Consider the following 55493-nt stretch of genomic DNA (forward strand, 5'->3'; position numbering starts at 1 on the left):
CCGCGCAGGCGGGCGTCGCCGGGGACGGTGAGCAGATAATCGAGGCGCGGCGGGTGACGCTGGCCGAAGCGATCGATCCGCCCGTTGCGCTGCTCGAGGGTGATCAGCGACCACGGCAGATCGAAGTGGATCAAATGGTGGCACACGTAATGGAGGTTGAGGCCCTCGCTGGCGGCGTCGGAGGCGAGCAAGAGCTGCAGGGGGCCGCGCTCGCCGGCGAATGCGTGCACCAGCGCCTCCTGGCTCGATTCGTCGAGCGCGCCGTGGAACACGCCGACGGCCGCGGGCTCGAGGCCCAGGGCGGCGGGCAGGAAGATCGCGAGCTGCTCGAGGGTGTCGATGCGCTCGGAGAAGACGACGACGCGGCGATCGCCGAGGTCGCGCAGCAGCTCGAGGAGGCGCTGCAGCTTGCCGAATCGGGCCGGGGTGACGGCGGCGGCGAGGCGGTCGAGGTCGTCGAGGATGTGGCGGTCGTGCGCGGCGGCGGGGTCGTCGGCGAGGACGCGGGGGTGGCCGCGTCGCTCGGCCAGGCTGGCGCGCAGGGCCGCGGGCGAGGAGAGGAAGGCCTTGAGCAGGAGGGTGCGCAGGAGGACGCCGCGGTCGTCGCCGTCGACGGTGCGGAACTCGGCGGCCGCGAGCGCGGCGAACACCGCGTCCTCGGCGGGGCCGGCGGCGATCGAGTGCAGGGCGAGCGAGCGCTCGGGGAAGGCGCCGCGGACCTCGTGGGCGACGTCCTTCTTGAATCGGCGGACGTACAGTCGGGCGATGTCGTCACGGGTGTAATGATAGGAGTCGGCGATCGCGGTCGGGTCGAGGAGGTCGACGAGGCTGGCGAAGCTCTCGGGGCGGCCGTCGTGCGGGGTGGCGGAGGTGAGGACGAGGGCGTCGCAGGTGCGCGCGAGGCGGGCGGCCAGGCGGGACCGGCGCGAGCGCTCGCCGCGGGCGGCGCTGCGGTCGGCGACGTGCTGACATTCGTCGATGACGACGACGTCCCAGCGGCACTGCTCGAGGTCGCGGCGGTACTTCTCGTCCTGCTTGAGGGTGTCGATCGAGACGATGACGCGGTCCAGGCGATCGAGCGGGTTCATGCCGGCGGGGAGCGAGCGGTGGATCCGCTGCAGACCGCCGGCATCGAGGCGCACGAGCGGGATGGCGAAGCGGGCCCACAGCTCGGCCTGGAACTGGGCGAGGACGCTGCGCAGGGTGACGACGAGGATCCGCCGACCGCGGCCGCGGCGGATCAGCTCGGCGAGCAGGACGCCGACCTCGACGGTCTTGCCGAGGCCGACGCCGTCGGCGACGAGCAAGCGCGGGCGCGGCTGGGCCAGGGCGAGGGCGGCCGGCTCGAGCTGGTATTCGGCGAGGTCCATGGCGCCGCGGTGGCCGAGGTACAGCCGCGCGTCGGTCGGCGGGCTCCGCCGCAGCAGGGCCTCGAGCTGCAGGCGGCCGCGGCGACAATGCGGGGTGTCGTCGAAGACGAGCTCGGTGTCCTCGGGCCGCAGGGTCTCGATCGCGTCGAGGTCGTCGAGGAACATCGCCTCGCGGTCGCGCACGAGCGGCGAGAGGCCGACGACGTGCAGCTCGGCGGCCCCGCCGGCGGTGATCCGGACGCCGCGCACCAGCCATTCCTCGTCGCGGATCAGGACGCGCGCGCCGACGACGTGGGTGCGAGGCTCGGTCATGCGATCGATCGCGCGAAGCGCAGGGTAGCGAGGATGAATCGACGGTCCAAGCCGCGCATGCTGCGCTCGGGCGAAAACGCGCTCATGGCCGCGACAACTCTACACATTCGCGGGCCGGCGTGCGGACGGCCGTGAATCGGCGGCGCGCGGAGTTGCGCGGCGTGGCGATCGGGATATGTTCGGCGGATGCGGAATCGTGGGCTCGGTCTTCTCCTCCTATTGGCGGTGGTCGGGGTCGAGCGATCGGCGGCCGCCGATTCAGCGGAGCCGCCGGCGCCGTCGTTCGAGCCGCCGCCGCCGGAGCCGCCCATTCCGCCGCCAGATCCGATGACCCCGCTGCCGAAGCCGCCCGAGCCGCCGCCGCCGCCGAAGCTGCAGCCGCTGAAGCCCGCGGTGACCGTGCCGCAGGCGCTGCCGACGATCCCGCCGCCGCCGACGATTCCGCCGAGTCCGCCGCCGGTGCCTGCGAATTGAGACGCCGGGCGATCGCATGGGCGATGGGCGCCGCGTTGTCGACGTCTTGCCATTACGGGTGGGCGGACTTCGGTGACACGTATTACGCCGAGCCGGGGCGGAAGGGCCGGCGTGACGCCACGTACGGGTTCGGCCTGCCGGGGCCGGGGTGGCGGCCGCTGACCCGCGAGGGCGCGCAGGTGGCGTGGTACCACCCACAGCTGGACGCAGTGATCGCGCTCGGCTCGCAATGCGAGGGGCACGGCGACGCCTCGCTCGAGGCGTTCACGCAGGAGCTGGCGATCGACTTCCAGCGCTGGGAGGTCGCGTCGAAGGAGGTGGTGCAGCTGATCGACCGGGAGGCGCTGCACACGGTCGTGCGGGCCTCGCTCAAGGGCGAGGTCGAGACCGAGCTCGAGCTGTACGTGGTGAAGAAGGACGGCTGCCTGTTCGACCTGCAGTACATGGCGCCGCCGCACGCGTTCGCGGCCGGGCGCGCGAGCTTCCACCGGGTGGTCGCGGGGCTGCGGTTCCCCGTCACAGGAGCTTCTTCTTGAAGCGGACGGCGGCGCTGACGATGAAGACGGCGACGATGGCGGCGAGCCAGACGACCTCCGCGTTCATGTCCTCGAGGTGGGCGCCCTTGAGGAGGATCCGGCGGGCCACGCGGAGGAAGTGGGTGAGGGGCAGGACCTGCGCGAGGTGCTGCACCGCGAGCGGCATCGACTCGAACGGGAACACGAAGCCGGTGATCAGGATGTTGGGCAGGAGGAAGAAGAACGACATCTGCATCGCCTGCTGCTGGGTGCGGGCGACGGTCGAGAACAGCAGGCCGAGGGCGAGGTGGGCGGCGATGAAGAGGGCGGCGAGCAGGTAGAGCAGCGGGACGGAGCCGGCGGTCGGGACGTCGAAGAACCACCAGCCGGCCAGCAGGACCAGCGACATCTGCACGTAGCCGATGGCGATGTACGGGGCGATCTTGCCGCCGACGATCTCGAGGCGGGTGGCCGGCGAGACGATCAATGCCTCGAGGGTGCCGCGCTCGCGCTCGCGGGTCAGCGCCATCGAGGTCAGCATGACCATGGTCATGGTCAAGAGGACGCCGATGAGGCCAGGGACGATGTAAACGGCGGTCCGCTGTTCGGGGTTGTACAAAATGATCGGCTCGAAGCTCAGCGGCGCGGGGGTCGGTCGCGCGTGCGTCTGCGGCAGGCCGGGCGTGGCGAGCTCGGCGGAGCGGGCGGCCGCGAGGCCGCTGGCGGTGTCGATGGCGGTGCCGAGCAGCTGCGGGTCGGAGCCGTCGACGATCAGCTGCACCCGGGTCGGCCGTCGCCGCGTGAGGTCGGACGAGAAGCGGGCCGGGACGACGACGCCGACGGTCGCGCGCCCGCTCCGCAAGGCGCGGGCGACGTCGGCGTAATTCTCGACGTCGCCGACGATGTCGTAATAGCCGGTCGATTGCATCTGCACGACGAGCCGGCGCGAGGCGGCCGAGCGGTCGCGGTCGAGGACGACGGTCTGGATGTGGCGGACGTCGGTGTTGATGGCGTACCCGAGCAGCAGGAGCTCGCTGACGGGCATGCTGATCATCATCGCCAGGGTGAGGCGGTCGCGCCGCAGCTGCCGCAGCTCCTTGAGGCTGACTGCGAGCAGGCGCCTCATGCTCGCCGCTCCCGCCGGACCATGGCGACGAAGGCGTCCTCGACGGTGGCCCGGGTCTCGCGCACGTCGTGGAGCGCGAGGCCGGCGCGTTCGAGGCGCGCGCGGGCGTCGGCGACGGCCTCGGCGCCGCCGTGGACGGCGAGGCGGAGGACGTGCCCGTAATGCGCGCACTCCTCGACGCCGGGCATGTCCTGCAACAAATAGGTGGCCTGGTCGACGTCGTCGACCACGAACTCGGCGATCGACAGACCGGCGCGGGCGACGATCTCGTCGGGCCGGCCGCTGTCGAACACCTCGCCGTGGAAGATGAAGGCGAGCCGGTGGCAGCGCTCGGCCTCGTCCATGTAATGGGTGGTGACGACGATGGTGGTGCCGGCGGTGGCGAGGCCGTGGATCTGCTCCCAGAACTCGCGCCGGCTGAGCGGGTCGACGCCGGCGGTCGGCTCGTCGAGGAAGAGCAGCGGCGGCTGATGAATGGTGGCACAGACGAGCGCGAGCCGCTGCTTCCACCCGCCCGAGAGCTCGCCGGCCAGCTGATGCGCGCGCGCGTCGAGCTCCGACTCGCGCAGGACGTGGTCGATTCGTCGTCGTCGCTCGGCGCCGCCGAGGCCGTAGAGGCTGGCGTAGAAGCCGATGTTCTCGGCGACCGTGAGGTCGGTGTAGAGGCTGAAGCTCTGGGTCATGTAGCCGATGCTGGCCTTGACCTGCTCGGGCTCGCGGGCGACGTCGTGGCCGACGACGATCGCCCGCCCGCCGGTCGGGTCGAGGACGCCGCACAGCATGCGCAGGGCCGTGGACTTGCCGGCGCCGTTGGGCCCGAGGACGCCGAAGATCTCCCCGCGCCGCACCTGCAGGCTGACGTCGCGCACCGCCACCGAATTGCCGAAGCGCCGCGAGAGGTGCTGGGCGTCGACCACGAGCTCGTTCGAGTCGGGCATCACGCGTCCTGCAAGGTGACGAAGGCGGGCGCGCCGGCGCGCAGAGTGGCGTCGGGGTCGTCGACGCGCACGCGCACCGGGATGACGAGGTTCGGCAGCTCGCGCTCGCTGAAGAGAAAGCGCGGGGTGAACTCCATGCGATTGCCGATGTACTCGACCCAACCGAAAAGCGGCGCGGCTGCGGCCTCGACCTCGACGCGCGCGCGGCCGCCGAGCACGGCCTCGTCGATGCGCGCCTGGGGGACGAAGATGTCGACGTAGGGCCGGCGGACGTCGCCGACGGTGACGACCGGAGTGCCGACATTGGCGAACTCGTAGGGCCGGAGGTGGACGTCGAGCACGAGGCCGGGCCGGTCGGCGCGCAGGACGTGACGGAGGATCCGCTCGTCGGCCGCGCGCACCTCGGTGGCGGCGGCGGCGGCCCGGGCCCGCGCCGCGGTGAGCTCCTGCTTGCGCGCGCCCTTCTTCAGCGCGGCGAGCCGCGACTCGACCTCCCGCCGGCGCGCGGCGGACTGATCGGCGGCGGCGACGGCCCGCTCGAGCTGGACGGGAGGAATGGTGCCGGTGGCGGCGAGTCGTCGCTGTCGGCTCAGCTCGCTGCTGGCGAGGGCCTCCTCGGCGCGCGCGGCCGTGACCGCGTCGCGCAGGCTGGCGATCTCCTCGGGCCGCGGACCGACGCGCACGAGGTCGAGCTCGGCCCGCGCGGCGCGGGCCTCGGCGGCGCGAGCGTCTCGCTGCAGCCGCTCGAGGGTGTCGTCGAGCCGGGCGATCTCGTCGCCCGCCGCGAGCCAGCGACCCTCGGTGACGGCGATCGCGAGGACCCGACCCGGGACCTCGAAGGCGAGGACCCGCTCGTCGAGCTCGACGACGCCCTGAAACTGGCCGGCGTGCGGGTCCTTGCGCTCGGCCGAACAGCCGTGCACGAGCACGGCCGCGAGCAGGACGAGCCGCGCCGTGACTGCGTGGTCGCGACTCACCATGGTCGAGCTCGCCATCGAGGCCCCGCTGCGGCCCTTTTCTTGAAGGGAGACGGGCCCGACCGCAAGCAGGCGGGCAGAGGAGACGAGGAGGAGGTCTTATGGACATGTCCGAACGGACATCTTGTTATTGCGAGCTCGAGCGAGCTCTGCGTCGGGCCCGGGCGGCGTTCGCTGTCGATGTCCGTGGGAACATGTCTCTCGGGGCATGTTGTCCCGGGTGCCGGTGGTTCGGTGCGGCTGTCATGTCCCGGGGACAGGTGGCGAGCCGGCGGGCGGCGATTCGAAGGCGTGGCCTGCGCCGTTTCTCGGCGGAGCGGACGAGGAGCGGCGGGCGGCGTGCTGGACGGGCAGGTTGGCCGGGGCGAGGCGAGGCGCCCATCCTTCGCGGCGATGCGGGAGATCCGGCTGACCTTGCCGCGGGGCTCCGCGGAGGCCGTCTTCGACCTGGCGCGCGCGGCCGGGATCGCCGAGGCGAGCGTGCACGAGGTGCGGGTGCTCGGCCGCGAGACGACCGCCGAGGAGATGACGCTGAAGTCGTCGGCGCCGAAGATCCGGACGTTCTTGCGCGAGCTGCTGCGCTCGCCGCTGTTCGATCGGCGCACGGTCAGGTTCTCGGCCCACGAGGTGCTCGCGCTGGTCAACGAGGAGTCGGCGAGGCGCGTGACGGTGCCGGCGGGCGTGCCGTTGACCGACGTGCACCACGACCTGTGGCGCTACTGCCACATCACCGCGAGCTTCGTGGCGCGCACGTGGGTGTCGGCGGCGCTGCTGGCCTACGCGATGTTGAAGAGCGACACGCTGCTGGCCGTGGGGGCGTTGATCTTCACGCCGTTCTCGCCGCTGGTGCTGAGCACGGCGCTCGGGGTGGCGGGGCGGCGCACCGAGTTGACGCGCCAGGCGCTGCGCGTGCTGGCGGTGGCGTTCGTGTTGACGGTGTCGTCGGCGGCGATCACCGGGGCGCTGGTCGGGGGGCCGATGCTCGCCGAGGACTTCGGCGGACCGACGCGCAACTTCGTGGCGTCGGCGCTGATCGGGGTGATGGCCGCGCTGGCCGACTCGGACGAGGTCGGTCGCAGGCAGCTGCTCGGGCTGGCGATGGCGTACCCGTTCGTGCGCCTGATCGTGTGGCTCGGCCTGACTCTGGCGCTCGGCGTACCCGACGACGGCGAGCGCCTGCACGACCTGCTGCTGCTGGCCGGCAACGCGGTGGTGATGACGGCGGCGGCGGCGACGACGTATCGCGTGATCGGGCACGACGGGGAGCTCGCGGGGCTGCCGCGATGAGGGCGAGCCGTCGCGCCGATGAATGCGACGCTCGATCGCGAAGGAAGAGCGGTCGGCGACAGAGGCTCACGCCATGGCCGCATGGACCGAGTTCTGTTTCCTCGCCCGTCGCTTGACCGCTCGCGGAGGGCGGTCCATCTTGATTCATGGCTTACTTACGAACGTTGATCACAGTCGCCGTCTTCTCCGCGCTCGCGTGCCGCCCGAACGATCCCGCGCAGGAGACCGACTCCGGCGATAGTTCCAGCGGCTCCGGGTCCGGCAGCTCCGACAGCTCGGACGCCACGAGCAGCTCCGGCGATCAGCCGACCAGCAGCAGCACCGGGGGCGACGACTGGGCGAAGATCTGCGACGGCTCGGACGCGATCCGGCTCGCCATGGTCGTCGGTGGCGGCGGATCGATCGAGAACGAGCTCGAGCGCGCGCTCGGCTTCCGCTACCTCTACGTGCTCGGGACCTGCGAGTACTACGCCCTGGCGCAACTCGAGGGGGTCCAGTGGTCGGACGCGCGCAAGGGGGTGATGGACGTCGCCACCGAGGAGGCGCTGTCACGCGAGATGGACTACGGCGGGCTCGCCGAGATCGCCGGTCACTGGACCACGAAGGGCGACTTCGACAGCACCACCCTGGTGGTCACCGACGGCGTGGCGACGATGTCGTGCTACGCCGCTTGCCAGGAGGGGCCGGCCGCGGCGCAGGCGCTGGGGCCGCTCAGCAAGGCCTGGACCGATACGTTGTGGGAGCAGGGCGAGCCGCTGCTCGGGGCGCTGCGCGTGTCGGTGGTGGTCGTCCCCGGCGGCGCGCCCGGCATGTCGGGAGCGCCCTGGCCGCTGACGATCGATCCGTCGGCGATCGCTGCCGTGGAGGGGCCGACCTCCGAGTACCCCACGGTGCGCATCGACGGCGGCGACGATCTTGCGACCCTGCGCGAGCTGAGGCGGCAGTACCGGGAAGACGACCTGCCGGCCGACCTGCCGAACAGCCTGTACCAACACGGCTATCTGCTGTTCCAGCGCGACGGCGGGCCGGATCTGTTCAAAATGTGGATCCGCGACTCGCTGCCGCTGGAGGACGAGGACGGTCACATCCCGCTGCCGCCGCCGCCGCTCTGAGCCGCGGTGAGAACGTGTCCCGAGGGACATGTCGACATTCGCCCGCCGCGGTCAGCTCCGGAGCAGCCGCAGCGGGGCGGTGACGGGGCCGCGGACCGTCATGGTGCGGTTGTAGGTGATCTCGCCCGGCAGGCGCCCTGGGCGGGCGAAGCGGCGGACCAGGGCGTCGAGGGCGATCTGGGCCTCCATGCGGGCGAGGGCGGCGCCGAGGCAGAAGTGGACGCCGTGGCCGAAGTTCAGCCCGGCCGAGCTGCCGCGGTCGATGTCGAAGCGGTCGGGGTCGACGAAGCGACGCTCGTCGCGGCAGGCGGAGCCGAGCAATGCCAGCACCAGGGAGCCGGCGGGAATGGTGACACCGGCGAGGTCGACGTCGCAGGTGGTGAAGCGCGGCAGCGATTGAGTGGGGCCGTCGAAGCGCAGCATCTCCTCGACGAACGCGGGGATCGCCGCAGGGTCGGCGCGTAGGCGGCTCCAGAGGTCGGGGCGCGCGGCGAGGAACAGGGCGGAGGTGGCGATCAGGTGGGTGGTGGTCTCGAGGCCGCCGAGGAGGATGGCGACCATGAACTCGAGGATCTCGCCGTCACCGAGGCGCTGGCCGTCGACCTCGGCGCGCACCAGGTCGCTGACGGTGTCGTCGACCGGGGCGCGGCGGCGGTCGGCGATCACCGCGGTCAAGTAGGCGGACAGCTCGGCGATGGTGGTCCTCACGCGCGCGGGGTGATCGGCGTCGAGCGGCTCGGGTGTGACGGACAGGAAGTCGTCGGCCCAGCGCTTGAACCGGGCGCCGAGCGACTCGTCGAGGCCGAGCAAGTCGGCGATCACGAAGGCCGGCAGCGGGGCGGCGTAGGCGGCGACGAGCTCGACGTCGCCGTCGATGCCGGCGAGCAATCGTTCGCAGCGTGCGCGGATCGCCGGCTCGAGGCGGGCGACTGCGCGCGGGCCGAGGGAGCGGCTGGCGAGCGCGCGCAGGCGGGTGTGGGCCGGGCCGTCCATCGCCAGGATCGAGCGCGCGAGCGGGTTGTAGCCGAGCCAGGGCGGCTCCCACACGGCGCGGAAGCCTTGAGAGGAGAACCGCGCGGGATCGCGGAGGATGGTCATGATGTCGTCGTGGCGACTGACGAGCCACATGCCGCCGGGCTCGGCCAGGCAGACGGGATGGTCGCGGCGGAGGACCGCATAGTGGGGGTACGGATCGGCGCGGACCTCGGGGGCGAGGATGTCGATGCTGGTTCGCATACGCCGCCACTCGCAGGTCGCGTGCCACGCGTGGGTCCGCGGACTTGCAAGGACGGGGCGGCGTGGTTCGGTCACGCCGACCGGTCGCGGTCGGTCACAATGACCGGACCATGCGGGCGGAAGATCTCGACATCGACACGTTGTTGGCCGCGGACGATCGGGTCGGCGCGCTGCACTTCGCCGGGCAGCGCGCGGTGATCGTCGACGCCGCGGCCCTGGGGGCACTGCGCCGGGAGCTGCTGGCTGCGCTGGGGACTGCAGGGGCGCGGGCGCTGCTCGGTCGCTTCGGACACGTGCAGGGGTGGCGCGCGGCGGAGGCGATGCGCAGCCGCTTCGAGTGGGACAGCGAGCACGCGATCCGCGACGCCGGCGGGCGCGTGGGCATCTTGCAGGGGATGCTGCGGCTGGCGCCGGGCACGGGGCCGATGACGCCGGAGGGCGCGACGGTCGATGATTCGTACGAGGCCGAGCAGCACCTGCTGCACTGCGGGAAGGCCGAGGAGCCGGTGTGCTGGACGCTGGCCGGGTTCGCCAGCGGGTACCTCAGCTGCGTCGAGCAGCGCGACATCGTCGTGCTCGAGGATCGCTGCGTCGGTCGCGGCGATCCGACGTGCCGCTTCCTCGCGCGCCCGCGCGAGGCGTGGGGCTCGCGCGGCTCGGTGCATTCGCCGCCGGGTGTCGATGCGGTGACGGACGAGTGGGAGACGCGCAGCCCGGCGATGCGGCGCGTGCTCGAGCTGGCGCGGCGCGTGGCGGCGGTCGACAGCAACGTGCTGCTGCTCGGGGCCAGCGGCACGGGCAAGGATCGGCTGGCGCGCTTCATCCACGCCCGCTCGGCTCGCGCGTCGGCGCCGTTCCTGGCCCTGCACTGCGGGGCGATCGCCGAGCCGCTGCTGGAGAGCGAGCTGTTCGGGCACGCGCGTGGGGCGTTCACGGGGGCGAGCCGCGACCGCGTGGGCATGCTCGAGGCGGCGGGGCGCGGCACCCTGTTCCTCGACGAGGTCGGCGAGATGTCGCCCGCGATGCAGGTCAAGCTGCTGCGCGCGCTGCAGCAGCGCGAGCTGCGGCGAGTCGGCGAGAACCATGCGCGGCCGATCCACGCCCGCGTCGTGGCGGCGACCCATCGCGACCTCGCTGCGGCGGTGGAAGACGGGAGCTTCCGCCGCGACCTCTATTATCGGCTGCGCGTGGTCGAGCTGCGGCTGCCGTCGCTGGCGGCGCGGCGGGAGGACATCCTGCCGCTGGCGCGCTCGCTTCTGGCGGCGGCGTGCGCGAGGATGGGACGGGAGGAGATGTCTCTCGGGACAGACGTGGAGGATCGCCTGCTGTGCCACGCGTGGCCCGGCAACGTGCGCGAGCTGGAGAACGCGATGGAGCGCGCGGCGGCGCTGGCCGTCGGGCCGATGGTCGAGGTGAGTGACTTGCCGGAGGACATCGGCGCGCCGCCTGCGGCCCGCGGTGGGTCGCTGCAGCAGCTCGAGAGCGCGGCGATCGCGGCGGCGCTCGAGCGGCACGGGGGTCATCAGCAGCGGGCGGCGGCGGAGCTCGGGATCAGCCCGTCGACGCTGTACCGGCGGCTGCGGCGGGGCGGGTGAGGGCGGGCGGCGAGTGTTCGTGCGCCGCGAGGCCGGACACGGCCGCAGTCGAGACAAAAAGGCGACGATATGTCTTCAAGGACATGCTTTTTAGGGCATGTTTTTCAGGATATGTACGATCATTGCAGCTTGACGATCCAGAAATCGTCAAGCGGGCCGTTGTTGTCGGCGCTCTTGTCGCCGGACGCGGGGGACTGCGAGCGGGTCCTCTCGGGTGGCGTCGCGCGCATCGATTTGCCCTCGAAGCGGCGGCGCGGCGCGCCGAACCAGGCGAGGCCCGATATCGCCGCGGAGGGGGCGCGGTTACGATTCATTAAATGGTCCCCAGAAGAGTTCGTGCCGGGGTCCTCGGGGCCGGACTCCTGGCCTGCGCGCCGGAGCCCTGCGCCGAGGTCGAGGGGCTCGAGCTGTGGGACACCGGCGTCTCCGGGCCCTTGTGCGTCCTCGGCGACGTCGTCGTGAACAATCGGACGGCCGCCGAGCTCGCCCGCCTCGAGCGCATCGAATCGATCGCCGGCTCGCTCCTCGTCTTCGCCAACCCCGAGTGGACCGAGCTGCCGCGCTTCGCGTCCCTGCGGGAGATCGGCGGCGCCCTGTCGATCTCCGACAACCCCGCGCTCACCACAATCGACGCCTTTCCCGCGCTCGAGCGGATCGGCGGGACGCTCTACGTCGGCGAGCACCCGCGCCTCGTGTCCGTCGAGCTCGGCGATCGCCTCGCCGAGATCGGCGGCCTCCAGCTCGCGCTCAACCCCGAGCTCGCCGCGATCGCGGGCCTGCAGCGCGTCGAGTCCCTGGCCGGCGACTTCATCGTCCAGGACAGCGAACGGCTCGCCACGCTCGAGTTCCCCGCGCTGGCGCGGGTCGATGGGGCGCTCGGCCTCGTGGCATTGCCGAACCTGCGCAGCGTCGATTTCTCCGGGCTCGTGCGGCTCGGGCGTCTGAATGTCGCGTCCACGGGGCTCGACGGGCTGGTCGGGTTCTCCCCGCTCGAGGGCGTCGGGTCGGTCTTCATCCATGACAACCCGCGGATGACCGAGCTCGATCTCACCGGCTGGACCCTTGGTTCCCTCAATGTCCGCGACAACGCGGGCCTGCAGCGCCTGGCTGCGGTCCTCACCCCGGTCCCGGAGACGACTGCCACGGTCTTCATCATCCACAACGCCGCGCTCACGCGGATCGACTGCGCCATCGACGGCGAGGAGCTCCGCTGGCTGGTCCTCACCGACAACGGCGCGCTCGCGCAGCTCGCCCCCTGGACGGGCCTCACGCAGGTGGAGGGCCTGCGCATCGAGCACAACGCGAGCCTCACCGAGCTCCGCTCGTGGCTGCCGGCGCTGTCCCGCGCCGGCGAGGTGTGGATCTTCGGCAACGCCGCGCTCCCGCCCGCGGCCGTCGACGCGTTGCTCGCCGAGGTCGAGCATGATGACGAGCCTCGCGTCGGCGACAACGAGGGCCAGGTCACCGTGCTCGATCCGTGTCCGTGGCCCGACGACTCCGTCTGCGACGGCGAGCAGAACGCGGACGGGGAGCCGGGCACCGGCCTGTGCCTCGTCGATCCGTACGGCTGCGGAGTCTGAATGCGCGCTCATCTTCTCGTCCTCGTCCTCCTCGTGGCCTGCGCGCCTCCGGCTCCCGACGCCGAGGAGCCCCGTCCGGCGTGGGTCGGTGAGCACTTCACCATCGACACCACGGTCGAGACGGAGCAGCTGTGCGCCGGTAGCGTGCAGAGCCTCGATCGCTTCATCGAGCGCGCGTTCGCCTTCCTCGGGGAGCCGGTTCCCGACGACTTCGTCGCGCTCGTGGAGGTGGGCGACATCTCCGTGTGCTCGCCGGCGGCGCATGCGTGTTACCTGGCGGACCCGAACACGTCGTACCTCGAATCGCTCGCCGATTTCGATCTGCCGCTGGCCACGCTGCGTCACGAGCTCGTCCACGCCATCACGTGGGAGGCGTGGGGGCCCAGCGTCTCGTTCTTCGCCGAGGGCATCGCCGCGGCGCTGGAGGGGCCCGTACTCGTGAGCGCGCCGATTCCCGTCGGCGATCAACTCACCCTGACGACGGGGACGCTCGACTACGGCGCCGCGGCGCTGTTCACCCGCTTCCTGATCGACACGCGCGGCCTGGACGCCTTCCGGCGCATGTATCAGGGCGCCCGGAGCTGGTCCGAGGACGACATCCGCGCGCTCTTCCTCGAGGTCTACGGTGAGTCGCTGGCCGAGCTCGAGGCCGAATACCTCGCCTCGCCGCTCGGCTGCACGTATGCGGTCGACCTCTGCGAAGCCGAGGGCGCCGAACGGGTCGCCGACGTGTGGTCGCACAGCTTCGTCGTCTCCTGCGACGACCCCGGCTACGTCGGCGTCAGGGACCCGTCGCCGCAAGTGCTCTTTACGGGGATGTGGACCTCCATGCCGCTCCGGGTCGAGCGCGCCGGCCGCTATCGCCTCCGCTCCTCCGGCAAGGTCGAGCTGTGGGGATGTGGCGCCTGTGTCAGCCCGCCGGACGGGTTACCGAGCCTCGACACCGACGTCGAGCTCGACCTCGACGCCGGGCTCTACACCTTGCTCGCGCCGGCAAGCTCCACCTCTCGCGCCGTTCAGGACGTCGAGCTGCGGCTCGTCGATCCCGCGCCCTGACGGCCGGCCGCCGACGGTCGCGTGCTCGCCCGAGCTGCGGCGTGGTACACGTTCGGCATGCGCTGGCAGCTCGCGGTCCTGGGAGCGCTCGCCCTGTTCCACGCGCCGTCTGTCGCGCGGGCGACGTGCCTGACGCGCTGCGACGTCCGGATGGTGTTCGACGATTGCACGAGCCCCGCGGACGATGTGTGGCCGGCGGAGCTGCCGGTGGGCCTGGTGGTGGCCTGCGGGGACGGGCATCACTCGCCGGAGGACTCGTCGGCGCCGAGGGAGCGGGACGCCGGCGGCTGCGTCGTGTCGGTGCCGGCGACGCAGATCGAGCTGAGCCGCACGAGCGAGGAGCGGTCGCTGGTGCCGATGCAGGCCGCCTTCCGCGAGAAGGGCGCGTGCCTCGGGTGGCCCCGGTTCGAGCTCGAGCAGCCGCTGTCGCCCGGGGCGTATCATGTGATTCAGCCGGCCGCGTTTGCATTTCGCGTGTCCGACGAGGCGCGCGCCGAGACGAGCAAGCGCGTGCCGCCGGCGGCGCTGTCGTGCTACCAGTGCTGGGGCGGCGGGCCGCCGCACGAGCCACCGGCCTTGCCGCCGCCGCCGCCGGCCGCTCACGGCCGGGCCGGCTGCGACGTGCATGATGCAGAGGGCCCGGGCGTTCTGGCGCTCTGCGGGCTGGCGCTCGTCCTGGGACGATGGCGGCGGCGGGCTCGCGGCTGAGCGTGCAGCTCCAACAGCGACGGACGTGCCGTCAGGTCGAAGCCTCCCGGTGCATGCGCAGCCGCAGGGTCCTGAGGCCGCGGAGGGTCGGGCTCGGGTGCCAGTCGAGCGGGCCCGGGACACGGGTGAGCGCGGGCAGCCGGCGGAACATCTCTTCGAAGGCGATCCTGCCCTCGAGGCGCGACAGCGGCGCGCCGACGCAGAAGTGGATCCCGTGCCCGAACGCGACGTGGCCGGCGTGCTGGCGCGAGATGTCGAAGCGATCGGGGTCGGGGAATTGGGCCGGGTCGCGGTTCGCGGAGGCGAGCAACGCGGCGACCGGCTGGTCCTTCGGGATCGTCACCCCGGCGAGCGTGACGTCCTCCCTCGCGGTGCGGACCATCATCGTCACCGGCGAGCGGAAGCGGAGCACCTCCTCGACGAACCCGGGGATCAGCGTCGGGTCCGCGCGCAGGCGGGCGAGGTCGTGGGGGCGGTCCAGGAGCTCGGCCGTCCCGTTGCCGAGCAAATTGGTGGTCGTCTCGTTGCCCGCGATCAGCAGGATGAGGGCCATCGACAGCACCTCGTCCGCGGTCAACATCTCGCGCTCGACCTCGGCGCGGACGAGGTCGCTGATCAGGTCCTCGCGCGGCGCCTTGCGGCGGCTGTCGATCATCTCGCGGAAGTAGTCGAAAAACTCGGCGTGGCTCTTTCGCAGCCGCTCGATCTCCGCCTCGGGGAGCCGCTCGACGAAGTTCGAGCCGGCGAGCAGGTCGTCGGACCAGCGCTTGAAGTCGGCGCGCCGGGCGGTGTCGACGCCGAGCAGCTCCGAGATCACGATCACCGGCAGGGGCACGGCGAGCGCTTCCATCAGGTCGAACTCGTCCTCGCCGCGCATGACCTCGTCGATGAGCTCGCGCGCGAGGTCGCGGATCCGGCTCTCGAGCGCGGCGATCGCCCGCGGCGTGAAGGCGGCGTTGATCAGCTTGCGCAGCCGCGCGTGGTCCGGCGGGTCGGCGCCGATGATCGAGCCGCTCAACATCGTCTTCACGCTGTCCTCGAGCCGCGGGTCCCGCAGCGTCTCGAGCACCGCGCGCCGGCTCGACGAGAACAGCTCCGGATGGCGCAGGACGAACAGCACATCCTCGTAACGGCTGACCACCCACAGCCCGGGCGGATCGAGCTTGAACACCGGCGCCTGGTCGCGCAGGCGGGCGTAGAGCGGGTAGGGGTCGTCCATCAGCGCGGGGGAGAAGAGCGCGGTCGTGTCTGCCATGGTCATGCCTTTTGCTCGCTGGCCGGTTCATCGCAACTAAAAAGTTGCGATGGTTGTTTACCAGACGGTAAGCGGCGCGCAATGGGAGAAATTGCCCGCCGGCTGCTACCCTCGGCGCGTGAAGGCGAGCGGACAGGGCAAGCGAGGGTCGAAGGCGCGAGCGCTCGTTCGGGGCGAGCCGGTGGTCCAGGGCGTGCTTGCGGCGACCCTCGAGGAGCTCGGGCAGGTCGGCTACCGCGCCCTGCGGATCGAGGACGTCGCGGCGCGCGCGGGCGTGAACAAGACCACGGTGTATCGCCGCTGGCCGAGCAAGCCGGAGCTCGTGCGGGCGGCGATCGTGGCGCTCCCCGGCGAGTCGCTCAACATCAGCAGCCAGGGCTCGCTGCGCGTCGACTTCCTCGAGATCGCGCGCCGGGTCGCGGCGCTCGGCCGGTCGCCGGTGTTCCGCGGCGTCGGCCGGGTGATCGCCGCCGAGGGTGCGGACCCGGAGCTGATGGCGATCGCCAAGTCGGTCCGCGAGACCTATGCGACCGCCTTCACGGCGATGTTCGAGGCGGCGGCGGCGCGGGGCGAGCTCGCGTCCGGCGTCGATCCGATGCTGCTGCTGACCGTGCTCGGCGCGGCGATCCAGCAGCGCCTGCTCTCCGACCCAGGGGGGCTCGACGAGCCCACGCTGGTCCGCATCGTCGATCTGCTGCTGCACGGGGCGCTCGCCCGTGAGGCGCACAAGCCCGGTTCGACGCGCCCGCGTGCGGCACGGGCGACACGATCGACATGATCACCGGCTGGGTCGAGCGCCGCGGTCTCGTCGAAGCTCGACGCGCGTGAGGCCTGCCGTCACTCGTCGGCCACCGAGATGGGGGGCCGACCGCGTCGCATGAGACGGATGTTCTATGGGAAATGTCTATCAAGACATGTTCATAAAAACATGTCTGAAAGGGAAGCCATCAATCGTCGATGGCGGGCACCGTGTAGCCGGTGAAGGTGATCCAGGTGGGGGCGTGGTCGCTGGTGCCTTCGAGGCCGCGGACCCAGCGGTCGACGCCGGCGTCCAGGAGGCGGGGGGCGAGCTCGGGGTTGAGGAGCAGGTGGTCGATGCGGAGGCCGGCGTCGCGCTGCCAGTGCTGGCGGAAGTAGTCCCAGAACGTGAACATCGGCTGGTCCGGGTGGAGGTGGCGCAGGCTGTCGAGCCAGCCCTGGGACAGCAGGCGGGTGTAGCGGGCGCGGCTCTCGGGCTGCAGCAGGGCGTCCTTGCGCCACGACTTGGGGTTGTAGATGTCGGCGTCGGTCGGCACGACGTTGAAGTCGCCGGCGAGGACGGCGGGGATGCCGGCGTTGCACAGGGTCGCGGCGTGGGCGATCAGCCGATCGAACCAGGCGAGCTTGTAGTCGAACTTGGGGCCGGGCTGCGGGTTGCCGTTGGGGAGGTAGAGGCAGCCGACGAGGACGCCGTGGACCGCGGCCTCGAGGTAGCGGCTCTGGGTGTCGTCAGGGTCGCCCGGCAGGCCGCGCCGGCTCTCGAGCGGCATGCCGTCCCGCGCCAGGATCGCCACGCCGTTCCACGAGCGCTGGCCGTGCCACAGCGCGCCGTAGCCGGCCTTGCGCAGCTCGGCGACCGGGAAGTCGGCGTCGACGGCCTTGAGCTCCTGCAGGCAGACGATGTCCGGCCGGGCCTTGGCGAGCCACTCGAGCAAGACCGGCAGGCGCGTGCGGATGCCGTTGATGTTGTAGGTGGCGAGCTTCAGCGCGGACATCGAGGTGGCCCAGCTTGACCGCCGCCGCGCCTCGCCGCAACCGGCCTCGACCGGCGCGTGATCGCGCGCGTTCGCGTCGGCCGGCCTCGGTGGTGAGCACGTCGAGGCCGCTGGTGGAGCGGCCCGCGACGACGCACGCGAGGGCGAGGTTCCCCGCAGGGGGCGATGCCCCGCGAGGCGAGGTCGGGGCCCGGCGAGGGCAGGGCCTCGCGGACGCGGAGGGCGCTCGTCGAGACATGTGCGAAGGGGAATGTCTTTTAAAACATGCCCCTTGGAACATGTCCTTCAGTCGAGGTCGGGCAGGCCGGTGGGGCGCTCGGGGGCGGGGCCTCTCGGGGCGCGGGCCTGGGCCAGGGCGACCTTGCGCTGGAGCTCGGTCAGCTCGGGGAGCAGGGCGCGGTTGGTGGCGTTGAGGTCGCGCAGGAGCGACTCGGGGAACGGCTTCTGGGCGGCGACGCCGGCGTAGAGGTCGTCGAACACGCGGGCGAGCGCGGGCGGGACGCTGTCGGAGTGGGGGCGGGTCTGGGTGCGGTAGGCGGGCTGGATCGTCGGGAGGGCGGCGGCCAGGTCGCCGCGGCCGAGCCAGTCGAGCACGCCGGAGAGGGTGCCGACGGGGTCGTCGAGGACCTGGTCGTAGGTCATGAGGCGGGCCGGGTAGCGGCGCAGGCTGATGTCGCGGACGAGGGCGAAGTTCTCCATCCACCACTCGTAGGCGGGCGGGAAGTACAAGCTGTCCTCGGGGACAGGCTGGCCCTTGGCGGCGAGGCCCTCGCGCTCGAGCGCGTAGAGGCGGAGGATCGAGGCCTCGTACTCGCGCCATTCGCGGACGTTGGCGATCAGATGGGTGATGTAGGCGCGCTCGCTGCGGATGACGCCGGGGACGAACACCTTGACGACGTAGCCCTCGACGTGCTCGGGCAGGAAGTACTCGCCGGTGACCGGATGGGGGTTGGTGCGGAAGTAGACGCCGTGGCGGAGGATCGACTCGTAGAAGCCGGCGGGGTTGGCCTGGTGCAGGGCCTCGGTGAAGCCGCGCGGGAACGCCTCGCCGAGCACGGGGAAGCCGGCGGCCCGCAGGACCTGCATCCACATCGACGTGCCGCTGCGCTTGGTGCCGGAGACGAACAGCATGGCGGCGCCTCAGAAGTCTTCGCCGGTGATCGGGCAGAACTCTTCGATCAGGCCGAGCGGGCCGACGCAGAACATCGGTGTGTTGAACTCCTGGTCGATCTGCCGGCACTCGAGCGAGGTGATGCAGGCGAAGAACTCCTCGAACGCCTGGCCGCACGCGGGGCCGTCGACCTCTTCGCCCTTCTCGACCAGCGACTCGCAGCCCTCGATGACCGACTCGGCGAACCGGGCGTACTGCGGGTAGCACTCGACGTACTTGGCCCCGTATTGCAAGCACACCTGGCCGTCCGGGCCGGGGCCGGTGGTGGCGCCGTCGGTCGTGGTGGCGCCGTCGATCGTGGTGGCCTCGGTGGTGGTGGTGTCGGGCTCGCCGGTCGAGGTCGTGCTGGTGAGGGGCTCGCCGGTCGAGGTGTCGGCGGCGGTGGTCGTGCTGAGGGCGTCGCCGGAGGTCGTGGTGGTGTCACCGTCGAGCCCGCCCGTGGTGGTGGTGCCGGTGGTGTCCGTGGTGCCGCCCGGACCGGCGCCGTCCTCGTGCGGGCCCTCGTCGTTGAAGCACGCGGCCGAGAGGCCGCCCAGCGACATCAGGAAGGTCAGGTTGCGCAGGCGGTGGACGTCCATCGCTCGACCATCGTAGTCGAGATGCGGGGCGGCCGCGAGTGCGCGAGCGGCCGCGCGGGCCCCGGGTTCGCGGCCAGACGGGCCAGGACGGGCCCGCAGGCCCAGCGGCCCCGGGGCCCCGCACCGGCTCACGCGTGCAGACGGTCGGGGGATGGATGGCTTTAAAGACAGGTGGGGGAGCGAGCGCGGTTGACGGGGCGGGGGCCGTAGCCTGGCCGGCGGCGCGGGGCTCGCCTCGTGGCTGGTCTTGGGGACATGGCGGAAGAGACAGAGGACGAGGCCGCGCGGTTCGTCGGCGAGGCGCGTGAGCCCTGGGCCGCGGAGATCTTGTCGACAAGGAGATCTTCCGTGAGCGGACGACTCGTCGATCTGCAACTGTGCGGCTGCAGTCCGAGCATTCATTCATGCTCGGCCTGGCGCCGAGTCGAGCCGTGGTCGAGCCGCCCCCGGCGGGCGACGGCCGCGAGGGCGGACGAGCGATGACTTATGAATGGGTCGTCGCGCGGGTGGCGGTATTCGCATAATTGTCGGCGGACAGGACCGGGCGGGGGTCGCCGGTGATCACGCCGAGCAATTCGTCCCACAGGCGCTCGGGGGCGCCGGGGCGGAAGGGGCCGAAGTGGCCGACGCGGCGGAGGCCGAGGTCGGCGGGGGCGATCGTGCGGTGGCTGGTGCTGGCGCGGGTGTACCAGCCGCGCAGGGCCGCGGCGGCGCGGGCGGGGGCGTAGCTGTCGTCGGTGAAGTCGTAGAACCACATCGGCGCGGTGACGCGGTGGAAGAAGGTCGACTCGGTGCCGAGGGCGCCGCGGACGTAATCGGGGGTGTCGCACCATTGGGCCCACTGGCGGACCACGCCGGCGGGCAGGTCCTCGCCGAGGCCGAGGCGGCCGGGGACGTAGCCGAACAGGGCGGCGATCACGTTGGTGGCGATGCCGAGGCGGACCTTGAAGCTCTGGCGCTGGCCGCTCGGATAGAGCGACATGTCGCCCGAGCCGGCGGCGACGACGAAGATGCCGGCGAGGTCGAGGCCGCGCGCGGTGAGGCCGAAGGCCTGGCCGCCGAAGCTGTGGCCGAGGCCCCAGACCGGCGCGTCGGGCCAGCGCTCGCGCGCGAGATCGATCGCGGCGGCGGCGTCGAGGCGGGCCCAGTCGAGCAGGACGGCCGGGTCCTTGCGCAGCGGGACCGAGCGCGAGCCGCCGACGCCGCGGTAGTCGAAGCTCAGGACGGCGATGTCGCGCTCGGCCAGCCACGCGGCCAGCGGGGCGTAGTAGCGGCGCGGGACGCCGAGCGCCCCGAGCACGACCAGGACCGCCTGCGGGGCCTCGCGCGGGGTGTGGAGCGTGGCGGCCAGCGGCCGCCCGTCGAGGGCCTTGAGGGTGAAGTCTTCCGACGGCATGCGGACCTCCGGGTCCGCTAACCGTACGGGCTACCGGCGGCTGCGCCAACGCAGTATGATGCAGTCTCAAACTGCATCCATGCAGCACCACCTCGACTGGCGCGACCTCCGGATCGCCCTCGCGCTCGCGCGACACGCCTCGCTGGGCGAGGCCGGGCGGGCGCTGCGGCTCGATCCGACCACCATCAGTCGCCGGATCTCCGCGCTGGAGGCCATCGTCGGCGGCGCCCTCTTCGTGCGCGACGCCGAGGGCTGGCGGCTGACCGAGGCCGGGAGGCGGGTGGTCGAGGCGGCCGGGCGCATGGCCACCGAGGTGCGCGAGCTCGCGCGCGACCTCGAGGCGGCGTCGGAGCGGGCCGTCGGGACGGTGCGGCTGACGACGCTCGATTACATCGCGTCGGCCTTCCTGGCGCCGAAGCTGCCGCTGCTGCGCGAGCGGCACCCGGAGCTGGTGCTCGACCTGCGCTGCACCGAGCAGGTGCTCGACCTGACTGCGGGGCAGGCCGACGTGGCGCTGCGGGTGGTCCGGCCGACCGAGGCGGGGGTGCGGGCGCGGCGATTGGCGCAGGTGTCGCTCGGGCTGTACGGACTGCGCAGCTACGTCGAGCGCCACGGCCTCGACCCGCTGCCGCCGCAGGCCGAGGCCGACCTGGTGATCCTCGGGCCGCCCGACAGCCGGCTGCCGGAGATGCGATGGATGCGGGAGCTGGTGCCGCGCGGGCGCGTGGCGGCGGCCACCGGCAGCGTGCCGACGTCGTACGCGCTGGTGCGCGCCGGGGTCGGGCTCGGGGTGTTGACATTGGCCGCGGCGCAGAGCCACCCGGAGCTGGTGCGACTCGACCGCGACGCGCCGCCGCTGGAGCGCGCGCTGTGGCGCGTGGTGCCGGAGGCGCTGGCCGATGCGCCGAAGATCCGCGCGGTCGTCGATTGGCTCGACCAGGTGGCCGAGGCCGCCGGCGAAGATCCGTTCGGGTGATTCGTACTCCCTCGATTGCGAGGCCCCGGGGGCGGTGACGATCCGCCACTCGGTGGTCCTGGCGCTGGGGACATGCTCTATTGAGCATGTCCTCTGTAACATGTCACGATCGGGCGCCGAGCAGCGCCTCGAGGGCCTCGAGGTGGTCGGCGTCGGCGGGCTGTTTGTCGCGGCGCCAGCGGAGGATCCGGGGGAAGCGGACGGCGACGCCGGACTTGTGGCGGCGCGAGCGGGCGATGCCCTCGAAGCCGATCTCGAACACCAGCTCGGGGGTGACGGCGCGGACCGGGCCGAAGCGCTCGAGGGTGTGGCCGCGGACGAAGCGGTCGACCTCGGCCAGCTCGGCGTCGGTGAGGCCGGAGTAGGCCTTGCAGAACGGGACCAGGGCGCCGTCTTGCCACACCGCGAAGGTGTAGTCGGTGAACAGGCTGGCGCGGCGGCCGGAGCCGGACTGGGCGTAGACGAGGACGGCGTCGACGGCGAGCGGGTCGAGCTTCCACTTCCACCAGTCGCCGCGCACGCGGCCGACGCCGTAGGGGGCGGCCTTGCGCTTGAGCATCAGGCCCTCGACGTTGCGGGCGCGGCTGCCCTGGCGCAGCTCGGCGAGCTCTCGCCAGGTCGGGGCGGCGACGACGGGGGACAGGCGCAGGACGTCGCCGACCAGGGGGGCGAGCAATTGCTCGAGGATCGGCCGGCGCTCGCCGAGCGGGCGCTCGCGGAGGTCGCGGCCGAACGCCTCGAGCACGTCGAAGGCGAGGAAGGTGACGGGCACCTCGGCGAGGAGCGTGCGCGACAGGTTCTTGCGGCCGATCCGCCGCTGCAGCTCCGCGAAGGGGAGGATGTCGGCGCCGCGCCACGGCAAGAGCTCGCCGTCGAGGACTGTCCCTTCGGACAGGCGGCCCGCGACCGGGGCGAGCTCGGGGAAGCGCTCGCCGATCAGCTCCTCGCCGCGCGACCACACGAACAGCTGCCCGCCGCGGCGGACGAGCTGGGCGCGGATGCCGTCGAACTTCCACTCGGCCTGCCAGTCGTCGCGCGGGCCGAGCTCGGCCGGGTCGCCCTCGAGCGGGTGCGCGAGCAGGAACGGGTAGGGCCGCGAGGTCGTCGGCTGGTCGGACTCGGCGGCGACGAGCCCGCGGAACTGCGCGGCCGAGGGCTGCCAGGCGCCCATGAGCCGGTGCGCGACGGTGGCCGGGGCGAGCTCGCCGAGCTCGGCGAGGGCGGCGATGACGAGCCGCTGCGAGACGCCGACGCGGAAGGCGCCGGTGATCAGCTTGTGGAAGACGAGCCGCTCGTTGCGGTCGAGCTCGTCCCAGGCGGCCCGCAGGTCGGCCTTCTGCGCCGCCTCGTCCTTGCCGGCGAGCGGGAGCAGGCGCTCCTCGACCCACCGGTGCAGCGGCATGCTCGTGGTCCGCGTCGGCGGCGGGAGCAGCAGGGCCGCGGTCTCGGCGAGGTCGCCGACGGCCTCGTGACACTCGTCGAACAGCCACTCGGAGACGCCGGCGGCCTCGCTGACCCAGGCCCGGAGCTTGCGGGTCGACACTGCCTGCCGCGGCTTGCGACCGATCAAAAAATAGACGGCCCAGGCGGCGTCCTCCGGCGGGACGGCCGCGAGGTAGGCGCGGATCGCCGCGACCTTCTCACCGGTGCGGGTGGTCTCGTCGAGCGCGGCGTACAGCGCGGCGAACGCCCTCATGGCCGGGCTCCGAGAGAGGATGGTCGATGGGACATGACCGATGGGGCATATGATTGGAGATGTCGATTCGATGCAGACATGGCGAAAGAACCATGTCGTAGGCGACACGGCGCGAGCGCGGCCGTCATTCCGGGGCCTCGTCGTCTGCTGGTTGTTCGGGCATGTCCTCCGAGTCATGTTGCGGGGGTGATTCTTCGCGTGACTCCGGCATGTCCGAGGGGACGGGTTCTTGAGACAATTCGTCGCCGCCGGCTTCGCCGACGAAGCGGGTCGCGAGCGGGTGGGCGTCGAGGCCGCGCTCGCGCAGGTGGCGGGCCATGGCCTGGGCGTAGCCGTGGGTGAGGTAGACCCGCTCGGCGCCGGTGGCGGCGATCGCGGCGAGCAGCTCGTTCCAGTCGGCGTGGTCGGACAGGACGAAGCCGCGGTCGACGACCTTGCGGCGGCGGGTGCCGCGGATCTGCATCCACCCGGAGGCGAAGCCGCGGACCGGTCGCTTGAACCGGCGGGTCCACGGCGTGCCCTGGGCCGAGGGCGGGGCGAGGATCAGGGCGCGCTCGAAGTCGGCGCCGCGGGCCGCCTCGAGCACCGGCGGGGCCGCGGGCAGGGGCACGCCGCCGGCCCGGTAGACGGCGGTGCAGCGGTCGACTGCGCCGTGGACGTAGATCGGGCCGATCTCGGGATCGACGCCGGCGAGCAGGCGCTGGGCCTTGCCGAGCGCGTAGCACAGCAGCAGCGAGGTGCGGCCGGCCTGTTGATTGCCGCGCCACCAGGCGGCGACGTCCTGCATGGTCACGGCCGGCGGGGCCCAGCGGAAGATCGGCAGGCCGAAGGTCGACTCGCTGATGAAGCAGTGACAGCGCACCGGCTCGAACGGGGCGCAGGTCGGATCGGCGCTCAGCTTGTAATCGCCGGACACGACCCACACCTCGCCGTGGTGCTCGAGCCGGACCTGCGCCGAGCCGAGGATGTGGCCGGCCGGGTGCAGCGAGAGGCCGACGCCGCGGTGGACGATCGGGGCGCCGTAGGCCTGCGCCTGGATGTTCGCGCTGGCGCCGACGCGCAGCGCGAGCAGGTCGCGACCGGGCGCGGCCGTGAGGTAGTGCTCACATTCGCCGACGGCGTGGTCGCCGTGCGCGTGGGTGACGACGGCGCGGTCGACCGGCTGCCACGGATCGATATAAAAATCGCCGGCCCGGCAGTAGAGGCCGCGTTCGGTGAGTTCGACGAGCGGGTCGCGCATCGCGGCGCGAGGCAGCGTAGCGCGCGTGGCCGGGGCGGCGGCGCAGCTCGGCGGCGGCGGCGATTGGGGCTTGAATTCGCGCGGCGCGACGGCGGTGGGCAGGGTCGTGGCGGCGACCGCGTGGCGGGCTCGGCCGGGGGCGCGAGATGGAGGTGTCCGAAAGGACATGTCCACGAGGTCTCTCGCGGCGGGGCGAGGACGGGGATGACTGTGGTGATCGGGCGGATCACCAGATGTCGTATTCGGCGTGGTCGAGCTCGCCGACGAAGGTGGCGAGGCAATCCTCGTAGACGGTGGTGGCGACCCATACGTGGCCGAGGTACGTCTGCTGCGAGTGATAGCCGCCGGCGTAGATGGTGGCCTGGAACCGGCGCTGGCCGTCGAGGTCGAGCCAGTAGAGGTAGACCTCGCCGGCGCTGTGATTGGTGACGCCGAACGAGGCGGGCTCCGCCTCCGGCGGCGACGCGCGCTCCTCGGGGCAGACGAAGTAGGCGAGGGCGGGGCCGGCGGCGAGCAGCACCGCGGAGGCGAGGGCGCACGACAGCTGCAGGTTTCGCTTCACGAGGTCGACCTCCGTCCGAACGGGTCTGGGCCGGGTGCCGGCCGGTCGCCGCGGGGCGGTGCGAACGGGGGGCGAAGGGCCAGTGTCGGTGGACGGGGCGCGGCCGCGCGAGGCAGCCGCGGGGGCCGCCTGCGCGCTCCCTGCGGCTGAAAACCGTGGACGGGCATGCCGGGCGCGGGTGACCGCGTCGGGACCATCGGCGACTTCGAAGCCGTGCATCCGCGCGTGTTGGCCGCCCGCTCGGGTGCACCCGCGCCGCCCGAGTCGTGCATGTGATGTCAGCGCCGGGCGAGGGGTCGAACGCGCCGCCCCGGGGGTGCACTGGCAGCGCTGCATACTCACGGGATCCTCCGACCTCGACGTTCACGTCGGGTGCGCAGCCGCCGTGCCCGCCTCACGGCGGAGACGCGCGACAATTGGCCAATTCTGGCCATATCGCGCATGTTCGGCGCGAAATGCGAGCGAACGTCGTGGGCGGAAGATGGAACAGGAGTGGCCACATTCAGCCTGTTCGACCTCGTCGCAAAGGCGATAAATTCCATGCCGCAAGTGGCTGTGAAAACATTCTCCTGTGTCGTTACCGCGCTCGCCGTTCTCGGAGCTGCCTGCCTCGCGGGCGACCTCGATGGGCCCGTGCCTGGAGGGTCGCAGGTCGACGACTGCGCCGCCGAGGAGGATCCTCGCTCTTCTGACGGCGGGGTGGAATTCGGGCGGGATGCCGCGATCGAAAGAGTGCGGCTTGAAGTGATGAACGTCGCGGTCGCAAGTCACCCGAGCAAGCATTTCACCATCAACGCCTGGCTTTGGAAGAATCACGAGAGCCCGCCCGGAGGTGTGGATGTCGTCCTCATATCCGGGTTCGGCCACAACGCCCTCTTCTGGGAGCCGATGGCTCGGCGGCTGCTCTTCAATTGGAGTGCGTCGGTCAGGTTCGTGGTCGCGGTCGACCTCCCCGGCCACGGGCGTAATCGCGACCCCTTCTCCGGACTTCCCGAGAGCGGATGGGCAGGTCGGTACTCGAGCGTCGATCTCGATGACTACCGGGATGCCATCATTTCAGCGCTCGACAAGCTGCAGAACAACGTCGACGTCGCGCCTGGCGACCTGCTCGGCGCGGGGCTTCGCGTCGACGTGGTCGGGGGGCACAGCATGGGTGGGTTGGTCGTTCAGCTCGTGCAGGAGGAGCTCCTCAACGGCGGAGAGTCGATGCATCGGCGTTACGGCACCACCGCGGCGATGCTCTTCGCGGCGGTCCCCCCCGAGGAGAGCCCGTGGCATTACAGCGACTGTCGGTACGGCCCGGCCTCAGGCTGCCCTGCCCCTAGCCCGGTGCTCTCCGATTTCCGCAAGGCGTTCGATCCTGGAATATCCACGCGATACGGCCCTCACGGAAACGTGAAGGACGAGGATTTCTATCGGCTGTTCTTTCGGAGCAGGGACGGCGGCATGGAGTCGCCGATTATCCCGACAGCAGAAGAATTGGCCTGCATCTGGAGCCGCGAGCCGCTGCAGGCCGTTCTCGATCTGGTCGCACTCGTCGCCGCCGAGCGGGAAGAGGTCCAGATGGGAGCATTCGCGCCTTCCCGTGGCACCCGGCTGGTGTCTGTTGCCTATGAGTACGATTACTTCTTCGCCCGAAATGGTGGCTATGAGGAGCACATGCTCCACCATCATCTTCGCGGCGATGACGACACACAGGACGTGGTAACAGCTTTGGGCGAGCGGGCCATCCACGACGCGCCCTGGAGCGCCCCTGAGCTCGCAGATGAAGCCTGGATGAAAGCTCTTGAATGACGGGGTCGCGGGACTTCCCAGGGCCCGAGGAGCACTCCAGGGTGGAGTTCAGCCTGCGATCGGGGCGCGTGAGGCCTGGATCCGATCGCGGCTCGAGCACGAGAGCCCGACCCCCGAGACCGCCGAGAAAGCGACTCCTCGCGGCTTCACGCCTGCCTACAAGCGGAGATCCTCGCACAGACCGACCATGCCAGCGAGGCGAGCTGTCCGAGCGGACAGGTCTGCAACGAGCGTGCGAGGCGCTGGGCGTCTCGCGGGCGACCGTCGACCGTCGACGCTGTCCCGCGCCGAGCGCCGGTGAGGAACGAGTTCGCTCCGAGGGATGGTCGACGTCTGTCGTCGAGTCGGCGCGGCGCGGCGCAGATGGTTCGTGACGACGAACGCGAGCGTCGCGGCGCCCGGGCGCTCAGGGCGACGGCGGGGCGGCGTTTTGCGGCTCGCCGGGCGGCGGAGCAGGAGACTCGGTGGCCTCGGTGCCCTCGCTCGCGGGGCCCGGGCACGGGGCGAATTCACAATTGGGGCCGGTGCGGCCGACGGCGCTGCCGTCGGGGCACAGCTTGGCCTCCATGGTGCACACTTTTTGGCCGTCGGGGTTGTCGGCGGGCGGGGGATTCGACTTGCCGGCGCAGGCGCCGAGGAGGCCGGCGAGGCCGAGGAGGAGCGCGCGTGAGGTGTTCATGTCGAGGGGGAGGATGCACCGTCCGCGGGCGTGGGGGTAGGCAATTTCAGGGGAGCGGCGAATGGACGAGGTCGGTGGGAAATGGTGGAAGGCGGGGAATGGCCACAGTTGCGACCTGCTTCACGGCATGCGGCCGCGCGAGGCGGCGTCGCAGCGGGACAGCAGGGTGGCGTCCGCGAGGGCCTGGCCGATCGCGCGGGCGCGGGCGAGGGCGTCGGCGGCCTCGGGCGTGCCGGCGGCGACGCGGACGACCATGAGCAGGGCCATGGCGCGCAGTCGGACGTGGCCGGCGTCGCCGGCGTGACGGGCGGCGAGGCGCGCGTGCTCGAGGGCGGCGGCCATGTCCCCGTGGCGGAAGCGGGCGTAGGCGAGGCCGTTGGCGCGGCGGCTGCGGGCGAAGGGGTGCGTGCCGGGGTCGTCGGGCAGGGCGGCGTGCAGGGCCTCGGCGCGGTCGATGTCGCCGGCGTGGTTGAGGGCGTGGCTGACCTGGCCGACGTAGCGGGCGCGCAGGCAGTCGGCGTCGGGGCCGGTCAGGGAGTGCAAGAGCTCGGGGACGTGGGCGAGCGCGGAGGAGACGGCGGTCGGGCGGGTGCGACTGTCGAGCAGCGATTCGCCGAGGGCCAGCTCGACCTGGGCGGCGGGGTCGTCGGCGGCCAGGAGCTTGGCGGTTTGCAGGTGCGTGGCGGCCTCGTCGGGCTGACGCGCGCGCAGGGCCAGGGTGGCGCGCGCGAGCGACAGCCACAGGCGACCGGCGCGGCTCTCGCTGGTGGGCGGGCGGTCCCACAGCTGGACCAGGTCGGTGCACAGCGGCACGGGCAGGTCGACGAAGCGCGAGTGATAGCTGCCCATGAAGCGCAGGCGAGCGTCGACGCTGGCGGGCAGGCCGAAGGTACGGAGCAGGCGGTCGCCCCACTTGCCGCCGGGGAGGCTGCCGCGCTGACGCAGGCGCCGGAGAGCGCGGGTGATGCTGTCGACATCCTCGCGCCAGCCGTGGAGCGCGGCCATCCGCTCGCTGACCGCGGCGAGCGAGCCGTGCTCCTCGACCAGACCGTCGAGATAGACGGCCCACGTGGGTTGTCCGGAATTTTGTCCTCGCGCGGCCACGAGGGTGCCCTTATACCCGGACCCGACGCGGCGACGGAGTCTCGCCGCGCGGTTTTGATGCTCAGGCGCGCGCGCCGGGGACGGCGGCGCGGGGGCGGCGGCGAGCGCATCGGCGACCGCCCGGAGGAGAACGTGTCATGCAATCCACGCTCATCATCGGCGACATCCACGGCTGTCACGCCGAATTGCTCGACCTGCTCGATCGCGCAGGCATCGGCGACGACGATCTGGTGGTCAGCGTCGGCGACCTCGTCGACCGCGGGCCCGACCCGACGGCCGTCGTCGAGCTGTTCCGCCGGCGCCCGCGCTCGCTGGCGCTGTGCGGCAACCACGAGCGCAAGCACATCCGCGGGGTGCTGTCGTATTCACAGCAGGTCGCCAGGCTGCAGCTCGGGGCGGATTACGAGGACCACGTGCGCTGGATGGCGACGCTGCCCTACCACTGGGAGCGCGACGACGTGCGGGTGGTCCACTGGGGGCTCTACCCCGGAGTGCCGCTCGACGAGGTGCCGGAGGACGTGCGCGCGGGCACGACGTCGGGCGACGCGCGGCTGCGCGAGCGCTTCGGCGACCGGCCCTGGTACGAGTTTTACACCGACGACAAGCCGGTCGTGTTCGGGCACTCGGTGGTGGGGCCCGAGCCGCTGGTGCTGCGCGACCGGATCTTCGGCCTCGACACCGGGGTGTGCCACGGGATGCGGCTGACGGGCCTGCTGCTGCCGCAGTTCAAGCTCGTGTCGGTGCCGGCGCGGGCCGATCACTGGGAGCAGGTGCGCCGCGAGTGGCAGGCGCCGGTGCTGCGCACGCTGCCGTGGCAGACGATGACGTTCGAGCAGATCGAGAAGAAGATCCGCTCGCTCCGCGACCCCGAGCTCGACCCGTCGGTGCTGGACCGCGTGCAGGAGTGGGTGACGACGCTCCGCGGGGCGCTGCCGCAATTGCGCGAGTGCCTGGACGCCGAGGTGGCGCGGATCTCCGAGACCGCCGGCGAGGAGTTCGGGCGGGCCGCTGCGGCGCATCCCGCCGGCTCGTGGCTGCTGCGCCGTCGCGCCGGCAAGCTGTCGCCGGAGCACCTCGGCTGCTCGTCGCCCCAGCAGCTGCTGGCGCTCGCCTCGGCGTTCGGGGTGACGCTGTCGGCCGATCCGGTGTGATGGCGCCGCGCGCCCGGGGAGCTCCGGGCGCGCGGCGCTTCGCCGTGTCCGATCGCAGCGGGCGGCCCGGGCGACGCGCTACGTCGCGGCGCTGCAGAAGCCCACGTTCTCCAGCCCTGGGGGCGGCTCCCAGCCGCGATAGGGTCCGGGCCACGGTGAACAAACCTGCTCGGGCGCCGCCGGGCAACCTTCCATCTCGGCGAGATCGCAGAATTGCGTGCAGCAGCGTTCGCCCGCGCAGCCGGGGACATGCGCTTTCGCCACGCAGAGCAGGCCCGGGCCGCACTGATGCTCGAACAGACAGTCCGCGCCGTACTCCGATCGCACCGGATCGGTCGCATCGACGCAGAAGAACCGGTCGTCGACGCCTCCAATCATGGCACACGCCGCCCCCTCGGGGCAGACAGGGTCGAGCGGGCTGCAGCCCGCCAGGCACACGTTGACGGTCCCCGACTGGTTCAACGTCAAACAGGTCTCGCCCGGCTCCGGACACTCGGGACTGGAAGGGCTCCCCGAGCAGCGCGGAATGCAGTGCCCGGCGCCGCTCTCGTCGGTGTACCCGCAGACGAGCCCCGCGTCGCAATTGTCCAGCGGCTCCTTCATCGTCCCTGACGTCTGGCAGGGCTCGTTCAGCTGCCGAGGGTCGGGGTCGACAGGCACGCAATGGGTCTCGTCGAGGAAGTCTCCGACTGTAAACGGCGCGCATTTCAGCCCCGGCGGGCAATCCTGGGCCCAGATGTCACAGGGGGCGCCGGGCAGGTCGACGGGCGCGCTCGAAGTCGGCTCGACCGACGAGCCGCCCTCGGAGCTCGTGCTGGACGCGCCGCTCGTCGTGGTCGTCGTGGCGCCGGAGGTCACTTCCGGAGATGGAACGGCCGCGGACGTGTCCGAGCTCGAGCTGTCCAGTCGAGCGGGGGCGCAGGCGGCCACGATGATGATGCAGCGCAGAACCTTCATTCGGACGCTCGAAGCGGATGCGGAATCGACGGAGGGTCCTTGCAAGAAATGTCGTGAGGACATGTGCGAACGTGCTAGCCCTCGACGCCGCGGGCGCGCAGGACGAGGACGCGGACGTCGCCCTGGTCGCCGAGCGGGGCGAACTTGAGGCCCTGGGCGTCGCCGATGTCGGCGACGAGGTCGTCGGGGCCGAGGCGGCCGTCGGCCGGGCCGCCGCCGGGGCCGCGGTCGACGGCGAGGACGACGATGTGGTCCCAGGGGCGCGGCAAGGCGGCGACGTCGAGGTAGTCGAGGGCGAGGATGTCGCCGGGGCGGGGGACGTAGGCGGCGGGATCGAGGGCGTCGCCGCGGGCGCGGACCTCGAGCGGGGCGGTGACGCGCCCCAGCTCGCGGACCAGGCCGCCGACGCTCGAGTAGGCGAGGTCGCGGCGGCCGGCGCGGCGCAGGCCGGCGACGATGAGGTCGGCACAGTCGGCGCCGACGCGGCGCTCGGCCTGGCTCTTCGCGCCGACCCCGGCGCTGCCGAACACGTACGGGACGTTGAAGTAGGAGGTGAGCCAGCCGAACAGGCCGTCGCCGCTGCGCACGCTGTAGCGGAACACGTCGTCGGCGATCTGCCCGCGCGGGACGTCGTCGGCGTCGGGGGTCGCGCGGGCGACCGCGTCGGGGCCGGTGACCGTGGCGGCGAGGCGCATGGTGCCGAGGTCGCGGTACTCCGGCAGGCGGGCGTCGGCGAGGGCGGCCTCGCTGGGCCTGGCGTCGCGCACCGTGAGCGTCCACAGGTCGTCACCGGCCGGCACGGCGGTCTCGAAGTACTCGAGGCGATCGTAGCCCAGCCAGGTGCCGTGCGAGGGGCCGAACACGACGGCGTTGGCGTAGATGGCGATGGCGGCGTTGGGCGGCGGGGTGGCGACGTGCTGCATGCGCGGCTCGACGCGGCGCCAGTGTACCTGTACTTTGGGACAGCCCGAGGCCGACCACGAGACGTGGCGGGCGGCGCCGGTGTCGGCGAACAGCACGGGCTTGCCGTCGAGGCGGCCGGGCGCGACGAGATGGACGTCGACGGCGACGCCGCTGCGGACGTCGAGCTCGCCGGCGAGGGCGTCGCTGCCGGCGACGCGGCCGAGGAGCGCGGGCGGGCCCGTCAGTTCGCAGCGGGAGGCGGCGCGCGCGAGGCCGGGCGGGGTGAGGAGGACTGCGAGCAGCGCGAGCGAGGTCGACCGCATGGGGGCAGCTGATCGTGACGGGCCGGCGGGCGGTCGGCAAGCTGGACAGTGCGTGGGTTTTGACGGGCGCTTCAGCGCGCGCGTGCCATGGTTGGGGGGCGATGACTGCCGCTGTCGACCTGCGCAAGGGGATCGGGGACATCCATACCCGGCGGTGGAACGATCCCGCGCGACGCGGCGACGGGACGCGGATCCTCGTGTGCCGCTACCGGCCGCGCGGGGTCCGGCACGAAGACGAGACGTGGGCCGAGTGGCTCAAGGACGTGAGCCCGAGCCCGGAGCTGCTGGCGGCGTTCCACGGCAAGGACCAGGAGCCGATCAGCGATCGCATGTTCCGCCGCCGGTACCTGAACGAGATGCGCAAAGAACCGGCGCGCGCGCAGGTGCAGGCGCTGGCCGAGCGCGTGGCCGCGGGCGAGACGGTGACGCTGCTGTGCTCGTCAGGCTGCGTCGACGAGCGCCGCTGCCACCGCACGTGGCTGCGGGAGCTGCTGCTCGAAGAGACAGGTTGAGGCGGCGGGAGCGGTGTCAGGTGGCGGCGGCCGCTCGCGCTCGCGGGCTCGAGCTGTCGCGCACGATCGCCACCACGGCGCCGGTGGTGATCCTCGCGGGCGAGGCGGCCGGAGGGTGGAGGATGTCTTCATGGACATGTCTAAGAGGTAATGGCTGTAAGGACATGTTCTTTATGCAATACGAGGGGATCAGGGCTCGACGAGGACGCCGATCCGGTGGCCGGCGTCGTCGCAGGTCGAGACTGCGGCCTGCAGCCACGGGTCGCCGCCGGCGGGCGCGAGCGGCAGGTGGCCGCGCAGGGCGGCGACGGTGGGCCGCGGGGCCAGCAGGAGCCGCTCGCCGGGGCGCAGCGGGGGCCACTCGGCGAACTCGGGGGACGGCGCGCCGCGGCTGGCGGGGCCGACGCTGCGGACGATGATGTGGCCGAGGCTGTGGGCCATCCCGGCCAGCGCGGCGGTCTTGTTGCCCTCGGCGAGCAGCTGGCGGATCAGGGTGTGCGGCTCGGTCTCGCGGACGAGCCGGCGGTCGTCGAGCACGCAGGCGGTGACGCCGCCGAGCCAACCGATGTGGATGCGCTCAGGAGTCACGACTGCGCACGTCATCGAGGTGAGCGGGGTCCACTCGTCGTCCTCCTCCTGCTGCGGCACGCGATCGATGTGGACCGCGGCGACGGCGAATGCTCGCAGCAGCGCGGCGCGCCAGTCGGTCTCGCCCGCGCGCGCGTCCGCGACGAGGGAGGTCCGCGCGCCGACGACTGCGGGCACCTCCGCTTCGAGCCCGGACCACGAGCCCCACGCGCTGGCGACCGCGGCGACGGTGATGTCCCCGAGGACTTCGGCGGCGACGGGGTTGCCGAACCGGGGCTCGCGCAGCGAGACGACGAAGGCGGACATGGACAATGACGATAACAGGCAGCAGCGCGGATGCGGCCTGCCGTCGAGCGCGCGCGCGCCTTGACCGTGTGATGGGCCTCAGCTAGCTTTCTCAGGCTTTTACTGGAGGATATCGATGCAGCAGAAGAAGGGTGTCAAGAGTGGGGTGAAGGTCAAGACGAACGTGCGCGCCGGCTCCTGCAAGGGCTAGCTGCGCGATCGGGGAATTCCGGGCTCCCTCGCTCGTTCTCCGCCACGCCGGCGGCGCCGCACGCTCGCGCGAGGGAGGATCGGACCGCCGCTCACGGACAGGGCGGCGCGTCGTTCGTCGGTGCCGCGAGCGGTATGATCATTGGGTGAAGAGGCGATGAATGCGAAGATCGCGGCCGACGGGGTCGGCGTGCTGCTTCTGCACGAATATGCAGAGGCGCTGCTCGAGGCCGACCCGGCGCTCGACTTCATCGAGGTGATGCCGGAGAACTGGGCCCGCTTCGGCGGACGGCGGCGGCGACTGTTCGACGCCTGTCGCGAGCGCTGGCCGGCGGTGGCGCACAGCATCTCGCTGTCGGTCGGCGGACCCGAGCCGATCGATGGCGAATTCCTGGCGATGATCGCGGCGCTCTCGCCCACGCTGGGCTGGTGGAGCGATCACCTGTGCTTCGGGCGGATCGGCGGGGGCTACACGCACGCGCTTCTGCCGTTGCCGCACAGCGAGGAGGCGGTGGCGCATGTGGTCCGGCGGGTGAAGGAGGTGCAGGCGCGGCTGGGGCGCGAGCTGGTGCTCGAGAACGTGGCCACGTATGCGCGCCTGCCGGTCGACGCGCTGGCCGAGCCGGCGTTCGTGCGCGCGGTGGTCGAGGAGGCCGATTGCGGGCTGCTGCTCGACGTCGGCAACGTCGTCGTCAACGCGCACAATCACGGGCTCGACCCGGAGGCCTACGTCGACGCGCTGCCGCTGACGCGGGTGCGGGAGATCCACGTGGCCGGTCATCGACCGCGGGGGCCGCTGCTGCTCGACGATCACACGGGGCCGGTGCCGGAGAGCGTGTGGGCGCTGTATCGCCGGACGATCCGCGCGGCGGGGCGGGCGATCCCGACGATCGTGGAGTGGGAGACGGAGATCCCGCCGGTCGAGGCGCTGCTGGCCGAGGTGGCGCGGGCGCGGAGCGAGTCGGCGTTGGCGCTGGAGGGGCGCTGATGCGGCTGTCGGCGCTGTTCTCGGCGTTGCGGCCGCTGATCGACGGGACGGCGGACGCGCGTTCGGTGGCAGAGTCGCTGGGCGAGGTGGTTTCGCCGCGGCTGGGGCTGGGGCTGCAGGTGTACGCGGAGGCGTGTCACAAGCTGCGGCGCGACACGGTCGATGTCATCCACGCGGGCACGCGGGCGGCCGTGACGGCGCGGCTGGGCGAGGAGCGGTGGGCGCGGCTGGTCGACGCGTACTTCCGCGAGCGGCCGGCGAGGTGCTTCGAGCTCAACGAGAACGCGGCCGGGTTCGGCGCCTTCGCGGCGGCGCAGGTCGGCGCGCCGGGGTGGCTCGGCGAGCTGGCGGCGCTCGAGTGGGCGACGTGGCGGGCCGAGAGCGGGCTGGATGACCTTCGGGACAGCTCGGAAGGGCCGCTGCGGGCGGCCGCGTCGGTGGTGGTGCTGCGCGGGGCGTGGGACGTGGCGAGCTGGCTGGCCGAGGAGCAGTGGGCGGCCGAGCCGGAGGCGGGCGAGTGCGCGGTGGTGGTGTGGCGCGACCGCGAGCTGGACGCTTGTCGGGCGACGCCGACCGAGGAGGAGATGGCGGCGATCGAGGCGGCGCTGGCCGGGGCGCCAGGGCCGTGGGGCGCGGACGAGGTGCTGACCGAGCTGCACGCGGCGGGGATTCTCGTCGGCGCGTGGGGGTAGAGCGCCCAGAGCGGCGGGGCGGCGAGGACGACGGGCCTCGACCGGCCGCGGATGGCGAGGCGGAGGGATGCGTCTCTGGCTCGCCGCGAGCGGGCCGGCGTCGGCGAGCGAAACGGATGTGGGGACGTGGGCTCCGTTTCGCCTCGCTCGTCGAGGCGAGAGTGAGCGAAAGGACATGTCCTATTCGAAATGTCGATTAGAACATGTGGATGAAGACATGTCCTGACGGGCAGGTAAATCCTGCGGGGCTCAGCGGCGGGCTTCGGCGACCTGGCGACCGCCGGGGAGCTGGAGCTGGGCGGCGAGCTGGAGCGCGGGCGGGTACTCGGGGCCGAACGCGAGGGCGCGGGCGCTGCTGCGGCGCGCCGCGTCGACGTCGCCGAGGCGGAGCTCGATCTCCCCGCGGGTCGTCCAGAGGTGCGGGTCGTCGCGGTCGTAGCGGAGCGCGAGGTCGATCTGCTGCAGCGCGCGGGCCAGGTCGGCCGGCTCGGCGTCGAGGGCGACCCTCGCCTGGATGTAGGCCGCGTAGGCGCGGTGGTCGACCGGCGAGCTGCTGACGAGCGTCTTGTCGATGTAGTGCAGGGTCCGCGAGCTCGGGCCCGTCCGCGCGCACGCGCTGACGAGCGCGAGGGCGAGGACGGCTCGGGGCAGGGACATGCGGAGAGCTTGACACATTTCGCGCCGACGCGGGTTCACGCCGGTGTTTCCGGGCCGTGCGGGGCCGCAGGTGGGATGAGCCCGGCGCGCCGGCGGCCGCGCTCGTCACGAGGTGGGCGGCTTCGTGGGCACAAGCCGTGAGGATGGGGGGCCCGGCGTCGCGCGACGCGCGACGCGACGCAGGTGAGCCAGCGCGCGCTCGCCCGCGTGCTGACGCTCAGGGGGCGAGCAGGCGTTTGCGCGGCGGTTCGCCCGGGCGGTCGCGGCGGGGGCGACGACCTGTCCTTTGGGACAGATGTCTCCGGCGGGCGGCGACCACGCTCGACCGGCGAAGGTCAAGCCTGTCCTTCGGGACAGGGAGTTGCCGGCGAGTCGCGGGCGGGGGCGAGGCGCGGCGGGCGGGGGTCAAACCTGTCCTCCGGGGCAGGTAGCCTCCGACCCGGTTCAGCCTGTCCTTTGAGACAGGACACTTTTGGCGAGGCGCATGCGGCGGCCGAAGAACCTGTCCTTCAGGGCAGGTGGCCTCCGGCCCGGATCACAGCGGGATGTTGCCGTGCTTGCGGCGCGGGTTCTCCTGGCGCTTGTTCTTGAGCAGGGCGAAGGCGCGGGAGACGTGGCGGCGGGTGTCCTCGGGGCGGATCACCTGGTCGATGAAGCCGAGCTCGGCGGCCTTGTAGGGGTTGGCGAACAGGTCGCGGTAGTTGTTCAGGAGCTCGGTGCGCTGGGCGGCGGGGTTCTTGGCCTCGACGAGCTCGCGGCGGTAGATGATGTTGACGGCTCCCTCGGCGCCCATCACGGCGATCTCGGCGGTCGGGTAGGCGAGGTTCACGTCGGCGCGGATGTGCTTGCTGGCCATGACGTCGTAGGCGCCGCCGTAGGCCTTGCGGGTGACGAGGGTGACCTTCGGGACGGTCGCCTCGACGAACGCGTACAGCAGCTTGGCGCCGTGGCGGATGATCCCGTTGAACTCTTGATCGGTGCCGGGGAGGAAGCCGGGCACGTCGACGAGGGTCCACAGCGGGATGTTGAAGGCGTCGCACATGCGGACGAAGCGGGCGGCCTTGACCGAGGCGTTGATGTCGAGGCAGCCGGCGAGGACCAGCGGCTGGTTGGCGACGACGCCGACGCTGCGGCCGTCGATGCGGCAGAAGCCGATGACCATGTTGCGGGCGAAGTGCTCCTGCACCTCGAGGAAGGCGCCGTCGTCGGCGACGGCGCGGATGATGGTGCGGATGTCGTAGGGGCGCGAGGCGTCGACGGGGACGAAGTCGGCCAGCTCGGGGGTGGAGCGGTTCGGGTCGTCGGCGGTCGGGCGGTGCGGCGGGTCCTCCATGTTGTTGGAGGGCAGGTAGCCGAGCAGCTCGCGGGTCATGGCGGCGGCGGCGGCCTCGCTGGGGCAGGCGAAGTGGGCCACGCCGCTCTTCTCGTTGTGCGTCGCGGCGCCGCCGAGCGCCTCCTTCGTGACCTCTTCGTGGGTGACTGTCTTGATGACGTCGGGCCCGGTGATGAACATGTACGAGCTCTGCTCGACCATGAGGACGAGGTCGGTGAGCGCGGGCGAGTAGACGGCCCCGCCGGCGCACGGGCCGAGGATCAGCGACAGCTGCGGGACCACGCCCGACGCCAGCACGTTGCGCTTGAAGATCTCGGCGTAGCCGGCCAGCGAGGCCACGCCCTCCTGGATCCGCGCGCCGCCGCTGTCGTTGAGGCCGATGACCGGCGCGCCGACGGTGGTGGCCATGTCCATGACCTTGCAGATCTTCATGGCGTGGGCCCAGCCGAGGCTGCCGCCGAAGACGGGCGCCTGCTGGGCGAACACGAACACCGGGCGGCCTTCGACGGTGCCGTGGCCGGTGACCACGCCGTCGCCGTAGACCTTCTTGCCCGGCATGTCGAAGTCGGGGCACTGGGTGGTGACGAAGCGGTCGAGCTCGACGAAGCTGCCGGGGTCGAGGAGCAGCTCGATGCGCTCGTGGGCGGTCTGCCGGCCGCTCTTGTGCAGGCGGTCGACGGCCACGGCGGCGCCCTTCTCGGCCACCGCCAGGTCCTTGTCGCCGCCGGCCAGGAGGTTCGGACCGGCGTAGCTGTCGGCGAGCCGCTCGCGTTGTTCGAGGGCTGCGCGCGGGTCGGGGGTGCTCGGCCGCTTGGGTGCGTCGGACATGGCGGGGCGGAAAATAGCAGGAATCGCGGCGGGCTCGCGCGCAGATGTGGTATGGCGCGCGGCATGCGAGAAGAGCGCAAGAGCACCCCGGTGGCGTCCGCGTTGTGGCTGGCGGCCTGCCTCGCGGCTTGCGGCGGCGGCAGCGGCAGCGAGGCGGCCCCGAGCAAGCCGGCCAGCCCGAAGACCGAGTACCGCTGCAGCATTCAGGTGAGCAAGACGGCGAGCGAGTTCACCGGCAAGGGCAACGGCGAGGACCCGGCCAAGGCCGACGAGGCGGCGTGGACGGACGTGTGCGCGAAGCTGCCGGAGGCCGAGCGCGCGACCTGCCGCGACGAGACGAAGTGGACGGTGACGAAGTCGTCGATGTCGGCCAGCGGCGGCGGGCCGACCTCGCACTCGACGACGCTGGCTCTGGTGGCGATCGCGCCGATGTTCGAGGGCGAGGCGTTCTCGGAGGCCAGCAGCGACGAGGCCTGCAAGGCGGCCCTGGCCGACGCCTGCACCAAGGCCGGCTCGCCCGGCGACTGCCTGGCGGCGGGCTTCGAGAAGAAGGGCGAAGCCAGGACGAAGAAGACGCAGATGAGCAAGAATTAACGGGGAGCGACCCGCGGCCGGTTCGGTGTCCCGGGGCTCGTCGCCCGGCTCGCTGCGAGATCGCCTCGCGGCTCGTGCGCTGAGCCCTGCGCAGTGGTTCGCTCCCGGCATGCGGTCACTGCCGGCCCACGGCGAGCCCGAGCGTGGCGGGCTCGTCGGTTCTCCGGCCGAACAGCACGTAGTAGCGACCCGGGGTGAGGTCGTGAGACGTGATCTCGCCGGGCTGGACTTCCTCGTCGAAGCTGTCCAGGCACGAGCCGCACTTGACGACGCGGAAGCCGGACCAGCCCTCCGGCTGCGAGGCGATGACCAGGTAGTTGCCGGCCTCGGTGACCTCGAAGCCGCGGGTCGTGAACATCACGTCGTCCTGGGCGGGGCCCAGGACATCGTCCTGGTCGCAGGCGACGTCGGCGGTGAGGGTGACCACCCGGCCGTCCCACGGCGCGAGCGGCAGGCTGCAGTCGACCAGGGCGATCCGGTTGCTCATCTCTCGGCACGACGGGTAAGCCTCGAAGTCCGCCATCGCCTGCTCGATGGGCTCGTCGAAGATGTCCTCGAAGACAGCCGAGAACTCGACGAAAGTGGCCCGCGAGTCGGCCGCGCGCAGGAACAGGAGGTAGCGGTCGAGGCCGTGACGGTCGAGCAAGAACCGCGCGAACAGGCCGGCGGTCTGGTAGTCCCTGGCGTCGAACTTGAAGTTGTGGAGGACCTGGTCGAGCAGGGTGTGCTCGGTGCGGTAGCCGGCGCCGTCGGCGAAGACCTCGGCGAAGCCCTCGGCGAACGGGCGCGGGCCCTCGATGCCGGCCGAGTTCATCACGGCGTGGGTTATCTCGTGGAAGTGGAAGCTGCGGATGCTGAAGGCGTACGGCTCGTCCCCGTGGGCGCAGCCGTCGGCCTTCATGCCCTCGCAGTACTCGGCCAGCTCGTCGCGGTCGGCGACCCGGGTGTAGCGGATGATCTCGTCCAGCTCGACGCCGACGAGCTCGGCCAGCTGGACGGCGTGCTGCTCCTGGCGGTGGAAGGAGCCGCGGCAGATCGGCTCGCTGGTGGTCGTGCCGTGGTGCAGGCGCTCGCCCTTCCAGATCGGCTCGGGGATGTCGGGCTCGCAGGCCAGGAGGCCCGGCAGGATGACCAGGACGACGGCCAGGATGATTTTGCGCGCGGAATGCATGGGTAGTCCCGGTCAAGGCGCGGTGGCGTCGCGCCCCGAGCAGTCATCGCGCCGCTTCAGTGGGCGCAGAGGGACTGTAGTTGGTGGGATGGGCCGGCACCAGGCGTTCGACGACGCGGCCGATTCGCGTGATCTCGCGGACTCGACTTGGGCCCACCCAACGCTGGTTGGCCTCGGCGAGTTGTCAGCCGAGCGTGCCCTTGGTCGAGGGCACGCCGACGTACGGGTCGGGGGCGCAGGCCTGCCGGAGCGCGCGCGCGAGGCCCTTGAAGCTGGCCTCGACCAGGTGGTGCACGTTGCCGCCCTCGCGTTGATGGATGTGCAGGTTCATCCGCGCCTGCACCGCGAAGGCCTGATAGAACTCGCGCACGAGGTCGCAGTCGAAGCTGCCGATCCGCTTGCCGGCGACGCCGGGCAGGTCGTAGACGAGGTAGGGGCGGCCGCCGAGGTCGAGGGCGACGTCGACCAGGACCTCGTCCATGCACAGCGAGAAGTGGCCGTAGCGGAAGATGCCGAGCCGCGCGCCGAGGGCCCGGTCGAACGCGCTGCCGAGCACGAGGCCGATGTCCTCGACGGTGTGGTGGTCGTCGATGTGGGTGTCGCCGCGGGCGTGGACCTCGAGCTGCATCGCGCCGTGACGCGCGAGCGCCTCGAGCATGTGCGACAGGAACGGCACCGGCGTGTCGATGTGGTGGCGCGCGGGCGCGTCGCACGGCAGCGTCAGATCGACGGTGATCTGGGTCTCGCGGGTGACTCGCTCGACACGGGCGGTGCGCACTTGGTTCACGGGGCCTCGCTTACATCCGGGTCTCGGGCACGAACACGATGTCACCTGGCCGTAAGACCAGGTCCTCGGCGCGGCCGTCGACGATCGCCGAGAGGGAGATCTCGAAGGTCACTGTCTCGTCGCCGCGGCCGGTGCGGCGGGTCAGCTTGACCCGCGCAGGCGCGGCGTACGGGGTGAGGCCGCCGGCGAGCGAGACGGCCTGCACGAGCGTGAGGCCGTCGCGCCAGCCGAGTGAGCCGGCCTCGTTGACCTGGCCGAGGATGCTGATCTCCCGGTTGCCGCGCTCCTTGATCTGCACGACCACGTGCGGATGATTGAGGTAACCGTCGGCGAGCTTGGTCTCGAGCTGGCGAGCGACCTCGTCCTTGGTCAGGCCGGTGACCGCCACGCCGCCGACCATCGGGAAGTCGATCGTGCCGTCCTCGGCGACCGCGTAGGTGCCGTTGAAGCGGTCCTCGTCGAACACGCGGATGTCGAGCTCGTCGCCGGGGCGCAGGCCGGCGCTCGGGGCGATCACCGGGGCCTCGACGCGGGCCTGGCCGCGATCGCAAGCTGTCCCCAAAGACAGCAGGATGCCGAGGCCTGGACCGAGCCGGATGAGCGCGCTGCGAGGACGTGCAGGCATGAGCAGACGCCGCGGAGGCTAGAATCTCACGGCGCCGAGGACCATGGCAACATGCTTGGCGAAGCCGCCGAAGTCGGTCAGACCGCCGGTGTAGTGGGCGATGAAGTCGGTGCGGTCGACGATCATGTCGTAGCGCGCGCCGACCACGAACAGGCGGCCGAAGGGCTGTTCCACTCGGGCGCTGAGGGCGAACAGGGTGTCGGAGCGGACGAACCCGGGCGCGTTCTCGTACGACTCGATGCGGGTCTCGCGGCCGGGGATCGGCAGGCCGGCGTAGCGGCGACCGACGACCGAGAAGCCGAGCTCGGCGTACATCTTCCAGCGGAAGGTGTGCAGGCCGCCGATCCGGCCGGCGATGTCGTGGAAGTAGTTGCCGAACAGCGAGTCGCTGAATTGGCGATCGATCTGGGCGAAGAACTGCGTGCGCAGGGTCGGGAAGTAGGCCGCTCGTACGCCGCCGATGAAGCCGCGGAAGTTGGGGCCGTTCTCGTCGTCGTAGTAGAGCCCGGCGCCGTAGCCGGCCATGGCGTCGAGGGTCCAGCGCTTGGCGATCTGGCCGCGGAAGCCGAGGTACACGCGGTGGGCGTTGTTGTCCTCGTTGCAGTCGGGATCGGTGTTGGCGTTGCAGCTGAAGTAATACGTGTGGGCGAACGAGTAGTTGACGAGGATCGCCGAGCGCGGGGCGATCCGCCACTTGACCTCGGTGGCGGCGCCGTGGATGTAGCGGTCGCCGCTGTAGACGTCGGGTGCCTCGAAGTACAGGACCTCGTTGAGGTAGTTGGCGCCGATGCTGAAGCGGCCGCCGCCGGGCCGGTAGATGAAGCCGAGCGAGAGGCGGTGGTCGATGCGGTTGTAGTTGTAGCCGACGCCGGCGTCGTAGTTGCGCGGGTCGGCGAAGCGCGAGAAGAACTCGGTGAAGTTGAAGCTGAAGCGGCGCCCGGGGGCGATCACGAAGTGCGCGTTGAGGTCGACGCTGAAGCGAGGGAGACGCCGGATCTCCTCGGCGCGGGCCATGAAGGCCCGGTAGCCCGCAGTCAGCCGGATGTTGTAGTCGATCTTGCGGTCCTGCTGCGCCTCGACCTCGCTCTGCAGCACGCCGTCGCGGACGTCGCGGTTGCCGATGCCGAGCCACGCGACAGGCATCACCAGCGCCGCCGGTCGGACCCCGCCGTGGTCGCCCTTGCGGTTCCAGAACACGTTGCTGTCGCCGCCGACCATCAACGCGAAGCCGGGGTGGAACGTCGAGCGCGGGCCGAGCTTGATGCCCGCGCCGTCCTCGGTCCGCGGCACGCTGCCGATCAGGTTGCCGGTGGCGTTCGAGCCGGCTGCATGCGCGACCCGAAAGCAGAGGGCCGCGCAGATCGTCCCCACGGCGACGAGGCAGTGGAGCGCCCACCTGGGGGCTGGCTGGTTAAGTCGACGCAAGGGGAAGGCGAGAGGCTACAGCCTAGCGAATCTCAGCCCAGAGGCGAGAATTGTGAGCGCCAAGTCCGAACCATGCGCGTCGTGTGGCTTGTCCTCCGCGCCGTGGTCGTCCGACGAGACAGACCGACCTGCGTGTGGCCAGTCGTTCCGGTCGCGCGGCGCGAGCGAGGTCAAATCACCGGGCTGGCGACGGGCGGCCGCGGGTCGATGCGCGGCGGCAACCGCTGGACGCCGGAGCTCGTCGACGTCGGGTCGGTGGGGATGACTGTCTTCGGCTGATTGGCGGTGTTTTGGGCGTCGCTGCGCTTCTGCTCCTGATCGCCCTGGCACGCCCTGGCCTGGCCGACGAGGCCGGAGATGCGCTCGGCGGCCTCGCCCAGCTTCTCGCCGGCGAAGGCGCGGCTCTGCCCATCGGCCGATGAATCTTGCAACACCAAGAGCTCGCCGGTCGCGACCTCGAGCACGATCTCGGCGCGGTCGTGCTTGTCCTGGACGCACGCGGTGCGGCCCATGTCGCCGCTTTGCCGCGCGCGGGTGAGGAGCGTGCCGAGTTCGGTCATGCCGCGCTCGATGGTGCCGCGCGCGCTGCCGACTCCGGCAGTCACCGCCGGCGACGGCGCCGCGGCGGCCGCCGCGGGATCGGGCGCGGCCGAGTCGGCGGTGAACGGGTCGGCGGCGGCCGGTGCAGATGCAGCAACGCCCGCGTCGGGCGACGCGGGCGCAGGTGCGGGGCTGGCCGAAGGAGCAGCTCCGACGGGGCTCGCCGCGAGCAACGTGGCGGACCCCCAGGCAAGGACGACGCGCTTTGAAAACGTGCTCATGACCCTCCAGAAAATACCACGGAGAAGGTCACGTCCGAAGCCTGTTCGGCCCCCGGCGTGGTGGGGAACCGCCACCCCTTGATCTTGGCGACAGTGCACGTCTGTACACCACCATCCTGGAGGGTGTCGTCGTTGATCCGGACCTCGGTGACGGTGCCCATGACACTGATGGTGATCGTGTAGGAGATCTTGCCGGCCAGGCCAGGATTGGTCTGCAACGCCTTGTTATAACAAGCCTGCAGCGCGCCGGTGCGCTGGCGGATCGTGGCTTGCACGGCCTTCTTGTCGGCGTCGCCGTAGACATCGGCGCCGGAGCTCTTCACCGAGGAGTTGATCTTCCGCTCCTTCTTCTCGAGCTCGGCGAGCTCCGGGCCCTGGGCCTCGAAGCCCTTGGTGCCGACGATCGCCCCCTGCGCGCTGATGCCCTCGCCGCCGGGGACGTAGGGGCTGACGACCGTGCCGTCGGGCAGGACCGTGGCGGTCATGCCGGCCGCGAACAGCTCGCCGAGGTTGTTCTCGGTGCTCTGGATGACGTCGAACACGGTGCCCGGGCCGTCGCCGCCGTAGGTGCCGAGGACCCGCGCGATGCCGACGCCCCGCGCCTTGTCCATCGCCTCCTTGGAGTAGGTCTTCTGGGTGATCACGGGCTTGTCGATCACCTTCTCCGGCTTCGGCGTCAGCTTCTCGTCCTCCTTGGCGAGCAGCTGCTCCTCGTCGTCCTTCTTCTCCTCCTCGGGCTCTTTCTGCTTCGGCTTGTCGAGGTTCATCACCCGCAAGAAGCGCTCGTCGATCTCCGGCTCGATCGTGTAGTCGATGTGCTTGTTCGAGGCCCAGATGAAGTAAGGCCCGAACATCAAGAACGCGGCCGTCAGCGTGGCCAGGTCGGAGCGCGTCCACATGTTGGACGGACGCGCCTTGAACTCGACCGGGAACGGCGGCTTCGGCGGGACGGGCTGCGGCGCCGCGAACTGAAACAGCAGCGTGGTGTCGCCGAGGTCGAGCTTGCCGCGCGCGCTCGGGTCGAGCACCACCCGCACGCTGCGCGCCCGCGGGTCCTCGCGCAGGCGCTTGCGCCACAGCTGGCCGAGGTTGACCGAGCGCCCCCGCATGACGAGCTGCCCGCCCACGCGCGGCGGCAGGTCGAGCACGTAGCGGCCCTCCTGCACGATGAAGAGGACGTGTCGCTTCGGGACCGCAGCGCCGAAGCACAGCAGCTGATTGCCGACGTCGGTGCCGGCGGTCACCGCCTCGGCTGCGCTCTGATGCAGCTCGTCGCAGACCAGGCCGTCGACAATCGAGGCGATCCGCAGGACCTTGGACCGGGCAACCACGCGTGGAAAGTCTAGCGGATGTAGTTGATTTGTGGTGCTCGCGCCAATTTTCCCGGGTCCTACCGCGATCGGACCTGGGGACAAAACTGCTCGGACCGCCGCGCGAGTGACGTCGCCCAGACTTCACACGACACGCCGACGGATTCCGCGGGCCGCGGCCAAGCGAACGCTCAGACCCGATCCACGAGCAAAAACAAAGGGCCGGCGGCTCCCGAAGGAGTGCCGGCCCTCGTCCAGGCTCGAGCTCGATCAGCTCTTCCGGATCACGCAGAACGAGTACTCGGAGAACTCGGCGCGGCCGGTCGTGTACATGACGTCGACGAGGACGCTGAACTTGAGGTCCTGGTCGCCGACCAGGATCACTCGGCCGGTCCACGGCTTGTTCTGGCGCTCGGCCAACTGCTTGGCCTTGTCGACTTCCTCGGCGAGCTGGTCGTACAGCGGCCCGATCAGGTGGTTCTGCACCTGCGACGGGTCGATGTCGCCGTCGGGCGTCATCGTCACGATCTTCTTGCTGTCGAACGTGATGCCGCGGGTGGTGACGAAGATCGGGATGCCGTCCTGGATCGGCGCGTCCGCTGTGGACATCGGGATCTTCTGGCCCGCGGTCGGGTTGATGACGATCGGGTCCGACGCGTAGCTCTTCAGCAGGTACACCACGAGAATGGACACGATGTCCATCAGCGAGGTGATGCCGAGGTTGGCCTTCTCTTCCGGCTTGGCCCGGCGAGCTGCGGCCTTCTCCTTCTTCTTGGCGAGGAATGCCTCCTGTTCGGGAGTCATCAGCTGGCACCCCCTTCCACGATCGGCTGCCAGAACAGGCACTCGTCGGGGATCTTCTCGCCGCCCTTGAGGGCCTTGGCGATCTTGCAAGTGCGCCCCGCCAACGCGTCCATCGTCATGATGATGGTCTGCATCGGGATGTTGGCCTCGGCGCTGATCGTGACGACCTGCTCGTTCGGGAACAGCTGCTTGTAGCCCTTCGCCTTGGCTTCGAGCTGGGCGTAGTCATAGCGCTCATAGTCGGTGAGCGGCGCGCCCTGCTTGGCGAGACCGATCGTCGGGGCCTTCGAGTCTTGCGACTTGCCGGCCTCGGCGCCCTCCTGCTGACCGTCCGCGCTGACGCGGAAGCCGTCCTCCATGACGAAGACCTTGAGGTTGAGCGGCTTCTCGTCCTTCTTCTCCTGCTCGTCCTTCGGCTGAGCAGCGGCCGCGAACTTCGGCGGCGAGACGTTGATCGAGGCCATCTGGGCGAATTCCATCGCCATCAGCAGCGCCGGGATCATCAAGAACATCACGTTCATGACCGGCAAGAGGTTCGCCTCGATCTCCTCCTCTTCCATCTTCTTACGTGGCATCGCTCACCTCCTTTCTTTCGTTCGGGTGGAGTGTTGGTCGCGCGGTCGGCTCGCTGTCTGTCTCAAAGAACATGCCCTTGGGAACAGGCGTCGAGCCGGACCCGCGTTACCCCTGACGCACCCGCGCGGCGAGGAGGTTCTCGAGCTTGACCGCGTACAGGTCGACCTCGTCCGCGATCTTCTTGGCCAGGCCCTGGATGAAGACCTGCGCCGAGAGCAGCGGGATCGCCACCATGAGGCCGAAGCCCGTGGTGTTGATGGCGATCGAGATGCCCTTAGCGAGCGCCTGCGACCGCTGGTCGGCGGCCGCCACGGCCACCGCGGTGAAGGCGTCGATCATGCCGAAGATCGTTCCGAGCAGACCGAGCAGGGTGGCGATGTTCGCGACCGCCGCGATCATCGAGATGCGCTTGGTGATCGCCGGGGAGACCTCGAGCATCGCCTCCTCGATCGCCGCCGCGATGTCCGACTCGCTCTTGTTGGCGCGAGTCAGACCCGCCTTCATCACGCGGGCGAGCGCGGCCTTGTCAGCCGCGTTGCACAGCTTGATGGCGCGGTCGATGTTGTTCGCCATCACCAGCTTCTGGATCTGGTTGAAGAACTGGGCGCCGTTGATGTTGAAACGGAAGAACAAGAAAATGAAGCGCTCGATCATGACGCCGGCGCCGAGCACAGCGCAAACGGCGATGGGGTGCATCCAGACGCCGCCTTCCTGGTAAAACTGCGCAAAATCCATGGCCGCTTATCCTCCTCAGAGACCGGGGTGTGAGTCCCGACTGTGTCGCTCGTCGACCGGGTCGTCCCCGGCTGTGGTGGTTGTTGTTGGGTTCGGACTGGGGTGCGGGAGCTTTCGCGCGCGGAGAGCGCCCGACCCGCGTTGTCTTCTCAGGCCCGCAGGCGCCTGAAGCTTTTTCAGGGTCGATTAGAACAAAGGATCCCAGACACTTTCAAGCACCAGCGGAGTCATGGTCGCGTCGAGACGCGCCCAGTCGTAATCGGTGGACGAGCGCCGCAGCACGTAGAACGCGCTCGGCTTCTCCAACTGGCCCTCGACGAGGAACTCGTCGTCGAGCGAGATCACCTTCTTGCCGCCGGGGTTGTTGTTGTTGGTGGTGGTGCGGCCGGCGGGCTCGGGCGCCTTCGCCGGGGTTTTGGCCGCCTTGGCGCCTGACCCTGATGCGGGCGCCGGCGGCGGTGCTGCGATCGCCGCGGCCGGAGCCGAGACGGGTGCGAGCACGAGCAGGAAGACGAGCAGCCGCCACATCCGCGCACAGCTCGAGCCCGGATGGGGGCGAGCGGCAGCAGAACGGTGTGAGCGGAGCACGACCGCGTTATACAGTGAATGCCGCGGAGAATTCCACCAACGAGTTGGCGGCGTGGTCCGGGCCGGATGAGCGGTGCCGGGGTGACGGGCGGCGCAGCGGAGGGCCGGGCGGATGGCGACCAGGACCGCGAGGTCGCTCGATTCGCCGGCCATCGTCTCGCTGCGGGGGTTCATCGCCACGGTAGACGGCAAACGGGCGGGGCGGAGCGGCGGTCTCGGACGGCGACACCGGTTCGCGAATTTTTTCCGGGCGACGGAGATCACTCCCGCCGATTTTCTCATGGGGCGCTCGCGCCCCCACTGCCGGCGGGCTTCTGGGTGGGCGAAGCCGCACTTCCGGGCTTCTGGGCCGACGGCGGAGCGGCGGCGCCGGGCCCCGTCGTGGGAGGCGGAGAACCGGCGTTTCCGCCCGGTTTGGCGGTCGCGGGCGGGGAGGCGGGCGGAGGCGTGGCGGCGCCCGGCTTGGCGGTCGCCGGCGGGGAGGCGGCGGGCGGAGGGGCCGAGCCCGGCTTGGTCGTGGGCGGCGGGGCAGGAGAGGTGGTCGGGGGAGGTGCCGCGCCCGGCTTGGTGGCCGCGGGCGGAGTGGCGGTGGGACCTGTCGCGCCCGGCTTGGTGGCCGCGGGCGGAGTGGCGGTGGGACCTGTCGCGCCCGGCTTGGCGGTCGCGGGCGGAGTGGCAGCGGGGCCCGCCGCGCCCGGCTTGGCGGTCGCGGGCGGAGTGGCGGCGGGGCCCGCCGCGCCCGGTTTGGCGGGCGCAGGCGGGGACGCGGCGGGCGGGGTTCCGCCCGGGGCGGCGGGCGGGGGAGCGGCGGGCTTGCCCGGCTGCGCGCCGGCGGACGGCGTGGCGGTCGAGCCGGCGGCCGGGGCTGGCGTGCTGCCGGCCGGCGAGGTCGAGGTCGCTTGACCCGCGGGCGCAGCGCCTGGATTGGCCGCGCCGCCGGGCCCGCCGGGTTTGCCGGGGGAGCTGTCCTTGGGGCCAGGTGCGGCCGGGCCCGCGGCCGGGGTCGCGCCGGCGGGGGACGGGCTGTCCTTGGGGCCAGGTGCGGCCGGGGCTCCGGGGCCGCCCGGGGGGCTGTCCTTCGAGGCAGGTGGCGCCTTGCCCTCGCGCTCGAGGCGTCGCTTCTCCCGCTCGAGGCCCTTCTTGGCGAGGTCGATGTAGAGGTCGGCCTGGGCCACGCTCACCGACTCCTTGCCCGGGGTAGAACGGGGTTTATTGGCGCCGGTCTCGCGTTTGACGCGGGCGAGATCGTCGGTGAAGCGATCTCCTTTGGCCGCCCCGCCGCCGGTCGCGATTGCGAGGTCGCGGTACTTGCCGAAGTGGATCAGCGCGCGCTGCAGGCGGGTGGTGACGTCGAGGCCGGGGAACTCGGGCGCGTCGAGGTAGAGGACGCCGAGGTCGAAGTGGGCGTCGGGGTAGTCGGTGCGCAGGCGGAGGGCCGTCTGGTAGGCCTTCTCGGCGCCGACGACGTCGCCGAGCGCCCGCAGCGAGCTGCCGTGGTTGAGGTGGGCCTTGAAGAAGTTGGGGTCGAGCTTGAGCGCGTAGACGAAGCACTCGGCGGCGGTCTTGAAGTTGCCGGTGCGGAGGTACTGCGCGCCGAGGTTGTTCCACGCGGTGGCGTTGCCGGCGTCGGTCTCGGCGGCCTTGCGGAACGACTGCGTGGCGAGGGTCGGCTTGTCGGCGGCGAGGTAGGCGAAGCCCTTGAGGTTGTAGGCGCGCGAGGTCTCCTCGGGGGTGATGACCTTGGCGTCGACGGCGAGCGCCGAGCTGGTGACGGTCTGGGTCAGCTCGTGCTTGCCCTGCTTGAGGAAGGCCTCGGCCATGACGAGCATGGCGTCGACGTTCTGCTCGTGGATCCGCAGGGCCTCGCGCGACAGGTCGAGCGCGCGGGCCAGGTCGCCCTGGCGCAGCGACTGCCCGGCCTGCTGGCTCTGCTGGTGCGAGGCGGCCAGCTTGCGCCGCTCCTCCTCGGGGTCGCGGTCGCGGTTCTTCTTGGCCGCCGACTTGTCGCCCGCGGCGGCCTCGGCGGGCTTCTCCACCGGCTCGGGCTGCCAGCTCGCCTCGGGCCCGGACGACGCGCTCTTGTCGGGCGGGGTCGACTCGCCGGCCGGCTTGTCGCAGGCGGCGAGGGTGATAAGCCCGAAGAGGCAGGTGCGAAGGGACATGTCCCGAAGGGAGGTCATCGGCGCCGGTCCTCCAGCTGCAGGTCGACGCTGGCGTCGTGCAGCAGCGGGTACTGGTCGGGCTTGTAGATGTTCATCCGCTCGAGCGCCTTCCGGGTCCACTCGCTGGCGACGCCGTACTCCTTGCCGCGCTTGATCGTCTCCTCGTACAGCTGGATCGCCTTGGCCTCGAACTTGGACGCCTCGGTCTCGACGATGTCCTTGTAGGCGAACCAGGGCTCGCTGTACTCCTTGAGCTCGCGCGGGACCGGGGCCTCGCGGATCTTGATCGCGGTCACCTCGAAGGCGTAGCCGCGGCGGAACATCGCCGCCAGCACCCACTCGATCCGGCGGTACGGGAACACGGAGTCGTAGGACTTGCTGGCCGCGACGACCTTGTCGAACAGCACCTTGGCGCTGTCGGCGAACTTCTTGCCGGTGCCGTTCAGCTTGAAATCGAGCAGGTCGGACAGGCTGTACTCCGAGAGCAGGAACTGCGCCTCGGACGGGAAGTCGGCCGCGTCGGAGGCGGCCTGCAGGCCGCGCGCGGTGTAGAGCGCGACGCACTCGCGGTAGGCCGTCTCGGCGCCCTTGCGGTCGCCGCGGGCCGCCCTCGCCTCGCCGATCCGCAGGTGGGCCTCGACCGACTTGGCGGCTTGCGTCGGGTCGGCGCCGAACTTGCCGAGGAAGGCGACGAAGGCGGTCTCTGCGGCCTTGTGGTCGTCGGTCTTGCCGAGCACCGACGCGGCGCGGAAGCTGGCGTCCGCGGCCTCCTTGGGGTCGGCGGTCTTGGCGGCGTAGCGGACGAACAGGTCCGACGACTTCTTGTACTGCTGCAGGTTGTCGAGCAGGTCGGCGGCGTTCTTGAGCGCGAGCAGGCGGTGCTCCGAGTCCTTGTAGCGCTCGTCCTGGGCCAGCACGAGGTAGCTGGCGACGGCGTCGTCGAACTCGAAGAAGCGCACGTGGTTGAGGCCGGAGCGCAGGAGGGCGTCGTCGGCGAACTCGCTGTCGGGGTACTGCTTGTAGATGCGCTCGTAGGTCTTGGAGGCGCTGCCGAAGCGGCCGATCTTCTCGTAGGCGACGGCGGCGTTGTTGAGCGCGCGGTCGGCGTTGGGGTCCTTCGGGGCCTGGTCGACCAGCGCGGTGTAGCGGTCGGCGGCGGCCTCGAACTCGCCGGCCTCGAACAGCTGGTTGGCCTCCTGGAAGCGGACCGCGTTGCCGAGGGTCTTGAGGTCGCCGGCGAACTTCTCGCTCTGCTCGGCGTCGCCGCAGCCCTTTTGCAGCAGCTTCTCGGTCCACTCCTGCGCGGCCTTGAGGTCGCCGCGGATGACCTTGCCGTCGATGATCGAGAAGCCGGCGTTGATGGCGACGTTCTCGCCGCAGTAGTCGTCGATGACGCGGGTGAAGCGGGTCTCGGCCTCGTCCCAGTGGAAGTAGCGCTGGCTGATCGCGCCTGACTTGAAGGCCAGGCTGCCCGCGGCCTTGGCGTCGGGCTTGATCGCCACCAGCTTGTCGTAGGCCGACTGCAGGGCCACCAGAGCCTCGGGGATCGGCTTGGGGTCGAACGGCGGCTTGACCGCGTCCTGCTTCGGCATGTCCGGCAGCGTCAGCTTGCCGGCCTTCTGCTCGCCCTCGACGTACGCCTCGAGCGAGAACACCACGCCCTCGGCGGCGTCGACCTGGCGGCTGGCCGCGGTGTTGCTGTCGCGCACCGTGATGTACTCGCGCGCGGCCTCGAGGTACTGGCCGCTGTAGTACAGGCTCTCGGCGTAGTCGTAGCGGTATTGATACGACGACGGCGTGTCGGGGTAGCGCAGCAGGTAGGCGGCGTAGGCCGCGGCGGCCTTCTTGTACTCCTCCTCGGCCCGCGGGTCGCCGGCGGCCCGCAGGCTCTGGGCGTAGGCGTGGCGCTCGACCGCGCTGGCGACCAGGGCCTCCTCGACCAGCTTCATGGCGCCGTCGATCGCCTCGGTGTCGGCCTCGTTGGCGTAGAACCACGGGGTGCCGCGCAAGAAGTTGTTGGCGAGGGCGTCGCGGGCGGTGCGGGCGCCGTTCTTGTCGCCGAGGGCGACGTAGGCGTCGAGGATCTTCTTCTGCAGCAGCGGCGCGGCGGCGGCGGTCGGCCAGCGGGCGAGGGCGGCGTCCCAGATCTTGATCGCCAGCTTGAAGTCGGTCTGGAACGCGTAGAGATCGCCGAGGGCGGCGTAGATCTCGGGGACGTGCTTCTCGCCGCCGCGGGCCTTGTAGTCGCGCTCGAGGCGGACAAAGCCGACGGCCGGGTCGGGGTTGCCGTCGAGGTCCCAGTCGTCCTCGATGTAGCACTTGGCGATGTAGCGGATGGCGTCGTCGCGCAGCGCCATCGCCGAGTCGTCGCCGGCGGCCTTCATGCTCTCGGCCAGGCGCACGTACTCGTCGAGGCGGGCGGCCGCGCCGGGGAAGTCGCGCTGGAGGTAGAGGGTCCAGGCGATCCGGATCGTCGCCTCGTCGAAGTAGGGGCCCTGGGTGTCGCGCGCGGCCTCGGTGTAGGCCTCGAGCGCGGGGCGCATCTCGTCGAGGTCGTAGTGGATCTCGCCGATCCGCAGCCAGGTCTCGGCGATGTACTTGCTGCCCGGCTTGCGCGGGTTGCAGCCGTTGTAGTCGCCGGCGCGGAAGTTCCGGGCCGGGACGACGCCGCTGCCGTCGGGGCCGGGGACGCCGTAGCGGTCGGCGCACACCAGCGCGAGCATGGTCTGCCGGCTCTCGTCGAACCGCTCCTCCTCGAAGCGGAGGATCGCCATCAGGTACAGCGCGGCGTCGGCGTGGACGTAGCCGGGGAAGCGGGCGTTGAGGTCGTGCAGCAGGGCGACGCTCCGCGAGTAGTCGACCTTCGGCGGCTCGGGCGGGACGTCGGTCTGCTTCTTGTCCTTGCGGTCCTCGAACGCCAGCAAGGCCTTCTCGTATTCGGACTCGGCGCGGGCGAACCGCTCGTTGTCGGCCTCGAAGTGCAGCTCGGCCAGGCGGAACAGGATCTCGGGGGTCCAGCTGGGGTCGGACGGGTTCTGCTTGAGGAAGCCGTCGTAGCGGGCGATCGCGGCCTCGCGCAGCTGCAGGGCCTTGGCCTTGTGGGCGGCGATCTCGGTGTCGAGCTGCTTCTGCAGCTTGCCGCGGCCGCGCTCGGCCTCGACCACGGTGACGATCGCCAGAGTGTCGGCGGCGACGGCGGTGGCCCGGCGGTAGCGGGCGAAGATCAGCTCGAGGTCGGCCAGCGCCTTGTCGTCCTCGGCGGTCTTCGGCAGGCGCGCCGGCGGGACCGACAGCGCGCGCCGGTCGACCGCGCCGGTCGGCTCGCGCGCGACGCCCGAGCCCGGCTCGCCGAGGACGCCCTGCCAGCCGGAGGGCGGCGGCAGCTCGCCGCGCGGCAGGGCGGCGGCCGGTGTGGCTGTCGCAAAAGACAGGGCCCAAAGAGCAGGTGCCAAGAGCCATGGCCGGAAGGACAGGCGTCTCATTCGCTGTCCTCCAGCGCCTCGGTGACGGCGCGGTCGATGTTCTTGACGCTGCGGTCGCGGGTGCGCTCGAGGTCGCGGGCCAGCTCGAGCTCGGCCTCCTTGGTGGCCCAGGCGACGTCGAGCAGGCCGACGTCGGCGCGGATCGTCCAGTAGCGGAGGTCGGCGGCGACGTCGCGGATGCCGGCGTGGACGGCCTCGGCGGCGGTGACGTCGGCGCGCGGGCGCAGGGCCTCGAGCTCGTCGCGGTAGCGGGCGAGGTTGTCGCGCTCCTCGCGGAGGACGACGACGGCGCGGGCGAGGCGGGTCTGGGCGGCGGCGACCAGGCGCTTGCGGGCGGCGTCGAGGCGGACGAGCAGGCGCTGGCGGCGTTGCCACTGCTCGCGCACGCCCTCGCTGCCGCCGCCGGGCCACAGCTGACCGACGAGGACGTTGTGGGCGGTGATGGCGTCGCGGCGGGTGCCGGGCAGCGGGTCGGTGAAGCGGAGGGTGGCGCGGGCGACCTGCAGGCCGCGCTGGGCGTCTTCGAGGCTGTCCTCGAGCGCGCCGAGCTCGCTGCGCAGGGCCGCGGCCTCCTGGAAGAACGGGTCGGGCGAGCCGCGGCGCGACGACTCGCGGTGCATGTACTCGAGGCCGGCCAGGCGGGCGCGCAGGTCGGTGGTCCCGGCGCGGGCGGCGGCCAGCGGATCGGCGAGGTCGCTGACGCGGCGCAGCTGCTTCGACGGCCGCTCGAACAGGGCGTCGACGGCGCGGCGCATGTCGGCGAGCGGGCGGGTCGGGCTGCGGCCGACGGCGGTCAGCAGCGCCTCGCCGGCCTCGCCGAGGTCGCGGCCGGCGCGGTCGAGGGCCTGCCAGTGGGCGCCGAGGTCGGTGAACAGCAGCGCGCGCTCGGGCGAGGCCGCGGCGATCTCCATGCGCTCGAGCAGGGCCATGGTCTCGCGCAGCAGGTGCTCGGTCTCACCTGTCTCTCGGGCCAGGCGCTCGGCCTGGACCGCGCGCGGCAGGTTGCGGGCCAGCGGGATGGCGGCGCGAGGGACGAGGGTGTCGAGGGCGAAGTGGCGCGGGTCGGAGCGGATGACTGCGCCGACGTAGTCGAGGGCGTCGCTGCCGACCGCCAGGGCCGGCGCGACGGCCTTGTACTGGTCGTCGAAGTGGCGGCGCAGGGCGGCGAACTCGTCCTCCGCGGCCTTCCAGTTGCGGCGGCGGATCTGCAGCTTGCCGCGCAGCGACTTGGCCTCGGCCGCGGCCGGGCTGTGGGGCGTCTCGCGCAGCAGCTGGTCGAGCGCGGCCAGGGCGGCCTCATGGCGGTCGGCGCGGAGCAGGGTCCAGGCGATCTCGTACAGCGCCGAGGAGTACAGCGGCGAGGCGCGGCCGATCGAGCGGTACGACAGCAACGCCGCGTCGAAGTCGCCGCGGTCGTGGAAGATCCGCGCGCGGGCCATCCACGACAGCTCGCGGATCTCCTGCTCCGCCGCGCCGGGCAGGCTGCGGGTGGCGACGATCCGGTCGAAGCGGACGATCGCGTCGTCGAGCCGGCCGAGCGCGGCCGCGGCGGCGCCGGCGACGTAGGTGGCGCGCAGCAGGCTGCGCCAGGCCGGCGCGGATGTCCCGAGAGGCAGGTCGGCCGGGACGAGGCCGTCGAGCTCGGCCAGCGCCTCGGCGTACTCCTTCGACAGGAACAGGAAGCGGCCCCAGGCGTAGCGCAGCTCGGCGATCCGCTGGTCCGGCGGGACGGCGGCGACCCAGCCGCGCAGGCGGGTGACGTCGAGCGCGCTGAGCTCGCTGCCGGGGCCGCGGTCGCCGTCGAGGCCGACCGACTGCATGCGCGCGCGCAGCTCGGGCATGACGGACAGGCCCTGCTTGCGCGCGTGGCCGCGGGCTCGCGCCGGCGCGGCCAGCTCGAGCAGGCGGGCGACGCTGCGCTGGTGGAGGCGGCGCGCCTCGGGGCCGGCGTCGGCGAGCGTGAGCGAGAAGCACTCGCTGGCCCACCGGCGCATGCGCAGCTGCAGCAGCGCCTCGCCGAGGTAGTAGCGGGCCTGGACGGCCGCCGGGGTGCCGGGGGCGTTCTCCAGCAGGTCGAGGAAGACGATCGCGGCGCCCTCGGCGTCGCCGCCCTCGAGCTGGACCTGACCTGCGACCAGGCGCTCGGCCAGCTCGGCGGTGCTCGGGGTCGCGGCGGCGGCTGCCACCTGCTCGGCGGCCTTGATCGCGTCCTCGGCGTCGCTGAGCAGGCGGGCCGCGTCGCCGCTCGGGGCGGGGCCTTCGGCCGCGGTCTGGACGCGCGGGCCGGGGGCGGCGAGCACGGGCGAGCGCAGGGCCGCGGGGCCCGGGGCCAGCGCGGCGAGCAGCGGCGGGGATGTCTGAAAGGACATGGCGCCGGGGACAGGCAAGAGGGCGGCGACCGGCGAGAGCTGGGCGGCCAGCGCGGGTGCTCGCGAGGCGGCGGGGGCCGGGGCGAGGGGCGCGGCCGGCGAGGGGGCGGATGTCCGGAGGGACAT

At 71.6% G+C, this 55493-nt stretch carries 51 protein-coding genes (2 of these 51 cut by a window edge); 16 read left to right on the forward strand and 35 right to left on the reverse strand.

Annotated elements, in window-relative coordinates; all coding sequences use genetic code 11:
• A protein-coding gene (locus O0S08_RS04410) for a DEAD/DEAH box helicase (protein WP_269037713.1) crosses the window boundary here: on the reverse strand, positions 1-1682 show its 5' portion. Its footprint begins 1054 nt before the window's first position; the window shows 1682 of its 2736 coding nt (coding positions 1-1682); its start codon is at positions 1680-1682; its stop codon lies beyond the left edge, outside the window.
• Positions 1683-1868: 186 nt separating this feature from the next.
• Between O0S08_RS04410 and O0S08_RS04415 the strand changes: the two genes are divergently transcribed.
• Together O0S08_RS04415 and O0S08_RS04420 are read left to right on the forward strand one after the other, a co-directional pair.
• Positions 1869-2156, forward strand: a complete 288-nt coding sequence (locus tag O0S08_RS04415) for a hypothetical protein (RefSeq protein ID WP_269037714.1) — start codon at positions 1869-1871, stop codon at positions 2154-2156.
• A gap of 23 nt (positions 2157-2179) precedes the next feature.
• Complete coding sequence (locus O0S08_RS04420; protein ID WP_269037715.1) at positions 2180-2692, forward strand: hypothetical protein; 513 nt, start codon at positions 2180-2182, stop codon at positions 2690-2692.
• Here the strand turns inward: O0S08_RS04420 and O0S08_RS04425 are convergent.
• The 3 genes from O0S08_RS04425 to O0S08_RS04435 are packed head-to-tail and all read right to left on the reverse strand — an operon-like array spanning position 2673 to position 5715.
• Positions 2673-3797, reverse strand: a complete 1125-nt coding sequence (locus O0S08_RS04425) for an ABC transporter permease (RefSeq protein WP_269037716.1) — start codon at positions 3795-3797, stop codon at positions 2673-2675. The two genes, O0S08_RS04420 and O0S08_RS04425, sit on opposite strands and share 20 nt — an antisense overlap.
• Positions 3794-4735, reverse strand: a complete 942-nt coding sequence (locus O0S08_RS04430) for an ABC transporter ATP-binding protein (RefSeq protein WP_269037717.1) — start codon at positions 4733-4735, stop codon at positions 3794-3796. Before O0S08_RS04430 ends, O0S08_RS04425 begins: the two co-directional genes overlap by 4 nt.
• A complete protein-coding gene (locus O0S08_RS04435; RefSeq protein ID WP_269037718.1) occupies positions 4735-5715 on the reverse strand; it encodes an HlyD family secretion protein in 981 nt (326 codons plus the stop codon). The genes O0S08_RS04430 and O0S08_RS04435 overlap by 1 nt, the downstream gene beginning before the upstream one ends.
• Before the next feature lie 390 nt (positions 5716-6105).
• On the opposite strand from O0S08_RS04435, the gene O0S08_RS04440 reads away from it, so the two are divergent.
• On the forward strand, positions 6106-6999 hold the full coding sequence (locus O0S08_RS04440) for a hypothetical protein (RefSeq protein ID WP_269037719.1): 894 nt from the start codon (positions 6106-6108) through the stop codon (positions 6997-6999).
• Positions 7000-7163: 164 nt separating this feature from the next.
• Positions 7164-8111, forward strand: a complete 948-nt coding sequence (locus O0S08_RS04445) for a hypothetical protein (RefSeq protein ID WP_269037720.1) — start codon at positions 7164-7166, stop codon at positions 8109-8111.
• Positions 8112-8162: 51 nt separating this feature from the next.
• Here O0S08_RS04445 and O0S08_RS04450 read toward each other — a convergent pair whose 3' ends face one another.
• Entirely contained in the window at positions 8163-9347 is a 1185-nt protein-coding gene (locus O0S08_RS04450) for a cytochrome P450 (protein WP_269037721.1), read from the reverse strand.
• A 110-nt stretch (positions 9348-9457) separates the two neighbouring features.
• Here O0S08_RS04450 and O0S08_RS04455 point away from each other — a divergent pair, with 110 nt between their 5' ends.
• The gene (locus tag O0S08_RS04455; protein ID WP_269037722.1) at positions 9458-10942 is read left to right on the forward strand and encodes a sigma 54-interacting transcriptional regulator; all 1485 of its coding nucleotides are present in this window, start codon (positions 9458-9460) and stop codon (positions 10940-10942) included.
• 119 nt (positions 10943-11061) lie between these two features.
• On the opposite strand, the gene O0S08_RS04460 is transcribed toward O0S08_RS04455, so the two are convergent.
• A complete protein-coding gene (locus tag O0S08_RS04460; protein ID WP_269037723.1) occupies positions 11062-11256 on the reverse strand; it encodes a hypothetical protein in 195 nt (64 codons plus the stop codon).
• Positions 11257-11259: 3 nt separating this feature from the next.
• Here O0S08_RS04460 and O0S08_RS04465 point away from each other — a divergent pair, with 3 nt between their 5' ends.
• Genes O0S08_RS04465 through O0S08_RS04475 form a run of 3 tightly spaced genes read left to right on the forward strand, consistent with a single transcriptional unit; the run spans position 11260 to position 14286 of the window.
• Positions 11260-12522 carry a receptor L domain-containing protein gene (locus tag O0S08_RS04465; protein ID WP_269037724.1) on the forward strand — a complete coding sequence of 421 codons (1263 nt, stop codon included), beginning with the start codon at positions 11260-11262 and terminating at the stop codon, positions 12520-12522.
• Positions 12523-13578, forward strand: coding sequence for a hypothetical protein (locus O0S08_RS04470; protein ID WP_269037725.1), 1056 nt, complete (start codon positions 12523-12525; stop codon positions 13576-13578).
• A gap of 57 nt (positions 13579-13635) precedes the next feature.
• The gene (locus tag O0S08_RS04475; protein WP_269037726.1) at positions 13636-14286 is read left to right on the forward strand and encodes a hypothetical protein; all 651 of its coding nucleotides are present in this window, start codon (positions 13636-13638) and stop codon (positions 14284-14286) included.
• A gap of 31 nt (positions 14287-14317) precedes the next feature.
• Here the strand turns inward: O0S08_RS04475 and O0S08_RS04480 are convergent, their stop codons facing one another.
• Positions 14318-15541, reverse strand: coding sequence for a cytochrome P450 (locus O0S08_RS04480; protein ID WP_269037727.1), 1224 nt, complete (start codon positions 15539-15541; stop codon positions 14318-14320).
• Positions 15542-15659: 118 nt separating this feature from the next.
• Between O0S08_RS04480 and O0S08_RS04485 the strand changes: the two genes are divergently transcribed.
• Positions 15660-16319: a TetR/AcrR family transcriptional regulator gene (locus O0S08_RS04485; RefSeq protein WP_269037728.1), complete on the forward strand. Its 660-nt coding sequence runs from the start codon at positions 15660-15662 to the stop codon at positions 16317-16319.
• A gap of 169 nt (positions 16320-16488) precedes the next feature.
• Here the strand turns inward: O0S08_RS04485 and xth are convergent, their stop codons facing one another.
• From xth to O0S08_RS04505, 4 genes are all read right to left on the reverse strand, one after another.
• Positions 16489-17295 (reverse strand): exodeoxyribonuclease III, encoded by an 807-nt coding sequence (gene xth, locus O0S08_RS04490; protein WP_269037729.1) that lies wholly within the window; start codon positions 17293-17295, stop codon positions 16489-16491.
• 285 nt (positions 17296-17580) lie between these two features.
• Positions 17581-18426 carry a sulfotransferase family protein gene (locus O0S08_RS04495; protein ID WP_269037730.1) on the reverse strand — a complete coding sequence of 282 codons (846 nt, stop codon included), beginning with the start codon at positions 18424-18426 and terminating at the stop codon, positions 17581-17583.
• Positions 18427-18435: 9 nt separating this feature from the next.
• Entirely contained in the window at positions 18436-19044 is a 609-nt protein-coding gene (locus O0S08_RS04500; protein ID WP_269037731.1) for a hypothetical protein, read from the reverse strand.
• 484 nt (positions 19045-19528) lie between these two features.
• The gene (locus tag O0S08_RS04505; protein WP_269037732.1) at positions 19529-20440 is read right to left on the reverse strand and encodes an alpha/beta hydrolase family protein; all 912 of its coding nucleotides are present in this window, start codon (positions 20438-20440) and stop codon (positions 19529-19531) included.
• A 79-nt stretch (positions 20441-20519) separates the two neighbouring features.
• Between O0S08_RS04505 and O0S08_RS04510 the strand changes: the two genes are divergently transcribed.
• Positions 20520-21416, forward strand: a complete 897-nt coding sequence (locus O0S08_RS04510; RefSeq protein WP_269037733.1) for a LysR family transcriptional regulator — start codon at positions 20520-20522, stop codon at positions 21414-21416.
• 103 nt (positions 21417-21519) lie between these two features.
• Here the strand turns inward: O0S08_RS04510 and O0S08_RS04515 are convergent, their stop codons facing one another.
• The 3 genes from O0S08_RS04515 to O0S08_RS04525 form a co-directional block, all read right to left on the reverse strand.
• A complete protein-coding gene (locus tag O0S08_RS04515) occupies positions 21520-23112 on the reverse strand; it encodes an ATP-dependent DNA ligase (RefSeq protein ID WP_269037734.1) in 1593 nt (530 codons plus the stop codon).
• A 124-nt stretch (positions 23113-23236) separates the two neighbouring features.
• Entirely contained in the window at positions 23237-24352 is a 1116-nt protein-coding gene (locus O0S08_RS04520) for a ligase-associated DNA damage response exonuclease (RefSeq protein ID WP_269037735.1), read from the reverse strand.
• Between the two features lie 226 nt (positions 24353-24578).
• Positions 24579-24914 (reverse strand): hypothetical protein, encoded by a 336-nt coding sequence (locus O0S08_RS04525; protein WP_269037736.1) that lies wholly within the window; start codon positions 24912-24914, stop codon positions 24579-24581.
• A 372-nt stretch (positions 24915-25286) separates the two neighbouring features.
• Between O0S08_RS04525 and O0S08_RS04530 the strand changes: the two genes are divergently transcribed.
• A complete protein-coding gene (locus O0S08_RS04530; RefSeq protein WP_269037737.1) occupies positions 25287-26708 on the forward strand; it encodes an alpha/beta fold hydrolase in 1422 nt (473 codons plus the stop codon).
• Positions 26709-27114: 406 nt separating this feature from the next.
• Here O0S08_RS04530 and O0S08_RS04535 read toward each other — a convergent pair whose 3' ends face one another.
• Entirely contained in the window at positions 27115-27387 is a 273-nt protein-coding gene (locus O0S08_RS04535) for a hypothetical protein (protein WP_269037738.1), read from the reverse strand.
• A 120-nt stretch (positions 27388-27507) separates the two neighbouring features.
• Positions 27508-28491, reverse strand: coding sequence for a hypothetical protein (locus O0S08_RS04540; protein ID WP_269037739.1), 984 nt, complete (start codon positions 28489-28491; stop codon positions 27508-27510).
• A gap of 137 nt (positions 28492-28628) precedes the next feature.
• Between O0S08_RS04540 and O0S08_RS04545 the strand changes: the two genes are divergently transcribed.
• Positions 28629-29642 carry a metallophosphoesterase gene (locus O0S08_RS04545; RefSeq protein WP_269037740.1) on the forward strand — a complete coding sequence of 338 codons (1014 nt, stop codon included), beginning with the start codon at positions 28629-28631 and terminating at the stop codon, positions 29640-29642.
• 78 nt (positions 29643-29720) lie between these two features.
• Here the strand turns inward: O0S08_RS04545 and O0S08_RS04550 are convergent, their stop codons facing one another.
• Complete coding sequence (locus O0S08_RS04550) at positions 29721-30500, reverse strand: hypothetical protein (protein ID WP_269037741.1); 780 nt, start codon at positions 30498-30500, stop codon at positions 29721-29723.
• Between the two features lie 173 nt (positions 30501-30673).
• The gene (locus O0S08_RS04555) at positions 30674-31825 is read right to left on the reverse strand and encodes a hypothetical protein (RefSeq protein WP_269037742.1); all 1152 of its coding nucleotides are present in this window, start codon (positions 31823-31825) and stop codon (positions 30674-30676) included.
• Between the two features lie 101 nt (positions 31826-31926).
• Here O0S08_RS04555 and O0S08_RS04560 point away from each other — a divergent pair, with 101 nt between their 5' ends.
• Positions 31927-32337 carry a DUF488 domain-containing protein gene (locus tag O0S08_RS04560; RefSeq protein WP_269037743.1) on the forward strand — a complete coding sequence of 137 codons (411 nt, stop codon included), beginning with the start codon at positions 31927-31929 and terminating at the stop codon, positions 32335-32337.
• Between the two features lie 16 nt (positions 32338-32353).
• Here O0S08_RS04560 and O0S08_RS04565 read toward each other — a convergent pair whose 3' ends face one another.
• Positions 32354-32503 carry a hypothetical protein gene (locus O0S08_RS04565; protein WP_269037744.1) on the reverse strand — a complete coding sequence of 50 codons (150 nt, stop codon included), beginning with the start codon at positions 32501-32503 and terminating at the stop codon, positions 32354-32356.
• A 23-nt stretch (positions 32504-32526) separates the two neighbouring features.
• A complete protein-coding gene (locus tag O0S08_RS04570; RefSeq protein WP_269037745.1) occupies positions 32527-33231 on the reverse strand; it encodes a PP2C family serine/threonine-protein phosphatase in 705 nt (234 codons plus the stop codon).
• A gap of 346 nt (positions 33232-33577) precedes the next feature.
• On the opposite strand from O0S08_RS04570, the gene O0S08_RS04575 reads away from it, so the two are divergent.
• Both O0S08_RS04575 and O0S08_RS04580 read left to right on the forward strand, forming a co-directional pair.
• Complete coding sequence (locus tag O0S08_RS04575) at positions 33578-34408, forward strand: MbnB/TglH/ChrH family RiPP precursor modification enzyme (protein ID WP_269037746.1); 831 nt, start codon at positions 33578-33580, stop codon at positions 34406-34408.
• A complete protein-coding gene (locus O0S08_RS04580; protein ID WP_269037747.1) occupies positions 34408-35100 on the forward strand; it encodes a hypothetical protein in 693 nt (230 codons plus the stop codon). The genes O0S08_RS04575 and O0S08_RS04580 overlap by 1 nt, the downstream gene beginning before the upstream one ends.
• Positions 35101-35349: 249 nt before the next feature.
• Here O0S08_RS04580 and O0S08_RS04585 read toward each other — a convergent pair whose 3' ends face one another.
• Together O0S08_RS04585 and O0S08_RS04590 are read right to left on the reverse strand one after the other, a co-directional pair.
• Positions 35350-35757 (reverse strand): tetratricopeptide repeat protein, encoded by a 408-nt coding sequence (locus tag O0S08_RS04585; RefSeq protein ID WP_269037748.1) that lies wholly within the window; start codon positions 35755-35757, stop codon positions 35350-35352.
• Positions 35758-36292: 535 nt separating this feature from the next.
• A complete protein-coding gene (locus O0S08_RS04590; RefSeq protein ID WP_269037750.1) occupies positions 36293-37918 on the reverse strand; it encodes an acyl-CoA carboxylase subunit beta in 1626 nt (541 codons plus the stop codon).
• Between the two features lie 63 nt (positions 37919-37981).
• Between O0S08_RS04590 and O0S08_RS04595 the strand changes: the two genes are divergently transcribed.
• Entirely contained in the window at positions 37982-38512 is a 531-nt protein-coding gene (locus tag O0S08_RS04595) for a hypothetical protein (RefSeq protein WP_269037751.1), read from the forward strand.
• 115 nt (positions 38513-38627) lie between these two features.
• Here the strand turns inward: O0S08_RS04595 and O0S08_RS04600 are convergent, their stop codons facing one another.
• The 13 genes from O0S08_RS04600 to O0S08_RS04660 all read right to left on the reverse strand — a co-directional run.
• Positions 38628-39683 carry a hypothetical protein gene (locus tag O0S08_RS04600; RefSeq protein WP_269037753.1) on the reverse strand — a complete coding sequence of 352 codons (1056 nt, stop codon included), beginning with the start codon at positions 39681-39683 and terminating at the stop codon, positions 38628-38630.
• Between the two features lie 184 nt (positions 39684-39867).
• Positions 39868-40470 (reverse strand): imidazoleglycerol-phosphate dehydratase HisB, encoded by a 603-nt coding sequence (gene hisB, locus O0S08_RS04605; RefSeq protein ID WP_269037754.1) that lies wholly within the window; start codon positions 40468-40470, stop codon positions 39868-39870.
• A 10-nt stretch (positions 40471-40480) separates the two neighbouring features.
• Complete coding sequence (locus O0S08_RS04610; RefSeq protein ID WP_269037755.1) at positions 40481-41095, reverse strand: polysaccharide biosynthesis/export family protein; 615 nt, start codon at positions 41093-41095, stop codon at positions 40481-40483.
• An 18-nt stretch (positions 41096-41113) separates the two neighbouring features.
• The gene (locus tag O0S08_RS04615) at positions 41114-42466 is read right to left on the reverse strand and encodes a hypothetical protein (RefSeq protein ID WP_269037756.1); all 1353 of its coding nucleotides are present in this window, start codon (positions 42464-42466) and stop codon (positions 41114-41116) included.
• A gap of 224 nt (positions 42467-42690) precedes the next feature.
• On the reverse strand, positions 42691-43341 hold the full coding sequence (locus tag O0S08_RS04620; RefSeq protein WP_269037757.1) for a hypothetical protein: 651 nt from the start codon (positions 43339-43341) through the stop codon (positions 42691-42693).
• Positions 43338-44672 carry an AgmX/PglI C-terminal domain-containing protein gene (locus O0S08_RS04625; protein WP_269037758.1) on the reverse strand — a complete coding sequence of 445 codons (1335 nt, stop codon included), beginning with the start codon at positions 44670-44672 and terminating at the stop codon, positions 43338-43340. The genes O0S08_RS04620 and O0S08_RS04625 overlap by 4 nt, the downstream gene beginning before the upstream one ends.
• A 249-nt stretch (positions 44673-44921) precedes the next feature.
• Positions 44922-45455, reverse strand: a complete 534-nt coding sequence (locus O0S08_RS04630) for a biopolymer transporter ExbD (RefSeq protein WP_269037759.1) — start codon at positions 45453-45455, stop codon at positions 44922-44924.
• The gene (locus O0S08_RS04635; RefSeq protein WP_269037760.1) at positions 45455-46030 is read right to left on the reverse strand and encodes an ExbD/TolR family protein; all 576 of its coding nucleotides are present in this window, start codon (positions 46028-46030) and stop codon (positions 45455-45457) included. Before O0S08_RS04635 ends, O0S08_RS04630 begins: the two co-directional genes overlap by 1 nt.
• Before the next feature lie 106 nt (positions 46031-46136).
• Positions 46137-46766 (reverse strand): MotA/TolQ/ExbB proton channel family protein, encoded by a 630-nt coding sequence (locus O0S08_RS04640; protein ID WP_096327762.1) that lies wholly within the window; start codon positions 46764-46766, stop codon positions 46137-46139.
• Positions 46767-46952: 186 nt separating this feature from the next.
• Positions 46953-47294: a hypothetical protein gene (locus O0S08_RS04645; protein ID WP_269037761.1), complete on the reverse strand. Its 342-nt coding sequence runs from the start codon at positions 47292-47294 to the stop codon at positions 46953-46955.
• 338 nt (positions 47295-47632) lie between these two features.
• Entirely contained in the window at positions 47633-49534 is a 1902-nt protein-coding gene (locus O0S08_RS04650) for a tetratricopeptide repeat protein (protein ID WP_269037762.1), read from the reverse strand.
• Entirely contained in the window at positions 49531-52998 is a 3468-nt protein-coding gene (locus O0S08_RS04655; RefSeq protein WP_269037763.1) for a tetratricopeptide repeat protein, read from the reverse strand. The genes O0S08_RS04650 and O0S08_RS04655 overlap by 4 nt, the downstream gene beginning before the upstream one ends.
• A protein-coding gene (locus O0S08_RS04660) for a tetratricopeptide repeat protein (protein ID WP_269037764.1) crosses the window boundary here: on the reverse strand, positions 52995-55493 show its 3' portion. Its footprint extends 192 nt past the window's final position; 2499 of the gene's 2691 nt are visible here — the last part of the coding sequence; its start codon lies off the right edge, out of view; its stop codon occupies positions 52995-52997. The genes O0S08_RS04655 and O0S08_RS04660 overlap by 4 nt, the downstream gene beginning before the upstream one ends.

This window comes from Nannocystis punicea (assembly GCF_026965555.1).
Taxonomy (GTDB): domain Bacteria; phylum Myxococcota_A; class Polyangia; order Nannocystales; family Nannocystaceae; genus Nannocystis; species Nannocystis punicea.

Bases quoted from the DNA above. Each gene is read 5' to 3' on its own strand.
- O0S08_RS04610 (WP_269037755.1), bottom strand. From the start codon at position 41,095: ATGCCTGCACGTCCTCGCAGCGCGCTCATCCGGCTCGGTCCAGGCCTC.
- O0S08_RS04420 (WP_269037715.1), top strand. From the start codon at position 2,180: ATGGGCGCCGCGTTGTCGACGTCTTGCCATTACGGGTGGGCGGACTTC.
- O0S08_RS04630 (WP_269037759.1), bottom strand. From the start codon at position 45,455: ATGACTCCCGAACAGGAGGCATTCCTCGCCAAGAAGAAGGAGAAGGCC.
- O0S08_RS04595 (WP_269037751.1), top strand. From the start codon at position 37,982: ATGCGAGAAGAGCGCAAGAGCACCCCGGTGGCGTCCGCGTTGTGGCTG.
- O0S08_RS04560 (WP_269037743.1), top strand. From the start codon at position 31,927: ATGACTGCCGCTGTCGACCTGCGCAAGGGGATCGGGGACATCCATACC.
- O0S08_RS04480 (WP_269037727.1), bottom strand. From the start codon at position 15,541: ATGGCAGACACGACCGCGCTCTTCTCCCCCGCGCTGATGGACGACCCC.
- O0S08_RS04555 (WP_269037742.1), bottom strand. From the start codon at position 31,825: ATGCGGTCGACCTCGCTCGCGCTGCTCGCAGTCCTCCTCACCCCGCCC.
- O0S08_RS04495 (WP_269037730.1), bottom strand. From the start codon at position 18,426: ATGCTGTTCGTCTCCGGCACCAAGCGCAGCGGCACGTCGATGTGGATG.
- O0S08_RS04465 (WP_269037724.1), top strand. From the start codon at position 11,260: ATGGTCCCCAGAAGAGTTCGTGCCGGGGTCCTCGGGGCCGGACTCCTG.
- O0S08_RS04580 (WP_269037747.1), top strand. From the start codon at position 34,408: ATGCGGCTGTCGGCGCTGTTCTCGGCGTTGCGGCCGCTGATCGACGGG.
- O0S08_RS04585 (WP_269037748.1), bottom strand. From the start codon at position 35,757: ATGTCCCTGCCCCGAGCCGTCCTCGCCCTCGCGCTCGTCAGCGCGTGC.
- O0S08_RS04565 (WP_269037744.1), bottom strand. From the start codon at position 32,503: ATGTCCTTACAGCCATTACCTCTTAGACATGTCCATGAAGACATCCTC.
- O0S08_RS04590 (WP_269037750.1), bottom strand. From the start codon at position 37,918: ATGTCCGACGCACCCAAGCGGCCGAGCACCCCCGACCCGCGCGCAGCC.
- O0S08_RS04510 (WP_269037733.1), top strand. From the start codon at position 20,520: ATGCAGCACCACCTCGACTGGCGCGACCTCCGGATCGCCCTCGCGCTC.
- O0S08_RS04500 (WP_269037731.1), bottom strand. From the start codon at position 19,044: ATGGACGTCCACCGCCTGCGCAACCTGACCTTCCTGATGTCGCTGGGC.
- O0S08_RS04515 (WP_269037734.1), bottom strand. From the start codon at position 23,112: ATGAGGGCGTTCGCCGCGCTGTACGCCGCGCTCGACGAGACCACCCGC.
- O0S08_RS04430 (WP_269037717.1), bottom strand. From the start codon at position 4,735: ATGCCCGACTCGAACGAGCTCGTGGTCGACGCCCAGCACCTCTCGCGG.
- O0S08_RS04435 (WP_269037718.1), bottom strand. From the start codon at position 5,715: ATGGTGAGTCGCGACCACGCAGTCACGGCGCGGCTCGTCCTGCTCGCG.
- O0S08_RS04415 (WP_269037714.1), top strand. From the start codon at position 1,869: ATGCGGAATCGTGGGCTCGGTCTTCTCCTCCTATTGGCGGTGGTCGGG.
- O0S08_RS04650 (WP_269037762.1), bottom strand. From the start codon at position 49,534: ATGACCTCCCTTCGGGACATGTCCCTTCGCACCTGCCTCTTCGGGCTT.
- O0S08_RS04600 (WP_269037753.1), bottom strand. From the start codon at position 39,683: ATGCATTCCGCGCGCAAAATCATCCTGGCCGTCGTCCTGGTCATCCTG.
- O0S08_RS04535 (WP_269037738.1), bottom strand. From the start codon at position 27,387: ATGAACACCTCACGCGCGCTCCTCCTCGGCCTCGCCGGCCTCCTCGGC.
- O0S08_RS04570 (WP_269037745.1), bottom strand. From the start codon at position 33,231: ATGTCCGCCTTCGTCGTCTCGCTGCGCGAGCCCCGGTTCGGCAACCCC.
- O0S08_RS04575 (WP_269037746.1), top strand. From the start codon at position 33,578: ATGAATGCGAAGATCGCGGCCGACGGGGTCGGCGTGCTGCTTCTGCAC.
- O0S08_RS04520 (WP_269037735.1), bottom strand. From the start codon at position 24,352: ATGCGCGACCCGCTCGTCGAACTCACCGAACGCGGCCTCTACTGCCGG.
- O0S08_RS04620 (WP_269037757.1), bottom strand. From the start codon at position 43,341: ATGAGCACGTTTTCAAAGCGCGTCGTCCTTGCCTGGGGGTCCGCCACG.
- O0S08_RS04425 (WP_269037716.1), bottom strand. From the start codon at position 3,797: ATGAGGCGCCTGCTCGCAGTCAGCCTCAAGGAGCTGCGGCAGCTGCGG.
- O0S08_RS04655 (WP_269037763.1), bottom strand. From the start codon at position 52,998: ATGAGACGCCTGTCCTTCCGGCCATGGCTCTTGGCACCTGCTCTTTGG.
- xth (WP_269037729.1), bottom strand. From the start codon at position 17,295: ATGTCCGCGCTGAAGCTCGCCACCTACAACATCAACGGCATCCGCACG.
- O0S08_RS04545 (WP_269037740.1), top strand. From the start codon at position 28,629: ATGCAATCCACGCTCATCATCGGCGACATCCACGGCTGTCACGCCGAA.
- O0S08_RS04455 (WP_269037722.1), top strand. From the start codon at position 9,458: ATGCGGGCGGAAGATCTCGACATCGACACGTTGTTGGCCGCGGACGAT.
- O0S08_RS04460 (WP_269037723.1), bottom strand. From the start codon at position 11,256: ATGAATCGTAACCGCGCCCCCTCCGCGGCGATATCGGGCCTCGCCTGG.
- O0S08_RS04470 (WP_269037725.1), top strand. From the start codon at position 12,523: ATGCGCGCTCATCTTCTCGTCCTCGTCCTCCTCGTGGCCTGCGCGCCT.
- O0S08_RS04505 (WP_269037732.1), bottom strand. From the start codon at position 20,440: ATGCCGTCGGAAGACTTCACCCTCAAGGCCCTCGACGGGCGGCCGCTG.
- O0S08_RS04645 (WP_269037761.1), bottom strand. From the start codon at position 47,294: ATGTGGCGGCTGCTCGTCTTCCTGCTCGTGCTCGCACCCGTCTCGGCT.
- O0S08_RS04440 (WP_269037719.1), top strand. From the start codon at position 6,106: ATGCGGGAGATCCGGCTGACCTTGCCGCGGGGCTCCGCGGAGGCCGTC.
- O0S08_RS04640 (WP_096327762.1), bottom strand. From the start codon at position 46,766: ATGGATTTTGCGCAGTTTTACCAGGAAGGCGGCGTCTGGATGCACCCC.
- O0S08_RS04635 (WP_269037760.1), bottom strand. From the start codon at position 46,030: ATGCCACGTAAGAAGATGGAAGAGGAGGAGATCGAGGCGAACCTCTTG.
- O0S08_RS04475 (WP_269037726.1), top strand. From the start codon at position 13,636: ATGCGCTGGCAGCTCGCGGTCCTGGGAGCGCTCGCCCTGTTCCACGCG.
- O0S08_RS04450 (WP_269037721.1), bottom strand. From the start codon at position 9,347: ATGCGAACCAGCATCGACATCCTCGCCCCCGAGGTCCGCGCCGATCCG.